Annotated in this window: 54 protein-coding genes and 3 tRNA genes (2 of these 57 cut by a window edge); 27 read left to right on the top strand and 30 right to left on the bottom strand. The window is 34.2% G+C overall.

All coding sequences use genetic code 11. The features are described from left to right. The 6 genes from GKZ88_RS07545 to nirB form a co-directional block, all read right to left on the bottom strand. A protein-coding gene (locus GKZ88_RS07545) for a hypothetical protein (RefSeq protein ID WP_155101769.1) crosses the window boundary here: on the bottom strand, window positions 1-257 show its 5' portion. Its footprint begins 181 nt before the window's first position; only the first 257 of its 438 coding nucleotides appear in the window; its start codon is at window positions 255-257; its stop codon lies beyond the left edge, outside the window. Between the two features lie 7 nt (window positions 258-264). After that, complete coding sequence (locus GKZ88_RS07540) at window positions 265-924, bottom strand: response regulator transcription factor (RefSeq protein ID WP_155101768.1); 660 nt, start codon at window positions 922-924, stop codon at window positions 265-267. 625 nt (window positions 925-1,549) lie between these two features. Beyond that, on the bottom strand, window positions 1,550-3,358 hold the full coding sequence (locus GKZ88_RS07535; RefSeq protein WP_155101767.1) for an ATP-binding protein: 1,809 nt from the start codon (window positions 3,356-3,358) through the stop codon (window positions 1,550-1,552). Window positions 3,359-3,420: 62 nt separating this feature from the next. Next, complete coding sequence (locus tag GKZ88_RS07530) at window positions 3,421-4,005, bottom strand: DUF4202 domain-containing protein (RefSeq protein WP_155101766.1); 585 nt, start codon at window positions 4,003-4,005, stop codon at window positions 3,421-3,423. A gap of 180 nt (window positions 4,006-4,185) precedes the next feature. Next, a complete protein-coding gene (gene nirD / locus GKZ88_RS07525; RefSeq protein WP_057116567.1) occupies window positions 4,186-4,563 on the bottom strand; it encodes a nitrite reductase small subunit NirD in 378 nt (125 codons plus the stop codon). 218 nt (window positions 4,564-4,781) lie between these two features. Beyond that, complete coding sequence (gene nirB / locus GKZ88_RS07520; RefSeq protein WP_155101765.1) at window positions 4,782-7,295, bottom strand: nitrite reductase large subunit NirB; 2,514 nt, start codon at window positions 7,293-7,295, stop codon at window positions 4,782-4,784. Between the two features lie 267 nt (window positions 7,296-7,562). Between nirB and GKZ88_RS07515 the strand changes: the two genes are divergently transcribed. Continuing rightward, window positions 7,563-8,342, top strand: coding sequence for an META domain-containing protein (locus GKZ88_RS07515; RefSeq protein ID WP_155101764.1), 780 nt, complete (start codon window positions 7,563-7,565; stop codon window positions 8,340-8,342). 149 nt (window positions 8,343-8,491) lie between these two features. Here GKZ88_RS07515 and GKZ88_RS07510 read toward each other — a convergent pair whose 3' ends face one another. Both GKZ88_RS07510 and GKZ88_RS07505 read right to left on the bottom strand, forming a co-directional pair. Continuing rightward, window positions 8,492-9,778 (bottom strand): DUF2130 domain-containing protein, encoded by a 1,287-nt coding sequence (locus GKZ88_RS07510; protein ID WP_155101763.1) that lies wholly within the window; start codon window positions 9,776-9,778, stop codon window positions 8,492-8,494. 170 nt (window positions 9,779-9,948) lie between these two features. Continuing rightward, complete coding sequence (locus GKZ88_RS07505) at window positions 9,949-10,827, bottom strand: LysR substrate-binding domain-containing protein (RefSeq protein ID WP_155101762.1); 879 nt, start codon at window positions 10,825-10,827, stop codon at window positions 9,949-9,951. Between the two features lie 191 nt (window positions 10,828-11,018). Between GKZ88_RS07505 and GKZ88_RS07500 the strand changes: the two genes are divergently transcribed. Continuing rightward, window positions 11,019-11,726, top strand: a complete 708-nt coding sequence (locus tag GKZ88_RS07500) for a class I SAM-dependent methyltransferase (RefSeq protein ID WP_155101761.1) — start codon at window positions 11,019-11,021, stop codon at window positions 11,724-11,726. A gap of 100 nt (window positions 11,727-11,826) precedes the next feature. Here GKZ88_RS07500 and GKZ88_RS07495 read toward each other — a convergent pair whose 3' ends face one another. From GKZ88_RS07495 to GKZ88_RS07475, 5 genes are all read right to left on the bottom strand, one after another. Next, complete coding sequence (locus GKZ88_RS07495; protein ID WP_155101760.1) at window positions 11,827-12,288, bottom strand: DUF3291 domain-containing protein; 462 nt, start codon at window positions 12,286-12,288, stop codon at window positions 11,827-11,829. 57 nt (window positions 12,289-12,345) lie between these two features. Continuing rightward, on the bottom strand, window positions 12,346-13,326 hold the full coding sequence (locus GKZ88_RS07490; protein WP_155101759.1) for a zinc-dependent alcohol dehydrogenase family protein: 981 nt from the start codon (window positions 13,324-13,326) through the stop codon (window positions 12,346-12,348). 12 nt (window positions 13,327-13,338) lie between these two features. After that, on the bottom strand, window positions 13,339-13,617 hold the full coding sequence (locus GKZ88_RS07485; RefSeq protein ID WP_155101758.1) for a putative quinol monooxygenase: 279 nt from the start codon (window positions 13,615-13,617) through the stop codon (window positions 13,339-13,341). 2 nt (window positions 13,618-13,619) lie between these two features. Next, window positions 13,620-14,222, bottom strand: coding sequence for an NAD(P)H-dependent oxidoreductase (locus GKZ88_RS07480; protein ID WP_155101757.1), 603 nt, complete (start codon window positions 14,220-14,222; stop codon window positions 13,620-13,622). Between the two features lie 340 nt (window positions 14,223-14,562). Then, window positions 14,563-15,549 (bottom strand): aldo/keto reductase, encoded by a 987-nt coding sequence (locus GKZ88_RS07475; RefSeq protein WP_155101756.1) that lies wholly within the window; start codon window positions 15,547-15,549, stop codon window positions 14,563-14,565. A gap of 119 nt (window positions 15,550-15,668) precedes the next feature. Here GKZ88_RS07475 and GKZ88_RS07470 point away from each other — a divergent pair, with 119 nt between their 5' ends. Beyond that, the gene (locus GKZ88_RS07470) at window positions 15,669-16,514 is read left to right on the top strand and encodes an AraC family transcriptional regulator (RefSeq protein ID WP_155101755.1); all 846 of its coding nucleotides are present in this window, start codon (window positions 15,669-15,671) and stop codon (window positions 16,512-16,514) included. Window positions 16,515-16,596: 82 nt separating this feature from the next. On the opposite strand, the gene GKZ88_RS07465 is transcribed toward GKZ88_RS07470, so the two are convergent. Further along, entirely contained in the window at window positions 16,597-17,358 is a 762-nt protein-coding gene (locus GKZ88_RS07465; protein ID WP_155101754.1) for a C40 family peptidase, read from the bottom strand. 71 nt (window positions 17,359-17,429) lie between these two features. Then, the gene (locus GKZ88_RS07460) at window positions 17,430-18,608 is read right to left on the bottom strand and encodes an acetyl-CoA C-acyltransferase (protein WP_155101753.1); all 1,179 of its coding nucleotides are present in this window, start codon (window positions 18,606-18,608) and stop codon (window positions 17,430-17,432) included. Window positions 18,609-18,834: 226 nt separating this feature from the next. Between GKZ88_RS07460 and GKZ88_RS07455 the strand changes: the two genes are divergently transcribed. The 3 genes from GKZ88_RS07455 to GKZ88_RS07445 all read left to right on the top strand — a co-directional run bounded on the left by GKZ88_RS07455 (window position 18,835) and on the right by GKZ88_RS07445 (window position 19,117). After that, window positions 18,835-18,918, top strand: a tRNA-Ser gene (locus GKZ88_RS07455). A 15-nt stretch (window positions 18,919-18,933) separates the two neighbouring features. Then, window positions 18,934-19,008, top strand: a tRNA-Pro gene (locus GKZ88_RS07450). A gap of 35 nt (window positions 19,009-19,043) precedes the next feature. Beyond that, a tRNA-Arg gene (locus GKZ88_RS07445) sits at window positions 19,044-19,117 on the top strand. 271 nt (window positions 19,118-19,388) lie between these two features. Here GKZ88_RS07445 and GKZ88_RS07440 read toward each other — a convergent pair. Next, window positions 19,389-19,649 (bottom strand): hypothetical protein, encoded by a 261-nt coding sequence (locus GKZ88_RS07440; RefSeq protein WP_196216455.1) that lies wholly within the window; start codon window positions 19,647-19,649, stop codon window positions 19,389-19,391. A 56-nt stretch (window positions 19,650-19,705) separates the two neighbouring features. Continuing rightward, entirely contained in the window at window positions 19,706-20,305 is a 600-nt protein-coding gene (locus GKZ88_RS07435) for a hypothetical protein (protein ID WP_155101751.1), read from the bottom strand. 274 nt (window positions 20,306-20,579) lie between these two features. Here GKZ88_RS07435 and GKZ88_RS07430 point away from each other — a divergent pair, with 274 nt between their 5' ends. The 10 genes from GKZ88_RS07430 (at window position 20,580) to GKZ88_RS07390 (ending at window position 29,616) form a co-directional block, all read left to right on the top strand. Beyond that, complete coding sequence (locus tag GKZ88_RS07430; protein WP_155101750.1) at window positions 20,580-21,377, top strand: alpha/beta hydrolase; 798 nt, start codon at window positions 20,580-20,582, stop codon at window positions 21,375-21,377. A 36-nt stretch (window positions 21,378-21,413) separates the two neighbouring features. Continuing rightward, window positions 21,414-22,229: an alpha/beta fold hydrolase gene (locus GKZ88_RS07425; RefSeq protein WP_155101749.1), complete on the top strand. Its 816-nt coding sequence runs from the start codon at window positions 21,414-21,416 to the stop codon at window positions 22,227-22,229. Between the two features lie 27 nt (window positions 22,230-22,256). After that, window positions 22,257-23,054 carry an alpha/beta fold hydrolase gene (locus tag GKZ88_RS07420; protein ID WP_155101748.1) on the top strand — a complete coding sequence of 266 codons (798 nt, stop codon included), beginning with the start codon at window positions 22,257-22,259 and terminating at the stop codon, window positions 23,052-23,054. A gap of 117 nt (window positions 23,055-23,171) precedes the next feature. Then, a complete protein-coding gene (locus GKZ88_RS07415) occupies window positions 23,172-24,038 on the top strand; it encodes an alpha/beta hydrolase (RefSeq protein WP_155101747.1) in 867 nt (288 codons plus the stop codon). A gap of 7 nt (window positions 24,039-24,045) precedes the next feature. Then, the gene (locus GKZ88_RS22580; protein ID WP_255474701.1) at window positions 24,046-24,180 is read left to right on the top strand and encodes a hypothetical protein; all 135 of its coding nucleotides are present in this window, start codon (window positions 24,046-24,048) and stop codon (window positions 24,178-24,180) included. A 100-nt stretch (window positions 24,181-24,280) separates the two neighbouring features. Continuing rightward, on the top strand, window positions 24,281-24,757 hold the full coding sequence (locus tag GKZ88_RS07410) for a hypothetical protein (protein ID WP_155101746.1): 477 nt from the start codon (window positions 24,281-24,283) through the stop codon (window positions 24,755-24,757). A gap of 150 nt (window positions 24,758-24,907) precedes the next feature. After that, window positions 24,908-25,489, top strand: a complete 582-nt coding sequence (locus GKZ88_RS07405) for a Crp/Fnr family transcriptional regulator (RefSeq protein ID WP_155101745.1) — start codon at window positions 24,908-24,910, stop codon at window positions 25,487-25,489. 34 nt (window positions 25,490-25,523) lie between these two features. Further along, window positions 25,524-27,047, top strand: coding sequence for a septum formation initiator (locus GKZ88_RS07400; RefSeq protein WP_155101744.1), 1,524 nt, complete (start codon window positions 25,524-25,526; stop codon window positions 27,045-27,047). Between the two features lie 273 nt (window positions 27,048-27,320). Continuing rightward, entirely contained in the window at window positions 27,321-28,295 is a 975-nt protein-coding gene (locus GKZ88_RS07395; protein ID WP_155101743.1) for an alpha/beta fold hydrolase, read from the top strand. A gap of 130 nt (window positions 28,296-28,425) precedes the next feature. After that, the gene (locus tag GKZ88_RS07390; protein WP_230392479.1) at window positions 28,426-29,616 is read left to right on the top strand and encodes an MFS transporter; all 1,191 of its coding nucleotides are present in this window, start codon (window positions 28,426-28,428) and stop codon (window positions 29,614-29,616) included. Window positions 29,617-29,633: 17 nt separating this feature from the next. Here the strand turns inward: GKZ88_RS07390 and GKZ88_RS07385 are convergent, their stop codons facing one another. Next, window positions 29,634-30,407 carry a ThuA domain-containing protein gene (locus GKZ88_RS07385; RefSeq protein WP_155101741.1) on the bottom strand — a complete coding sequence of 258 codons (774 nt, stop codon included), beginning with the start codon at window positions 30,405-30,407 and terminating at the stop codon, window positions 29,634-29,636. A 30-nt stretch (window positions 30,408-30,437) separates the two neighbouring features. Then, entirely contained in the window at window positions 30,438-32,207 is a 1,770-nt protein-coding gene (locus GKZ88_RS07380) for a glycoside hydrolase family 9 protein (protein ID WP_155101740.1), read from the bottom strand. A gap of 308 nt (window positions 32,208-32,515) precedes the next feature. Here GKZ88_RS07380 and GKZ88_RS07375 point away from each other — a divergent pair, with 308 nt between their 5' ends. Then, window positions 32,516-33,619 carry a fatty acid desaturase gene (locus GKZ88_RS07375; protein ID WP_155101739.1) on the top strand — a complete coding sequence of 368 codons (1,104 nt, stop codon included), beginning with the start codon at window positions 32,516-32,518 and terminating at the stop codon, window positions 33,617-33,619. A 187-nt stretch (window positions 33,620-33,806) separates the two neighbouring features. On the opposite strand, the gene GKZ88_RS07370 is transcribed toward GKZ88_RS07375, so the two are convergent. Beyond that, on the bottom strand, window positions 33,807-34,325 hold the full coding sequence (locus tag GKZ88_RS07370; RefSeq protein ID WP_155101738.1) for a hypothetical protein: 519 nt from the start codon (window positions 34,323-34,325) through the stop codon (window positions 33,807-33,809). Between the two features lie 200 nt (window positions 34,326-34,525). Between GKZ88_RS07370 and GKZ88_RS07365 the strand changes: the two genes are divergently transcribed. Continuing rightward, on the top strand, window positions 34,526-35,179 hold the full coding sequence (locus tag GKZ88_RS07365) for a M15 family metallopeptidase (RefSeq protein WP_155101737.1): 654 nt from the start codon (window positions 34,526-34,528) through the stop codon (window positions 35,177-35,179). On the opposite strand, the gene GKZ88_RS07360 is transcribed toward GKZ88_RS07365, so the two are convergent. The 8 genes from GKZ88_RS07360 to tsaD all read right to left on the bottom strand — a co-directional run bounded on the left by GKZ88_RS07360 (window position 35,180) and on the right by tsaD (window position 42,304). Further along, a complete protein-coding gene (locus GKZ88_RS07360; protein WP_155101736.1) occupies window positions 35,180-35,743 on the bottom strand; it encodes a hypothetical protein in 564 nt (187 codons plus the stop codon). It lies immediately after the preceding gene. A 2-nt stretch (window positions 35,744-35,745) separates the two neighbouring features. After that, window positions 35,746-36,927, bottom strand: coding sequence for a class I SAM-dependent methyltransferase (locus GKZ88_RS07355; protein ID WP_155101735.1), 1,182 nt, complete (start codon window positions 36,925-36,927; stop codon window positions 35,746-35,748). Window positions 36,928-36,929: 2 nt separating this feature from the next. Further along, window positions 36,930-38,021, bottom strand: a complete 1,092-nt coding sequence (locus GKZ88_RS07350) for an AI-2E family transporter (protein ID WP_155101734.1) — start codon at window positions 38,019-38,021, stop codon at window positions 36,930-36,932. 110 nt (window positions 38,022-38,131) lie between these two features. Further along, window positions 38,132-39,091 carry a zinc metalloprotease gene (locus GKZ88_RS07345; RefSeq protein WP_155101733.1) on the bottom strand — a complete coding sequence of 320 codons (960 nt, stop codon included), beginning with the start codon at window positions 39,089-39,091 and terminating at the stop codon, window positions 38,132-38,134. A 284-nt stretch (window positions 39,092-39,375) separates the two neighbouring features. Further along, window positions 39,376-39,873, bottom strand: coding sequence for a TrmH family RNA methyltransferase (locus GKZ88_RS07340; RefSeq protein WP_347343860.1), 498 nt, complete (start codon window positions 39,871-39,873; stop codon window positions 39,376-39,378). 11 nt (window positions 39,874-39,884) lie between these two features. Further along, window positions 39,885-40,523: a DUF4159 domain-containing protein gene (locus GKZ88_RS07335; RefSeq protein WP_155101732.1), complete on the bottom strand. Its 639-nt coding sequence runs from the start codon at window positions 40,521-40,523 to the stop codon at window positions 39,885-39,887. Window positions 40,524-40,571: 48 nt separating this feature from the next. Further along, window positions 40,572-41,279, bottom strand: a complete 708-nt coding sequence (locus GKZ88_RS07330) for a 16S rRNA (uracil(1498)-N(3))-methyltransferase (RefSeq protein ID WP_155101731.1) — start codon at window positions 41,277-41,279, stop codon at window positions 40,572-40,574. Between the two features lie 2 nt (window positions 41,280-41,281). Beyond that, a complete protein-coding gene (gene tsaD / locus GKZ88_RS07325; protein ID WP_155101730.1) occupies window positions 41,282-42,304 on the bottom strand; it encodes a tRNA (adenosine(37)-N6)-threonylcarbamoyltransferase complex transferase subunit TsaD in 1,023 nt (340 codons plus the stop codon). A gap of 207 nt (window positions 42,305-42,511) precedes the next feature. Here tsaD and GKZ88_RS07320 point away from each other — a divergent pair, with 207 nt between their 5' ends. From GKZ88_RS07320 to GKZ88_RS07300, 5 genes are all read left to right on the top strand, one after another. Next, window positions 42,512-46,999, top strand: coding sequence for a translocation/assembly module TamB domain-containing protein (locus GKZ88_RS07320; RefSeq protein WP_230392478.1), 4,488 nt, complete (start codon window positions 42,512-42,514; stop codon window positions 46,997-46,999). Window positions 47,000-47,308: 309 nt separating this feature from the next. After that, window positions 47,309-48,295 carry a 6-phosphofructokinase gene (gene pfkA, locus GKZ88_RS07315; RefSeq protein WP_155101729.1) on the top strand — a complete coding sequence of 329 codons (987 nt, stop codon included), beginning with the start codon at window positions 47,309-47,311 and terminating at the stop codon, window positions 48,293-48,295. Between the two features lie 92 nt (window positions 48,296-48,387). Continuing rightward, complete coding sequence (gene gap, locus GKZ88_RS07310; RefSeq protein WP_155101728.1) at window positions 48,388-49,392, top strand: type I glyceraldehyde-3-phosphate dehydrogenase; 1,005 nt, start codon at window positions 48,388-48,390, stop codon at window positions 49,390-49,392. 131 nt (window positions 49,393-49,523) lie between these two features. Beyond that, window positions 49,524-50,375, top strand: coding sequence for an N-acetylglucosamine kinase (locus GKZ88_RS07305; RefSeq protein WP_155101727.1), 852 nt, complete (start codon window positions 49,524-49,526; stop codon window positions 50,373-50,375). A 10-nt stretch (window positions 50,376-50,385) separates the two neighbouring features. Next, the gene (locus GKZ88_RS07300; protein ID WP_155102119.1) at window positions 50,386-50,760 is read left to right on the top strand and encodes a methylglyoxal synthase; all 375 of its coding nucleotides are present in this window, start codon (window positions 50,386-50,388) and stop codon (window positions 50,758-50,760) included. On the opposite strand, the gene GKZ88_RS07295 is transcribed toward GKZ88_RS07300, so the two are convergent. Next, window positions 50,741-51,121: a RidA family protein gene (locus GKZ88_RS07295; protein ID WP_133527003.1), complete on the bottom strand. Its 381-nt coding sequence runs from the start codon at window positions 51,119-51,121 to the stop codon at window positions 50,741-50,743. The two genes, GKZ88_RS07300 and GKZ88_RS07295, sit on opposite strands and share 20 nt — an antisense overlap. Before the next feature lie 28 nt (window positions 51,122-51,149). After that, complete coding sequence (locus GKZ88_RS07290; RefSeq protein WP_196216454.1) at window positions 51,150-53,894, bottom strand: putative LPS assembly protein LptD; 2,745 nt, start codon at window positions 53,892-53,894, stop codon at window positions 51,150-51,152. Window positions 53,895-53,976: 82 nt separating this feature from the next. On the opposite strand from GKZ88_RS07290, the gene GKZ88_RS07285 reads away from it, so the two are divergent. The 4 genes from GKZ88_RS07285 to GKZ88_RS07270 all read left to right on the top strand — a co-directional run. Continuing rightward, window positions 53,977-55,104, top strand: coding sequence for an N-acetylmuramoyl-L-alanine amidase (locus GKZ88_RS07285; protein WP_155101725.1), 1,128 nt, complete (start codon window positions 53,977-53,979; stop codon window positions 55,102-55,104). Between the two features lie 50 nt (window positions 55,105-55,154). Next, window positions 55,155-56,120, top strand: a complete 966-nt coding sequence (locus GKZ88_RS07280) for an MlaD family protein (RefSeq protein ID WP_155101724.1) — start codon at window positions 55,155-55,157, stop codon at window positions 56,118-56,120. Between the two features lie 6 nt (window positions 56,121-56,126). Then, window positions 56,127-57,464, top strand: a complete 1,338-nt coding sequence (locus GKZ88_RS07275; protein WP_155101723.1) for a (Fe-S)-binding protein — start codon at window positions 56,127-56,129, stop codon at window positions 57,462-57,464. Between the two features lie 103 nt (window positions 57,465-57,567). Further along, window positions 57,568-57,671, top strand: the beginning of a protein-coding gene (locus GKZ88_RS07270; RefSeq protein WP_155101722.1) for a (Fe-S)-binding protein. It continues 688 nt past the right edge of the window; 104 of the gene's 792 nt are visible here — the first part of the coding sequence; it begins with the start codon at window positions 57,568-57,570; its stop codon lies off the right edge, out of view.

The raw sequence follows: 57,671 nt of genomic DNA, 5'->3' as shown, positions 1-57,671 counted from the left end.
TTTAAACTGCATAAATTCAATACTCTAAAAATGTCTCCTTTGGTGTTTTTAACAATTGTTACAGAGGCAAAAGCTGTAATTCCGCAAAGTATTTGAATCGGAATATGATCAACTATAATAGCTTTTTGATTCTGTTTTAATTTAAAGTATTTCCAATTTTTCGGAATAGAATCTGAATATTCCTGAGTGTAATTTTGAGAGTATATTTTTAAAGTTAAAATGAAAATTACGAAGGTATATTTCAGTAGACTTCTCATTGAAATCTTAGATTAAAGAATACTCGGTGGCTTTATTAGAAAGTTCCATTAAGTTTTTTACTTTCAGCTTTTTCATCAGGTTAAAACGATGTACTTCGGCAGTTCGTTTGCTGATGTCAAGAGCTTCAGCGATTTCTTTGTTTCCTTTTCCGGATAGCAAAAGAGTCAGAATTTCCTTTTCTCTTTTGGTAATCATCATTTCGTCGCTTAAATTTTGCTTTGGTTCTAATGAATTAGAAGGGTTTGTCAATTGCCCAATTAAGATAGAAGAAATATCTCCGCTGAAATATTTTCCGCCAGCAGAAACCGTATGAAGTGCTTTTAAGAATTCTTCTTTAGAAGATCCTTTAAGCAAATAACCATCGGCACCGGCTTTTATAGATTTTAATACATATTCTTCCGATTCGTGCATCGAAAGCATGATAATTTTTATGTTGTTGTTTTCGCTTCTAAGTTTTTCTACTACCTCGATGCCTGTTAAGTTTGGCATACGAATATCTACTATAAGTAAATCGGGTTTGCTTGCGGTAACCACTTCAAGTGCATCGGCACCATCGATTGCTTCGCCCACAACCTCGATGTTTGCTTCGTTTTCAAGTAAAGATTTGATTCCGTCTCGAACAAAAACATGGTCATCTGCTAATACTACACGAATGATATTACTCATAATTTACTTAATTTTGATTGCGACTTTTTACGTATATTCATCTATAAAGAAGATGCTAATATACGTAATTTTTTTAGAAAATAAATTCCAATTTTTTAAATCCTAAATTCCAATATTAAAAAATCATTAAAAAAATAAATTCCAATATATAAGTTTCAAATTCCAATTGAGTACAGTATTGTCAGGCTGAGCGAAGTCGAAGCCCACGCAAAGAAACTCCGTAATCTAGATCGATAATCTTTGTGGAGTTACTTGTGGAGATTTCTCGTTCCTCGAAATGACAAGATTGCGTTATAACTTCAAATGTTTTTCTGAAAACGAGTGCCCGCGAGAGGGATAGGAGGAAGCTACCGAAGTAGCCCGGATAGCCCGACAGTATTAGGAAAAGTGGGCGAATGTACACAAAGTTTGTTTGCCCGCTTTTTCTAATACTGGCTCGCCCTGATTAATTAGATAATTAGATAATTTGAAAATGAGATAATGATTTACAGAATTACTTTGCGGGCTTCGACTTCGCTCAGCCTGACAAACGTTTAATTAGATAATTAGTCAATGCGGCAATTAGATAATTTTTTAAGATGCTTTAAGTAATTTTATCTAATTATCAAATTGGCACATTGCCACATTATTTAAGAATCGGGATATTGAACGTAATTCTCGTTCCTTCGCCGGGAATGGAGTTGATGAAAACGCGTCCGTTGATGTATTGAATTCGTTCTTTCATGAACAATAAGCCCATTCCGGATTCGCTGTTGCGTTTTTTGTTGACGGAATTGATATCGAAACCTTTTCCGTTATCGTCGATAATGACGCTTAAAAGTGTTTCGCTGTGCGAAAGCTGGACAATAATATGCGATGATTCGGCGTATTTTATGGCGTTGTTGATCGCTTCTTGGGTTAATCGATAAATATTGATTTCGATTAGGGAATCCAAACGCTGATCGAAATCGGTTTTGTTGTAGAAAAGGATTTCTTTTCCAGTCAGTTTTGAAAGTTCCTGGGTTAGTTTTGCCAGGGAAGAAACGATTCCGTGATCGCTTAATTCCGGTGGCATCAGGTTGAAAGTTGCTGTGCGAACACCTTTTATAATGTCCAGCGAAAGTTTCTTTAAATACTCAATTTTTTGTTCTGATTTTTCTCTGTCATCTAAATTGATGCTTTCTAAACTGAATTTTAAACCCGTAAGCATTTGGCCGATTCCGTCGTGAATTTCTTTGGCGATTCGGTTTTGTTCGTTTTCTTGATTTTCCACGATTTTGCTCGAAATAATCTTTTGTTGATTGATTTTTTCGGTTGTGTTTTCGAGGTTTAAACGTTCGACTTCGCGCTGTGCTTTTTTGCGTTCGGTGATGTTGAAACAGACAATTAAAAGTTCCAGTTCGTCTTTTTTGATCATTACCGGAACCATTGATAAATCGAGCCAAATCTCAACATCTTCTTTATTTAGAATTTTAATTTCGCCCTGCCAGCCACTTCGCTGTTTTTCGAATATTAAACGGTCAAAATTGGTTTGTTCTTTTTCGTCAACGGTTAAAACTTCAGAGAATTTTTTGTTAGATGAAAACTTGGTGTAATTGAGCAGTTTTGCAAATTTTTCGCCAATATGAATTATTGAACCGTCAGGCGCAATTCGGCAATACAATAAAGTATTTTCCATTGCATAGTTGAGCGATTTTAATTCTTTAACCGAATTTTCTTTGATTTCGCTTAGAATTTCTGTGTCGTATGCGAGCTTCAAAGCTTTCTTTTCAGAAGATAAAAGTCTTGTGATTAATCGTTCGATTTTTTTGTTTGTCGGTTTGAAAATAAAGAAGAATTCTAAAAGTAAAACCAAAAGTGTAAACCCGAAAATCCAATATTCTATTTTGCGTTGTTCGGTTACTTTTTCATGCGCTTCAAGATCGTATTGCGTTACAATCTGATTCATTTTAGAAAGGAAAATGCCTTCGTTTTCTAGAATAATCTGAACGAGTTTTTGGTTTTCGGTTGATTGTTTTTTCTGTTTTAAATTCAATAAAAAAGAATCAGTTGTTTGTGCAATTTTATTGAAAATTGGATTGATTTCTAGATAAAGTTTAGAAAGCGTTTCTGATTTTTCTTTTGGAAAAGCCAAGCTGTCACTGCCATTTTCTAATGCATTTTGGTTCTTTTTCCAAAGTGCTAAAACTTCATTTAAATGCGAAATTTGTTTTGAAGAAGCGGTATCAGAAACATAATGAAGAATCAGCACTTCTTTGACAATTTTCTGACTTAGCATTCTCTGTTTTCCAGAAAAATTAATGATTTTAGAATCGCTTAACTGCTGATTCAGATTGTATTGCACTAAAACCTGACTGATAATGATAGTTAAAGCAATAGTAAGAAGTGCAAAAAAATACAGACGGCGTAAATTTTTGAACGTGATTTTATCTTCTTCCTGATTGTTTTTTTTCATTCGGGATGATATTTGTTTTTTATAGGAAAATGGAATTCGCTTTCAGCTCATTTCATACGAATTTATAATCCTAAAGAAGCTTTTATAAGATTTAAATTTTCTTCAGAATAATTTATTTTTAAGGCTTCCTGATGCCCTTTATCCGACATTTTATCCCAAGTTTTTTTGATGATATTTTTTAGTTTTTCTTCGTCGTGTTTGTGAACGAAAGGATCTAAATAATATTCTAAAAATACCAGACAAATTACGTCTTCTAATAATTGTGTTTCGTGGTCTTTTTTAAGTAGTTTTTTTTCAATTAAAAACGAAACGCGATCGATAAAAGTCTGATCATAACCTGCTTTTTCCAGAATTTCGGCAGTCGTTTTTGCGTGGAATTTTTTTAATTCTTCTCTCCATTTCAAATAACCCACACGATCCATTGGGTATGATTCGCGTGCGACTTTCCATCGGCAAATATGTTGTGCTTTTGAGGCAATCTGAATTTCTTCTGAAGCGTTTGGTTCAAACTGCATCAGTCTTTCATACATTCGGTTTGAATATAGTAATTCCTTTGGATATTCGTTATTTTGGTCAATTTCGATATTCGGATCCTGAGCATTTTCAGCATCAATCCATTCGCTTGCTTTTTGGAAAGGTGTAGTCATTTTTTGGTTTGATAATAGAATTTCAAAGATACGGAATTAAGTAGAAAAGTCGAAAGTTGAAAGTCGAAAGTCTAAAGGGAGATGAAAGAAGCAAGAAGCAAGATTTGCAACGCTTTCTCATCTTGCTTCTTGCTTCTTGGTTCTTGCTTCTTGGTTCTTGCTTCTTGGCTCTTTAAAAGTCTAATCTACAAACCCAACAAAAACTTCATTTTCTACAACTTTAATCGGATATGTAGCAATCTTAAAATCGTCTCCGTTTAGGTTTGAACCATCAACTAAAGAGAAGGTTTTTTTATGCATTGGGCAGGCGATTTTTGGAATGTCGTCTGCTGAGCCCGTCATTCCTCTTGAAAGTACCATTTCCATTTTGTGGGGGCAGGCATTTTGGCAAGCGTACCATTCGTTGCGTCGCGTAAAATTGAAAATCGCAATTTGTTTGTTTTTGTATTTGATGCAGCCACCGCGATTGGTCGGAAAATCTTCAACTTTACCTGCTTTGAACCAAATTGTAGCATCGCTCGCATGAACTGTTTCGTATTGATTTAAGATTTCTTCCATTTTGAATGTTTTTTGTTCCTGTTTCTTATCCCTCTTTTTACAATCAAGAGAGTTTGATGGCGCAGTAAAAAAGAGGGTAAGAGGACAGCAAACGTTTGTGATTTTTTTCTTTTTTTTTTGGAGCTTATATTTTTCACGCTCCCGATAGCTATCGGGATTGCAGATTTGAGCAGATTTTATTTTTAATCTTTTTAATCCTTTTAATCTGTGGCTTTAATTTAAGACCAGGCTTTAGGCATTTTTTGATCTCTTAATGGAACAAAAACAGCATTATCGTCTTTCTCGTCAGAGTTTACAAAATGATTGAAACGTTTTAATAATCTTGGTTTTTCCAGAACTTGTTTCCATTCGCATTCGAAAGTGTTCACTAAAGTCTGCATTTCTGCTTCAAGCGTTTCGCAGATGCCTAAACTATCTTCAATGATTACTTCTTTCAAATATTCTAAACCGCCGTCTAGTTTTTCTAACCAGGTTGACGTTCTAATCAGCGGGCCGGCAGTACGGATATAATACATTAAGAATCGGTCCATATATTTGATAACGGTTTCTTTATCTATTTTTTCGGCTAATAAAACAGCGTGTTTTGGGTTGGCTCCGCCATTTCCTGCGATGTATAAATTCCATCCGCCTTCAACAGCTATTAATCCGAAATCTTTTCCTCGGGCTTCTGCGCATTCGCGAATGCAGGCCGAAACACCACCTTTTAGTTTATGAGGAGAACGGATTCCTTTATATCGGTTTTCCAATTCGATGGCAAATCCGGCGCTGTCGTCCATTCCGTAACGACACCAGGCATTTCCAACACAGCTTTTTACGGCGCGAAGTGATTTTCCGTAGGCGTGACCGCTTTCAAAACCATTATCGATTAAGATTTTCCAGATTTTCGGTAAATCACTTAAATGCGCTCCGAATAAATCCACTCTTTGCGCTCCGGTGATTTTAGTATACAAATCGAATTGCTTCGCCACTTCGCCAATTACAATTAATTTCTCGGCAGTAATTTCGCCTCCGGCTACTCTAGGAACTACAGAATACGTTCCGTTTCGCTGAATATTCGCCAAAAATCTATCATTTGTATCTTGCGTTGTAACGTGTTTGTTTGCCGTATCGTTGTAAATACTAGAGAAAATAGAAGCTACAACCGGTTTGCAAATTTCACAGCCATCGCCTTTTCCGTGATGATCAAGAATATCATAAAAATTCTCGTATTTGTTGATTTTTACCAAATCGAATAATTCCTGACGGTTATAGTTAAAATGCTCGCAGATTACTTCTTTTACTTCTTTTCCTAAAGATTTTTGAGTCGCTTTTACCAAATCTGAAACCATTGGTTTACAGCCTCCACAGCCAGAAGTTGCTTTGGTTGCTTTTACGACATCTGAAAGAGAAGCACAACTTTCGTCTAAAATTTTACAGCAGATTGCGCCTTTGGTAACATTTTCGCAAGAACAGATTACGGCCGTATCTGGCAAATCCATAACGCTTCCTAAAGAAGAACCTTCAGAACCGTCTCGAGAGCCTAAAATCAAATCTTCTGGATTTTTAGGCAATGCCATTGCGTTGCTGTAAATCTGGAAAAGTGAATTATAATCGCTGGAATCTCCAACTAAAATGCCGCCTAAAAGGGTTTTAGAATCTTTAGTAACGTTGATTCTTTTGTAAATACCGCTTAATTTATTTTCATAAACAATGGCAGTAACTTCATTATTTTCGATGAAAGGATCACCAAAACTCGCCACTTCAACACCAATTAATTTCAATTGTGTCGACATATCGATGGTTTCTCTCATGGTTTTAGTACCATCTAAGATTTGCTCAGCAGCAACATCGGCCATTTCGTAACCTGGAGCAACAAGTCCGTAAATGTTTTGGTTGTAAAGTGCCACTTCGCCAATTGCAAAAATAGAAGGATCTGATGTTTGCATTTGATTGTTTACCACAACGCCGCCTCTTAAACCGACCTCAAGTCCTGAAACTCGAGCTAATTCGTCACGAGGTTTAATTCCGGCAGATATAACCAACATGTCAACCTTTAACAACTCATCATTGGCAAACATCATTCCCGTTATGCGTTCTTTTCCGTCAATATATTGCGTTGCTTTATTAAGATGAATACCAATATTTAATTCTTCAATTTTGGCTTGCAGCATATCGCTCGCACCTTTGTCTAATTGTCTCGGCATCAAACGCGGTGCAAATTCGACAACGTGCGGATTCAATCCTAAATCTCTCACGGCTTTTGCAGCTTCAAGGCCTAATAATCCGCCACCCAAAACGGCAGCCTCTGTTGCGCCTTTAATTTTTATCTTTTTGGCGTAGGCCATAATCGCATCCAGATCTTCGATGGTTCTGTATACAAAAACACCTTCTTTTTCAACTCCGTCAATTGGAGGAACAAAAGCAGAAGAACCTGTCGCTAAAACTAAGTAATCGTACGTATGTGTTTTTTCTAAATGCGTATGTATTGTTTTTTCTTCACGATTAATATCTGTGATTAATTCAGATGTATTTAGAATAATATTGTTTTCTGCGTACCAGTCAGTTGTTGATAATGATAAATCATCTGCTGTTTTTCCTCCAAAGTATTCGCTTAAATGAACGCGATCGTAAGCGCGTCTTGGTTCTTCGCCAAATACAGTGATCTGATACTTTTCCTGTCCTGATTTTGCAATGAATTTTTCGCAAAATTTATAACCAACCATGCCGTTTCCAACTACTATTACTCTAATCATGATTTCTTTAATTAAGTATTACTACGCAAATATAAGTATTTATACTTATAAAAATGCGTATATATCTTATTTTTGAAAACGAAATCGTGATTTTTTAGTACGTATTTTATCGTAATCTTTTACGTAGTAAGGGTTTTGTGGACTTTAATCTTTTGAAATTATTTTAAATTTGAAAAGATTCTAAATAAGGATTTCAAAAAATTGTTGTAAATTCATAAGAATTTTACAGGTGTTTTGCGATAAAAATATATTCTTAATAAAAATGTTATGAAAAATTTACTTTCACTTTTACTCTTATTTATATTAATTGGCTGTAAATCTGCCGCAGGCAAAACTTCGGATACCAAACAAACTACTTCTGAATATGGAACTCAGGAAGACGAAATGAAATATTTTTTTACCGGAACTGGAAACGAACCCTTTTGGGGAATTAAGATAGGAAACGAAGAAATCGTTTTTACTTCGCTGATTCCAGGGAAAGAAAAATTGATTTTCCCGGCAGTTGAAGTCATAAAAGCGATGGATGCGAATGTAAAAATGTACAAAGTTAGCAATGAAACTTCGACAGCGACAATTACAATTCAACAGTTAGAATGTCAGAATTCAATGTCGGGCGCTATTTCGCCTTATAAAGTTTCGATTGAAATTAAAAATAACTCAGAGTTACAAGCTAAAAAAGTAGAAGGTTGCGGAAAATACAATACAGATTACCGACTTCATGATATTTGGGTTCTCGAAGAGATGAACAGCTTTAAAGTTTTTGCTACTGATTTTCAAAGAGAATTGCCAAGAATTGAAATTAATTCTTCAGAAAACAGCTTTATGGGTTATGGAGGCTGTAATTCAATCAGCGGTTCTATTTTTTACGAAAAGGATCTGCTTCGTTTTTCTAAAGTGATTTCAACTTTAATGGCTTGCGCTCCTGGAAATAAGGAAGGAGATTTTACCAAAGCGTTACAAAGCACCACAACTTATTCTATTGAAAATAATAGATTGATATTGTCGAATCCTTCAGGGAAACTTTTGGTTTTTAGGAAGGTGGATTAAGGTAAAGTTTGTCATTCCGAGGAACGAGGAATCTCCGCAAGTAATTCCGCAACAGTGCGTGCTCAGCGTACGGAGATTCCTCGTTCCTCGGAATGACAAAAATTGCGAGAATTGGTATTTGGAATTTAAATTATTGGAATTTTAAAAAGTTATTCCAACAATTCTTTAGGATCTTCATTTACTGATTCTTCTTCAATAAAATCCAATTCTAAAGCTCGTACCGTCTGTACCGCGTTTCCTGCAATGCCGCGAATCGAACCGTACATTCCTAAAGTATTATGGACTACTTTTTCGATTTGTTTTTCACGTTGCTTCCAGATTCTTTGCATCGCTCTTTTTTCAGCATCAAGATCGCCCTGCATTTGCGTGAAACCTTCCACAATGCCTTCAATTTGTAAACGGAATTCATTACTCGTTAAAAAATCATACAACATCGACATTTTGTCGCCTTTGTTTTCCTGCGCCTGAACCGCCTGACTTACCTGAATTAAGGACTGGCGCAAAACCGCACTCAAGCCTTTAAATTCTTCATACGTACAAATCCAGATTCCGTCGCGCATGCCCATGCGGTCCATTCCGGCTGGCATAACTTCTGTAACTAAAACTCCGATATTGGCTCTTTTGGTTCGAATATCGTTTTTGAACTTTTCAATCCATGACGGCTGAAAAGCTTTTGTTCTTTTGCTTTCGTAATAAATCGAACCGCAATTTTGATGTTCGCGTGTATTTACAATCTGAAGACAATCTGCACCGTTTGCACCTTTTTTGATTTCATCAATCGTGTCTAACGGAAAATTATTCGCCAGCCATTCTTCGATTGCCAATTCCATTACTTCGCCTTGCAATTGCATCGAACCTTGTTCCTGCTTGCGTTTCATTTCTTCGATCAGCTTTTTTTGATCGTCAGATTGTTTTTGGTATTCTTTGATTTTAAGTTCGTTTTTCTCTTCTTCCTGTTTGCGGATTTTATCGCGTTCTAAAACTAAAGTCGCATTCAATTGCTTTTGTGCTTCGGCTTCAATCGCATCTTTCATTTCCAGTTTTTCGCGTTGTAGTTTGGCAATTTCGCCCTCCATTTTATTTAATTCCCGAAGTTTTGCTGATTTTTCAGAAAGCTCTTTTTCCATTGCCACCAAGCGATCTTTATTTTCTTCTTCAAGTTTGGCTTTTAGTTTTTCTCCGATTTCTTTTTCGGCTGTCTTTTTCTCGCGTTCTAAACGTTCGGCAAAAAGTTCGTTTTCTTGTTTCTTTTTGGCTTCAAATTCAGTTTTGGCCTTTTCGAACTGCTCGTTTTTAAGTTCCAATTCTCTGGTCTGAATATTGGCTTTTTGCTGGAATTCTTTACGAATACTATCTTCTAACTGATGTTTCAGTATGTCATTTACATCGATATTTGTTCCGCAATTTGGACACTGAATTGAAGATTGCTCTGCCATTTTTATTGAAATTTTGTGTAGAATTATAATGTGCTAAGATATTTAAAAGTTCTCTTTTTATGAGTGGGAAAGCTGTGATAAATTGTAACGTTTTTTTATAGCCACGAATTCACGAATTTTTTCTTTTTAGTTGCGCAAAGATTTTAAAAATAAAATTCGTGAATTCGTGGCTATCTCTTCTTCAATAAAAAATCAACAGCAGATTGAGTAATTTCAGAATTATCTTCTTTAGAAGTAATAATCGAAACATCCGTACGTAAATTGACTTTTTTCAGTTCAATAAAACCAATTTCAGGATCGAGATTATTCTTTGCAATATTTGAAGGAACAATCGAAATTCCTAATCCGTTTTTGACCAATTGTACAATCGAATTGATGTTATTGGCTTCGTGGATAATCTTCGGCGTAAAGCCATAAAAAGCGCAAAGTTCTAATAAAACTTCATGGTAATGAGGTGCATAATCTTTATTGAAAAACACAAAAGTTTCATCTTTCAATTGTGAAATTTCATTTTCAGATTTTGGCTGAATCAGGCTTTTATTATAAACTAAAGAAAATCCATCCTGAAACCATAATTGTGCTTTTATTTTAGGAGATTTTACAGGCGAACGAATAATGCCCATTTCGATTTTTTCCTGCTCCAAAGCAGTAATTTGTTTGGTTGTGGAAACTTCAAAAAGTTTGAAATTGACGTACGGAAATTGTATTTTTAGATGTTTGATTAATTCTGAAATAACAGAAGAATAAATCGAACTGATGTACGCGATTCTAAATTCGCCCGAAACATTCTCGGAAATTTTTTTCGTTTTCACGGAAATACGTTCCAAATGCTGAAAAAGTTCCCGAACTTCTTTTTCGAAATATTTTCCGGCTTCGGTCAATTCAACTTTTTTGTTGTTTCTGATGAAAAGTTTTGCCTGAAGTTCTTCTTCTAATTCCATAATCTGACGGCTTAATGGTGGCTGTGAAATGAAAAGTTTCTCTGAAGCTTTAGTAAAATTCAGTTCTTCGGCTACAGCCAAAAAATATTTTAGATGACGTAATTCCATGATACTTTTAAAGTATTATTAATTGATAAAAATAGTATTTTTAAAGTATTTATGGAAATGATAGTTTTGAAAAAAATAATGTTCCCGCAGATTTTGCAGATAAAGCAGATTATCACTTTAAATAATTTAATCTGTGAAAAAAAATATCTGTTCAATCTGCAAAATCTGCGAGAGGCATAAAAAAAACAGTTATGAAAAAATCAACTATTGAAGAGATTAAAGAAAGGTTTGATAATGATGTCGAACGATTTTCAAATTTAGAAACGGGACAATTATCTACAATTGACGCCAAAATTTCCTTAGAATTAATTACGGAAGCTTCAAAACGAATTGTTCCAAATGCCACTCATGTTTTGGATATTGGCTGTGGTGCAGGAAATTATACTTTAATGATGCTTTCGAAATTGCCGAATTTGAATTGCACTTTGATCGATTTGAGTTTGCCAATGCTGGACAAAGCTTTTGAAAGAGTTTCGGTAGAAACAAAGGGAAGAGTGGAAGTGAAGCAGGGGGATATTCGTGAAGTAAACTTGCCCGAAAATCAATTTGATATTATTTTGGCTGGAGCCGTTTTGCACCATTTACGCGACGATCAGGATTGGGAAACGACTTTCACCAAAATATTCAAATTATTAAAACCGGGCGGTTGTTTTATGATTTCAGATTTGATTACACAGGATACAGAATTGTTAAACGAATATACCTGGCAACGTTACGGAGAATATTTAGAAGGAATAGGAGGGGCGGAATATCGCCAAAATGTCTTTGATTATATCGCCAAAGAAGACACTCCAAGATCGATGAATTACCAACTCGATTTGATGAAAAAAGTAGGTTTTAAAAGCGTCGAAATTTTACATAAGAATATGTGTTTCGGGGCTTTCGGCGGAATTAGATAAAAAAGGTTTGCCACGAATTACACGAATTTTCACGAATTAATTTTTTCTCTAAGAAGAGAAGAATTAGTGCCAATTCGTGTAATTCGTGGCAAACAAATAACTATGCGATTTGTTTTGGAGCAGGAAATTTGTTTCTTAAATCAAAAACAAGTTCTGATGCTCCGTTTTGTTGTAAATAATCTAGTTTTTCAACAGCTTCTTCAAGCGTTGGAATATGTCCTGCGGGAATCCACCACATGGCGGTATGTGCTTTTCCGAATTTCATGAACCATTCTTTTCTTCGTTTTAAAAACTCACTGTGAAACGTTTTGTACATATAATGCTCCAAAGTTTCAATGCTTTCCCAAACCGAAACGTTTACAATAATCTGTTCGTCATTGTACGGATTTAGATTTGTAGCGTTGTAACTATCGTCTTTAAGTCGCCAAACAAATCCTTCGCTGTTTTCGGCTAGAGTGTTTACAAGATCTAAATTGTCTACAAATTCTTTCATGATCGGGTCGTTGATGTCGACGCCTTTCATTTTTGCAATGTTGATTTCCGCAAGATGGTAATTGCTCATATTTAAATAGATAAGAAGTAGCAATTTAGTTTTTTTACAAGATATATTCCTAATAAATTAAATGATATCTACAACAATTTTTCCAATTGCAGAATTGTCACTTACTGCTTTATGCGCTTCCATAGCATTGTCTAAAGTAAATTTTCTAGGATCAATTAAAGGTTTAAGTTTTCCTTCTTCAATTAATTTCGTGGTTTCTTTTAAAATATCGCCATGATGTTTTCTTCCTTCGTTGCCAATCATAGGGCGTAAAACAAAAACACCGTGAATACTTGCATTACGAAGTGAACTTATGGCCAGAGTATGTGTTCCAAAAGCGTAACAACTGCTAATTTGACCGTAATGACGAATCGCTTTAAAGGAATCGTCAAGAGACTGACCTCCAACGGTATCGTAAATAATGTCAAAACCTTTTCCGTCCGTATATTGCGTAACGTAATCTTCTACCGTTTCTGTTTTGTAATCAATTGGAGTTGCCCCATACGATTTTACAATGTCTGCCTTTTGAGAAGAAACCGTTGCATAAACATCGGCACCAAAGATTTTAGCCAGTTGTACGACCATGTGCCCAACTCCGCCAGCGCCGGCGTGAACCAAAACTTTATCTCCTTTTTGGACTTTTGCCCGGTCAATTAGACCTTCCCAGGCCGTCAACAAAACTAACGGAATTCCCGCTGCTTCTTTCATGCTTAGATTTTTTGGTTTTAGAGCCAACAAATCAGCATCAACGGCGGTATATTCTGCGAGAGTTCCCTGAAGACCAAGAACGCCTCCGGCAAGCCCGTACACTTCATCGCCGACTTTAAAATCGGTTACGCCTTCACCAATTTCTTCAATAACTCCGGCAAGATCGGTTCCTAAAACGGCAGGTAAAACCGGAGAGGCATAAGGCGAAAGTCCAAGTCTGATTTTGTTATCAATTGGGTTTACACCGCTTGCGTGTATTTTAACTAAAACTTCTCCTTTTTTTGGAGTTGGTTTTTCAATTTCTGTGCTTACAAATTCAGATTCGTAAGTATTGGTCAAAAGTGCTTTCATAATTTTGGTAGCTTAAAGAATTTGAACTGTTTTGTAGACCTGAATTGGCCCGGCAACAAGCGCTTCGCTTCGTTTAATAAAATCTTGCAAATACGGCTGATTATTATGAATTTCAAGACCAGCCTGATCTTTCCATTCTTCCCAAATGATGAAAACATTTTCAGTGTTATGAAGATCGTAACGAATACAAGCTTCTTCTTTTCTGGTTTCATTTACCAGAAAATGAACCATATTTTTAACGTCTTCAATGTTTTCCTTTTTGCTTTTGATGATAGCGGTGATAGAGATCATGATTATAAGGTTTTAAAAAGTTGTTCTAAATGATTTTTGTAATTTTTCTCAAAGATGACAATGTTTTCAGCAGTTGCCCCTTTTTCAACGTCGTGGAAATGAAAACTGTCCAGTTTTTTCATACCTACAAATTTATTCATTTTATGGAAACCAAACATAGCTCCCTCATCTACAGATGTTTCTTCGAAAAATTCACCCGGAAGTGTAAAAGCAGTTGCTGGTGCATTCCAGCTTGTGGTCAGCATATATTTACGCCCATGTAATTGTCCGCCTGTTCCGTAATTGATGTCAGGATTTACCCGGCTTCTTCCGTCGCTTTTGTAGATTCCTTTGTTGTGGCCGGCTGTGAAAACGTCGTCGATGTATTTTTTGAAAAGATTCGGCAATTGAAACCACCAAACGGGTGTGTGATAAATGATGGTATCGGCCCAGGCGAATTTTTCTACTTCTTCTTCCAGGTTGAAGTCTTGTTTGATATCGGTTGTTTTGATTTCGTAATTTTTACTTTTTAAGTATTCGATTGTCCAGTCGGTAACGGTTTCGTTGAATTTTCCGCCTGAATGTGCGAAATTTTGACTTCCATTGATGATAAATATTTTTTTCATTTTTATGGGATTGTTTCTTATGAAAATGGATGCGTGAGGGATAGGAGTGGAAATCCTTTTATGCCGGGGTTCGGCATAAAAGATTGCAACGGATAGCCCGGTTCGCCACGGCGAACACGCCCAAATTCTAATTATTTAAATTTTTGAGATTGTTTTTAAACACATAGAGACATAGTTTTTTGAACCTAAAAAAGAGTTTTAAAGAGAAACTAGTTTCTCAACACATAGCCCTCAAAGTTTGTCATTTCGAGGAATGACAAGATTGTGCAGACTATGTTTGTTAATGCAAGTGAAACGTCTTTATAGACAAAGAAATCTATGTTTCTATGTGTTTAAAATATTATTGTAATTTCGAAATTGCCTGATTAATGAAATCAAGCTCTGAAGTTGATAAATCGAAATCCATTGTTTTGGCATTTGAGATTGCCTGTTCTGCATTTCTGGCTCCTGCCAAAACGATTGCAATTCCTTTTTGTAATGATGTCCAGCGTAAAACCAACTGCGAAATTGAAATGTGTTTTGCGTTTGCTAATGAACTCAATTCTTCGACCAAAGTTTTTACTTTTTGAAGATCAAACTGTCCGAAATAACCATTTCTGTGATCGTTTTCTTTTAGTTTGCTGTCGGTGAAATATTTTCCGGTTAATAAACCTCTTTCCATGGGGCTGTAAGCAATAATTCCGATGTTTTCTGCCACTGTAAACGGAATTAAATCGGTTTCGATTTTGCGGTTCAGCATACTGTACGCCACCTGATTGGATGCAATCTGAACTGTTTTTTGAGCTTCCTGAATTTGCGGAATACTATAATTACTTACGCCAAACGCTCTGATTTTTCCTTGTTGGATTAAAGTTTCAACGGCTTCCATTGTTTCAGAAATTGGAGTAGTGGAATCTGGCCAGTGAATTTGCAATAAATCAATATAATCAGTTTGAAGACGTTTTAAACTTTCTTCAATTTCTTTGATTACGTTTTCTTTGGATGAATATTTATAAACTGGAATTTTTTTGCCATTATCATCGGCGTCGAAAAAGAAATCGCCTTTTTCGTTATTGCTTCCGTCCCAAACCAAACCAAATTTGGTTAACAATTGCACTTTAGAACGATCCTGGCTTTTAATTGCTTCGCCAATCATTTCTTCGCTTAAACCGAATCCGTAAAAAGGAGCAGTGTCAATTGTAGTTACGCCATGATCAATTGAAGCGTGGATAGAATCGATTGAATCTTTCTTTTCGTTTCCGCCCCACATATTTCCGCCAATGGCAAATGCACCGTAAGTTATTGCTGATAATTCAAGTTCGGTGTTGCCTAATTTTCTATATTCCATAATGTTGTATTTTTAAATCTTAAATTTCACTTGGCAAAATTATACCATTTTTAAGAGTGTAAACTTGTATATATTTGTCTTTTTTATGTAAATTTGCAACTTCAAATTATTTACAAGTCATGAGAAAAGAAAATCTATACGAGCCGTTTACCGTTTCTTTTGAAACTTTGGATGAATATCCGGATGTTGGCGATCGCCATAATTTCTTTGAATTGGTTTATATTTTAGGAGGAACCGGAACACAATGCATCAACAAAAATATTTTTGAATATGATGCCGGACATATGTTTTTACTGACGCCGGAAGATTGCCATAATTTTACTATTGAAACCGAAACGAAGTTTTTCTTTTTGAGGTTTAATGATATTTATTTGAAGAATTCTAGTCTGCAAAATGAAAATATTCAGCGTTTAGAATATATTTTGCAGAATGCCAATCACCAGCCGGGCTGTATTTTGAAAAATCAAGCTGATAAATGTCTGGTAAAAGTGATGATTGAAGCGATTATGCGAGAGCATCAGGATAAGGATGTGTACAATCAGGAATTGATTCAGCAATTGGTGAATACTTTGATTATTATCGTTGCCAGAAATATTGCGAAGTATTTACCAGAACAAGTAAATGTGGGAACGGAAGCAAAAGCAATGGATATTTTGCAATACATTCAGACGAATATTTATTATCCGGAGAAGATTAAAGCAGAGTCAATAAGTGATTATTTCGGAATTTCGAACACCTATTTAGGGCGTTATTTTAAAAAACATGCTGATGAAACGATGCAACAATATATCAGCAATTATAAAACAAAACTGATTGAACACCGTTTGCAATTCAGTGATAAGCGAATTAACGAAATTGCGTATGAATTTGGTTTTACGGATGAAAGTCACTTTAATAAATTCTTCAAAAAGCAAAGAGGGAATAGTCCTTCGGAGTTTAGAAAGACGATTCGTATTAGTGCTTAAACACGGATTTTACGAATTTTTTAGCCACAGATTACACGGATTTAAAAGATTTTTAATTGGTGTTAATTTGTGCAATTCGTGTTTAAATAATCTTTTTAATCACTCTTAGTTTATGCGTGTGTTTGTTGATTTCCGGATTGTAAATGCCGGTGTGGTCTAAACGGTCAATACGTACTTTTCCACTGGCGTGAATGATGTAATTGTTTTCCATAATGATGCCGACGTGAATGATATTTCCTTCGTCGTTATCAAAAAAGGCTAAATCTCCTGGTTCGCTTTCTTCAATAAAACTTAAAGGTTCGCCATCAAGCGCCTGCTGAGAAGCATCGCGGTGAATTTTGTAGCCGTTTAATTTGTAAACCATCTGAGTAAAACCGGAACAGTCGATTCCGAAAGGAGTTTTTCCTCCCCAAAGATATGGCGCGTTCAAGTACATAAATGCAGTATTTATTAAAGCGCTTTTTGGTTTTATACCACTGGTTTTGGTTCCTTCAAAATCAAAATTAGAAGTATTGATTTCGCTGTTATTCAAAAAAGTCAAGGAAGCACCAAGCGGAATTGGAAGCAATAAATTATCCGGTGCGGTGATATAATCAATTAAATCAGCATTTAGAATAATGGCTTCTTTGCTTAATTGATTGTATTGTTCCTCAGAAATTACCTGATATTGTTTTGAATCGACCCAGCCTTCGTAATCATCAAACTGAATTTTTATTCGTGCCCATTGATTATGGCGTTCTAAGATTTCGATGTGTTCGCCAAACAAAAGTTGTGTAACGATTTCACTTCTGTCACTAGCTTCGGCTCGAACGGGTACTATGGCTAAATTGCAAATTCCGAACATTTAGGGTCATTTATAAGTTGAAAATTAGGAGTTACTAATTTCTAATAACTCCTAATTTATTGTAATAGTATTTAAGCTCTTTCGATAACAATTGCTGATGCACCGCCACCGCCATTGCAAATTGCGGCAGCTCCGGTTTTTGCATTGTTTTGTTCTAAAACATTCAGCAAAGTTACGATGATTCTTGCTCCTGAACAACCAAGAGGATGTCCTAAAGAAACAGCACCACCGTTTACGTTTACTTTATCATTATCAAGTCCAAGAATTTTTGAATTGGCTAAGCCAACAACAGAAAATGCTTCGTTGAATTCGAAATAATCAACATCGCCAATAGTAATTCCTGCTTTATTTAAAGCTTTAGGCAATGCTTTTGCCGGACTTGTAGTAAACCATTTTGGTTCCTGTGCAGCATCAGCATATCCTTTGATGAAAGCCAAAGGTTTTAGGCCTAATGCAATTGCTTTTTCTTCAGACATTAAAACTAAAGCGGCAGCTCCGTCGTTTATTGTTGAAGCATTTGCAGCAGTAACCGTTCCGTCTTTTGTGAAAACAGCACTTAACGAAGGAATTTTATCCAATTTTACATTAGTATATTCTTCGTCTTTTGAAAATATAATTGGTTCGCCACGTCTTTGCGGCACTTCAACAGGAACAACTTCATTGTCGAATTTTCCGGCATCCCACGCTTTTGCGCTTCTTTCGTAAGATTGAATTGCGAAATTATCTTGTTCTTCACGGCTGATGTTGTATTCAGTTGCACATAAATCAGCGCAAACTCCCATTGCGTTGTTATCGTAAGCATCTGTCAAACCATCTTTTTGCATTCCGTCCAGCATTGTTGCAGGGCCAAATTTGTTTCCAGCACGCATTTGCACGTAGTGTGGAATCAAGCTCATGCTTTCCATTCCGCCTGCCACTACGATTTCAGCATCTCCGCAGGCAATGGCCTGAGCAGCGAACATTACGGCTTTCATTCCAGAGGCACAAACTTTGTTTACAGTTGTAGCGGCAACTTCAACAGGTAATCCTGCAAAAAGCGCAGCCTGACGAGCTGGAGCTTGTCCAACGCCTGCCTGAATTACGTTCCCCATGAAAACTTCATCAACTAATTTTGGGTCAAGGTTAATTTTTGAAAGCGCTCCTTTTATAGCGGCAGCGCCTAATTTTGGTGCGGGTACGGTAGATAACCCTCCCATGAAACTTCCGATAGGTGTTCTAACGGCAGAAACAATCACAACTCTTTTGTTCATTTTCTGTTAATATTAGTTATCTAGCAAATTTACTCTTTATTTGAATAAATTCAAATTTTGTATCAAATAGGGTGATTTTAAATTTAAGATGAAATTTTTGTTAATTCTATTCGTTTGATTGTGAAGTGTTTTAGAAAAAAGATTAAAAAAAGTGCAAAAATAGTTGTGAGATATGGAATGTTGTCTTACATTTGCAACCGCAAAACAGAACACGTTTCTTGAGCTTGGAGAGGTGCCAGAGCGGTAATGGAGCAGATTGCTAATCTGTCGACGGGTAACCGTCGCCAGGGTTCGAGTCCCTGTCTCTCCGCTTAAATTTTGCCTTCGGGGTGTAGCGTAGCCCGGTTATCGCGCCTGCTTTGGGAGCAGGAGGCCGCAGGTTCGAATCCTGCCACCCCGACTTTTTTTAAGAGTTTTTTGTAAAAACCTTATTTTGGTTCCATAGCTCAGCTGGATAGAGCAACGCACTTCTAATGCGTAGGTCGAAGGTTCGAATCCTTCTGGGATCACAACAAAAGCCACTCAATCGAGTGGCTTTTTTGTTTTGTATTAGATTTGATTTCCTGGTTTTCAATCGTGAGGTCAAGGGTTCGAACCCATCCGGGGGCATTAAAAAAGCCTATTTCGTTTTGAAATAGGCTTTTTTATGTTTTTTTGATTTTTACGTAAGTTTTATTTTGTGAATTAGGAATTGTACATCTTATTAAGTTGACTTATTGGAGTTAGAACAATTTTTTAATAAAGAGAACTAAATAAAGTTATCTTATTTTTTTATTAGACTTAATACAACTGTTTTATTTTTTCATCTTTTACAATATACAACCCATCTTCACACATGATATATACATTAAATTTGGTTTTTTTAATATTTGTAAACCAACCTGGGAGTTTATATTGTTTTAATGTTTTATCATGGATTAATTGCCCGTAATATCCATATTGTTTACTAGTTTTTTTATCTATTCCTGTTCCTGAAATATGTACCACTTTATCTTTTTGAACTATTTCTCTAGCTTCACTGCATAAATCTAAGTAAACCAACGTGTCCGTTTTATTCTTGCTTTTTTTATAAAGCTTCACGTTATCACTTTCATCATTTATTCCGTATGATAATCAACTATATCTCTTGTATATTCCGTTTCTGGTATCGTTTTTACATATATCCAATCTTTCTTATAATTTGTACCTTGAAATTTATAGACCTTGTTTTCAACTGTACGCACACAAAGTTGCTCTTTTGGATTTGAAATTATTTCCATTGGGAAAAATTTTCTAGTATCAAAGGTTACTGTTTCCCAAGAATTTCCAAAATCTTTTGAAATATGTATTCGAGAATAATCCGATTCGTGAATTCCTACCCAACTATCAATTCCAATAAGAACCTTTTTATCAGTAAAAGTTATATCTTTAAACATCAACGATGTCTTGATATTTTTCCAAGTTTTTGCGCCATTTGTCGAATACATTAATTCAAAATACCTACAGGCAATAACTGTATCTTTTGAAATATCATTAATATTATTAACATATCTATTTTCCTTTTTTGAAAGTTTAGCAGTTGTATCACCTATAGTTTTTACTATATCAGTTGTACTTTTTAAATTTTCTTTTTTAACTTCCAGTTTTTCGATTGCGTTCTTTTTACAACCAATTGCAAGAAACAAAATAACTAAATATACTCCGTATTGTCTTTTCATAAAAAGCAGTTAACTTATTCGTATAGCTAATATATCATTATTTTTAAAAGATAAAACTAGTAAACATCATTCAAAAGCTTTAAATCTTCTAACAGATGGTTCGAATTCTGTACCATCAAGGTCACAATAAATATAAAAAAGTCGGTAAAGCTATATTTTATAAGCTTTTGTTGCTCAGAATTCTAGCGCCCTCTTATATAAAAAATAAAAAAAAACAGATCTAATTTCATTACTTGTCACAAGACAAGTGCCACAGGTTTTATTCGCTCTTTCTTTGCATAGTATTAAACAAACAAATATTATGGAAATCGAAAAAACAAACACACAGAACGAATTAAATTCATCATCAAACAGTAAAAATACAATTGTAATTGTTCATGGAGCATGGTCATCTGCTAACGACTGGCATCACGTTGCGGGTTATCTTAACTCTCCAGAAAACAATCTAATTATTGTAAATCTTCCTGGTCATGGTACTGATCAAACACCCGTATCAAATATTAGTTTACAACTTTATGTCTATGAAGTTTTAAAAGCTATTGGCAGCGAAACTAATGTTACTCTTGTAGGTCACAGTTTTGGGGGAATAGTAGTAAGCGAAGTGGCTGAATTGATTGCTCCACAAATCAAAAAGCTAATTTACATTGCTGCTTTTGTTCCTCAAAATGGAGAAAGTTTATTATCACTTGCACAAATGGATTCAGAGAGTCATGTAGGTAAAAATCTTGTTGTAGATGAGCAATCGGGAGTTGCTACAATAACTAAAGAAGCAATTACAGATGTCTTTTTAGCCGATGCTCCAAAACCAGTAGCAGAATATGTAACTAATAATCTGCGACCAGAACCTTTGGCTCCATTATCCACGCCAGTTACATTGAGTGAGACTAATTTCGGGAAAGTTGCCAAGGTATATGTTCACAGTCAAAATGACCATACTATTGGTTATTCACTTCAGCAAAAAATGGTAGAAGATGCGGGAATCTTAAGAACTTACTCACTTCCTTCAAGCCACACTCCATTTATAGTATTTCCTCAAATACTATCTTCAATCATAGCTTTAGAAGCTAAATAAAACACATTTCACAAATAACATTTAAAAATTACAATCATGAAAAAATTCAAATTGATTCAATTTGTCATAGCAGCTTGCGCCCTTATTTTATCCTCTTGTTCAAATGATGATGCACAACCTGAACCTAAAAATTATGTACTCGTTCATGGCGCATGGCAAGCTCCGTATGTATGGCAGGCCGTTAAAACTAATCTGGAAAAACAGGGTAATAAAGTAATTGTGGTCGAGTTACCGGGCCATGGCGGTGATCAGACTTCTCCAGAAAAAATAACATTGGATGTTTATAAACAAAAGGTAATAGATGCACTTTCAACAATAGACGGGAAGGTTATTTTAGTAGGCCATAGTCTGGGCGGTATGATAATTTCTTCGGTTGCAGAAGAGGTACCTTCAAAAATCGAAAAACTGGTTTATGTTGCCGCTTATTTACCGGTTACTGGTCAAACATTAGATAACTTGGCACATATGGATCCAGATTCTCAGCTTGGAATTACGGGTAATCTGATTTTTAATTACGACAAAGGTATTGTCGATGTAAAACAGGACCAAATCGTGAATCTATTTATTCAGGACGGTACTCCAGAAATTCAAAATCTTGTATTGAAAAACTATCGAACAGAGCCTTTAATCCCATTTATTAATCCTGTAGTGCTTACTGATAAAAATTTTGGATCAGTTAAAAAAGTATACATCAAAACTTTACAGGATCACGTAGTGTCGCCTTATTTGCAAAACAAAATGATTTCAGCTAGCAAAGTAGAATCTGTTTACGAGATTAATACAGGACATAGTCCATTCCTTTCAAAAACCGACGACTTATCATCAATCTTAACAAAAATTGCAGCAAACTAATTATCAACACATAACAAAATATATATCATGAAAAATTCAATTTTATTAATAGCAATGCTATTACTTACAACTATTACAGCTTCATCACAAACCAACAAAGCTAAAAACGAAAACACAATTGTAATAATCCACGGTGCATGGTCATCTTCAAATGATTGGCAGCACGTTTCAGAAGATTTAATTGCTGGCGGAAATTCAGTTATTTCTTTTAACCTTCCGGGACATGGAAATGATAATACTGCAATTTCAGCGATAAGCTTAAAGCTGTATGTTGAAGAAGTTAAAAAAGCCATTGGAAACAAACAAAATGTAGTGCTTGTGGCACATAGTTTTGGCGGCATTGTGGCAAGTCAGGTTGCAGAAGACATTGCGCCTCAGATAAAAAAGGTAGTTTATATTGCGGCTTATGTACCAAAAAATGGAGAAAGCTTATTGTCTCTTGCAAAAACTGATGGAGAGAGCCATGTTGGTAAAAATCTTATTATAGATGAAAAAGCAGGAATTGCAAGCATCAAAAAAGAAGGTATTGCTGATGTTTTCCTTGCTGATGCTCCTAAACAAGTAGCAGATTATGTAAGCAATAATTTAAAACCAGAACCTTTAGCACCTTTAGCAACTCCGGTAACACTGACCGAAGGTAAATTTGGAAAAATCAATAAAGTATTTGTTTACACTTTAAATGACCATACAATAGGTTATTCATTGCAGCAAAAAATGACAAAAGATGCGGGTATCGAAAGATTATATGCTCTTCCGTCAAGCCATACGCCTTTTATCATGTTCCCGCATGTTTTGGCTCAAATCATTACTGTAGAAACAAAATAAATATCGCTTAAACAATATCACAGGTAAGAATCATTCTTAGCCAGTAAAAACCTTTAATAAAGCATTCAGCGGCAAATAGTGGTTCTTATCTCAATTATAAATAATATCTAAAAACAAATGGAAACAAAAGAAAATATTTTAGCATTGGGCGAATTCACCCATAAAACAGCCCCAACAAAATCGATCAACGTAAATGGAGCCGATTTTACTTACCGCTCTTTTGGAAAGAAAGAAGGCATACCCGTTATCTTTTTACAACACTTCACCGGAAACATGGATAATTGGGATCCCGAAGTTACAAATGCAGTTGCCAGTAATTATCCGGTAATATTATTTAACAACAGAGGTGTTGGCAGTTCAAACGGGACTACTCCTGAGAATGTAAAAGAGATGGCACAGGATGCTGTAGATTTTATTCATGCCTTGGGTTACAATAAAGTTAATATTTTGGGTTTTTCTCTTGGCGGTTTTATAGGACAGGAGATAGCGGCAAATTATCCAGAATTGGTGAATAAACTTATATTGGCAGGCACAGGATCGATAGGTGGAAAAGCAATTGCACAACTAGAGTCACATTTAGAAAAAGCTTTTGTTGATGGACCAGACAGAGTATTGATAAATCTTTTTTTCAGCAAAACGCCAAGCAGTATTAAAGCGGGCGAAGCTTTCTTAGAAAGATTATCTGAAAGAAAAATAGACAGAGATTCTCCAACGAGTCAGGATACAATTGCAAGTCAGGCTAAAGCAATTATAAACTACGGTTTAGCGACAGATGAAGGCAATACACAGCTTAAAGCGATTAAACAGCCTGTACTTATTGTGAATGGAAGTGAGGATAGTATGGTCGATTCGATCAATTCTTATGTGATGCTTCAGAATATTCCGAATGCGAAACTAGTACTTTGGAGTGATTCAGGTCATGGCGGCATTTTTCAGTATTCCAAAGATTTTTCTCAGGAAGTAAATTCATTCTTATTGAATTAAGATCAAATTGAAGTATATAATTTATAAAAGAAAGCCGGTTGCTGGGCTATTGTTTGAGATGATGAAAGAAGAAATGGCAACAGTAACCGGTTTAAAAAAAAACAATAAACGATTGGTTTATGCAATTGCAAAAAGAACATAAATTTTGTTATTCAATAAATATAATATCCTTGCTCATTTTTACGCTTCTGATCTTGATACAAAGGCAAAAAAAGCTAATAGCCCAAAGGAGAAATCTGGAAATGGAAAAGCAAATTCATGAAATGAACAGGGAACAGGAACTACTGAAAAAAGAAATTGAATTAAGAAACAGGAAGCTTTCTGCGAGAGCATTATATCTTTCGGGCAGAAATCAGCTTATTAATAATTTGATTATGTCTATAGAAAATATACCAAAACTTTCGAAAATCTCTACTTTGGATATACATATTAAACATTTAAAAGATTATTTAAGAAATGATAATGAATGGGAAACATTTGTTTTTCATTTTGAAGAAGTAAATCCCGGTTTTCTGGCAAGACTCCGAAAACTACACCCATCATTAACGTCTAATGATATGCGTTATATTGCTTATATCTATATGAATTTAACGACTAAAGAGATTTCAAATCTGTTGAGTATAACAATATATGCAAGTAAAAAAAGAAAAGAGAGAATTATTTCGAAGATAAAACTTCCTGATAATATAACTTTATACTCCTATCTCTCAAGTATTTAGAAAAAGTGTCTCTCATTTGTCTCTCAATAGTGTCTTTTTTTTTCAGGTGATTTGAGATTGTGTTTTATCTAATTATTAGGTAATTGATTATTTTTGACCTGCAACGGTCTTGTAAAGAAGCTGTTGCGTATAATATTAACAAAGAAACCAATGGACAAACAAGGATTAAAAAATTACATCATAAAAAATTTACCATTTCCAGACCGCACGTTAGATGAGGTGGTAGAGTTCTTTGAAGAGATTACTATTGAAAAAAATGAATTTTTTCTTAGAGAAGGAAAAATAAATGAACATTATTTCTTTTTGCAGAGCGGTTTTATGAGAGCATTTACACATGATATTGATGGAAATGAAATCACTACAAATTTCTATCAAAAAGATAGCGTGGTATTTGAAGTGTCATCGTTTTACTTAAAAACCAAATCATCTGAGAATATACAAGCGGTTACAGATTGCAGAGGTTTTGCCATCAGTTATGATCAATTGAACGCATTACTGCATACTGTTCCGGAGTTTAGGGCTTATGGGGTAAAAATGTTGGCTAAAGAATACATGATGTATAAAAAACGTGCGTTGGAATTAATTAATCTTAGCGGTGAAGCCCGATATGAGAATCTTATTACAACCAATAAAGAAATTTTTCAATTTGCACAACTCAAACAAATAGCTTCTTATCTCAATGTTACCGATACATCATTAAGCAGAATTAGACGGGAATTTTCAAAAAAATAAATCAAATTTTGTTACGCACTTAATAAATTATTAAATGGTAAATGCTGCCCGATTTTTTTTAATCACTTTTCTTTCTTTAGTGTCATTCTCCCTTTTTAGTCAGGAAAATGCAAGGGAAGAAATCATGATTAAAAAACCGCTTTTCTTCAGTACAAAACATACTATTGATATTAATGGAAAGCCTTTACATTTCAATGCAATAGCAGATGAAATATTGCTTAAAAATGATGATAATAAAGTTATCGCCAGTGTATTTAGTTTTTCCTATATAAAACAAAATAAAAATAAAGAAGTCAGGCCCGTGATTTTTGTATTCAACGGAGGACCTGGATCTTCTTCTATTTGGCTGCATCTGAGCAGTATTGCACCGTGGAAAGTAAAATTGACTCCTGAAATTAATTCCTCTAACTTGCCTCCATTTGGATTGGAACAGAATACAGATTGTTTGCTGGATGTAGCAGATTTAGTTTTTGTTGATCCTGTGGGAACTGGCTTCAGCCATATTATTTCGCCTGGCACTCCGCAAGATTTTTATGGAGTAGATCAGGATGCTGAATCAATGGCGCAATTTATAGAAAAGTGGCTGATAAAAAATAATAGATGGAATTCACCAAAGTTTCTTATTGGAGAAAGTTATGGAAGCCAGCGAGTTTCAGTTCTTCCCAGAGCACTTATGGGTGGCGTAACGTATTCTGGTGTAATGAGAGGCATAACAGTAAACGGCATTATTATGCTGGGAACTACTTTGGAATCGCCTTTAAAAAAGTTAACATCGGAAGCAAAATCAGAAAGAGCAGCATCATTACTTCCTACTTTAGCAAACACAGCCTGGTATTATAATAAAATAAACAAAACGTTATTTTCTTACGAACAATTTCAAGAAGAAGTTTTAGCATTTGCAGAAAAAGACTATTTGAATGCACTTTTATTAGACAACCAACAAAAACTTTCGGTAACAGAAAGGAGTGTAATAATTGATAGACTTTGCAAATACACAGGATTATCAAGAGATTTTTTTTCGTCAACGCTTGAAATAGCTCCAAAATTTTTTGCAGACAGTCTTTTGTCGAAAGAAAATCTACAGATTGGATTATATGATACAAGATACAATCTTCCCCTTGAACATTCTGGTAATGATCCGGTTGCAGATGATCCGGCGATGGGAAGATACGTTCCCGGATTTACTACTGCGTTTAGAGAATTGCTGGTTTCAAAATTAAAGATTGATATTCAAGACACGTATAAAACTATTGATTGGAAAAATATTTCGTTTCAATGGCAATGGTCACGAAAAGAGACTAAAGAAGGTCCAGATTTTACAGATGATTTAAATGTTGTTTTACGCAGAACTCCAAATTTAAAAGTATTTATAGCGGGAGGAAGTTATGATTTATCAACTCCGGTGGGCTATGCTAAAAAAACTGTAGAAAAAGCAAATTTTTCTGCAGACAGAGTCATTTTTAGAGAATACCAATCGGGGCATATGCTATATTTAGGAAATACTGGAAAATTATTTAGTAATGATGTAAGACTTTTTATTTTAAGCTCTTTAAAATGATATAATTGAAAGATAAATCAAATTTTGTTTTTCAAGATTCACATCAAAAGCCACTCAACTCGAGTGTTTTTTTTTGTTTTATAACTCTTTGTAAACATGAAATATCTTGATTACTTCATTTGATGTGAGTGCATCTTCTTTACATAAGTCTGTTTTCGGATGAATCATCTTTTCAATAAAAATTCATAAAAATAAAATAAAAAAAGACAGTTTTAAATTACATATTGATTCATTTAGTAGATTTGTATAACGCACCCAAAACACTTTTTAGTCATGCCAGTAATTGAACAATCAGAATATGATTTCCCTAGTATTATGTATCGGAACAGGCATGTTTCTACCATTTATGCTGCTTTGTTTAAAAAGTTTGAAGTTCCGGGCTATACAAGAGAAAAATTGGAGTTGACGGATGGTGATTTTATCAACATCGATTTTATTATAAATGACCCTAAAAAAGCCGTGATTTTATGCCATGGTTTAGAAGGTGATTCCCGAAGAACCTATAATAATAGCTGTTCGGCTTATTTTCAGAAGAAAGGATTTTCAGTTTTTGCTTGGAATAATCGTACCTGTGGAGGAGAAATGAACCGCCTGCCAAGACTTTATCATCATGGTGCAGTTGATGATCTTGATGCAGCTGTTCAGTTTGTTTTGAAAAAAGGATTTGAAGAGGTTTATATGATCGGATATTCAATGGGTGGTGTGCAGCTTTTGAATTATTTTGGATGGACAAAAATTGATGAGCGAATAAAAGGCGGTGTTTCTATTTCAGTGCCTACCCATATTGCAACAAGTGCAGAGGTACTCAAACAAGGCTTTAATAGAGTTTATCTAAAGAATTTTACAATTGATATCAAAAGAAAACTGAAATATAAAGCGATACAGTTTCCGGATTTTATAAACCGTGATCAAATTGACAATATTTCATCTTTTGATGAAGTTGATCATTATTTTACGGCACCTTTGCATGGTTTTGCTAGCCGAGATGATTACTACCAACAAGTTTCTCCTGAATTCTCTCTTAAAAATATTACTACTCCAGTATTAATTATTAATTCACTGGATGATCCTTTTTTAGGAGAAAGATGTTACCCAAGAGCAATCGCTAAAGAAAGCCAATACGTTTATCTGGAAACTCCAAAATATGGAGGACACTGTGCTTTTCCGTTACGAAATTCAACCTACTCTTATGCAGAGAAAAGAGCTTATACGTTTTTTAAATCTTGTCAAAATTCTTCGTTGGAATAACTCTGATTTAGTTGTTTTTTAGTTCATTATTTTCAACAGATTTCCCTGAGTTTATTAGAAGAGAAAAGTATATTTGCATTTCGAAATATTCCTTTTTTTTCCTTGCGGAAAATATTCTAATAACCTGATAATGGTCCAAAATAAAAAATCTATTTATACCCTTCAATTTATTTTACTTTGTATGAGTTCACTTTTGTTCTCGTCAAGTTTTAATATGATTATACCAGAACTTCCTAGTTATTTAAGTAGTTTAGGAGGAGCAGAGTACAAAGGTTTTATCATTTCATTATTTACGCTTACGGCGGGAATATCGCGTCCTTTTAGCGGGAAACTTACTGATAAATGGGGGCGAGTTCCAGTAATGGCAATTGGATCCACTGTCTGTGTCATTTGCGGATTTTTATATCCAATTTTGAGTTCGGTTTCAGGATTCCTATTTTTACGATTAGTGCACGGTTTCTCGACAGGATTTAAACCTACAGCAACTTCTGCTTATGTTGCCGATATTATTCCGAGGGAACGTTGGGGCGAAGCATTAGGTTTACATGGTTTATGTTTTAGTATTGGCGGCGCTTTAGGCCCTGCAATTGGCGGATGGGTTGTAAACGCTTTCGGCATTGAAGTTATGTTTTACAGTTCTTCTTTTCTTGCTTTTTTATCTATTGTAATTGTAATGAATATGAAAGAAACTTTGGCAACAAAGGAAAAGCTTCATAAATCTATGTTTTTGATTAGCCGAAAGGATATTATTGACATTGGCGCACTTCCTGCAGGAGTCATTACGTTTTTCTCTTATACCGCTTATGGTTTAATTTTGACCTTGATTCCAGATTGGAGCCAGCATCTTGGAGCGCAAAACAAGGGAGTCTTTTTTACTGCTTTTACTATTGCTTCTGTAATGGTACGATTTGGAGCCGGAAAAGTTTCTGATAGATACGGACGCACAAATGTTATTCTGATCGGATTAATTATAACTTCAACTGCATTATTTGTAATCAGTGAAGGAAAGGAATTAAATATTATGCTTGCTGGTGCTGCTCTTTACGGAATGGGCACTGGTATTTTATCTCCGGCAATAAATGCGTGGACTATCGATTTAAGTCAGCCGGAACATCGCGGCAAAGCAATTGCAACGATGTATATTTCTATGGAAATTGGAATAGGCTGTGGGGCTCTGTTAGGCGGAAGTTATTATAATGATCATATAATGCGAATACCATTTATAATGAAAATAGATATTTTAGTACTATTTATGGGGATTCTGTTTCTTCTATTTTGGAAAAGAAATTATAGTAAAAAAAGCAAAAGACAAAACGTATAGTTCTAAAATTAAATTTCTCAGTTTTTGCCAGCGGCCCAAAATATTGCATTTTTCAACAGCGTTGTGTAAGCTTCATTGTTGAATAATTCAGGAGAATGTCCCATAAATATATAAACATTTCGTGAAGCAAAATGATCATTTATCCAAATTACGGGATGATCGCCCATTTTGATTTTTGAATCGGGCACATAAGTAGATTCATCTACAGAAGCTAAAACATGAACATTCGCACGCGGACTTTTATCATAAATGTACCATTCTTCTTTTTGTATTAAAAAGTCAGAAGGAATTCCTTTTAGAACGGGATGTGATTTGTCTTCAATTTTCACTTTGGCGTCTGCAAAATCTGGAATATAATTTACAAACTTTATTCCTCCCATAAAATCAGAAAACCATTGCCACATTGGGTATCCATCAAATTCACCTAACAAAGTGGCATGATGCAAACCTATCCAGCCACCTTTTCCATCATTCATGTATTTTTGAAATGCTTTCATCGATTCTTCGCTCCAAGTGTAAGGAGGATAATCAAGCTGAATAAAAACCTTATATTGTTTTAAAAGAGCCTCGTTAATTGTCTGGGTATTTTCAATGTAGTCAATTGTAAAACTGCTGTCGATTGCCAGTTTGTTCAGCCAAGGTTTCGCAGCTAAAGTAAAAGGCAAATGATGTCCACCGTTTTCATACAAAACTAAAACCTTGAATTTTGATTTTTTTGCCTGTCCGACACAATTTTCATGAAGAAAAAAACTCATGATTAGTAAGACAATTGCTGCTATTGAATTTTTCATTTGATAGTAAATACAGTTTTTAATTGAATCCTAATTTTTATTTTCGACCAAAGCTGTAATAGCCTGTAAAAACCATGCTGAGTGTGGAATCCATTGTTCCGTCCAGCGCCATTCATCATTTCCGTCAACATCCATTTTAAAATCTATTCCAGATCCATCAGGATTTCCATCTTTGCCAGTAATACCATTTGAAATGCCGCCTTTCTCCGAACCATGTCCGTAATTGGAATGCATATACGGAACATTAGTTTCTCCAAACTGGTATAAAAAACATACCGAATAAGGATTACAGCCTAAAATCCAAGATAATTGCTGTGAAGCGTATAAATCAAGTGATTTTTTTTCAGAAGCATTTTTTTGAAAAGAAATAATTTTCCCGCCTTCAATTGCTGCAGTAGCGAGTGATGCTAATCGAGCATTTTCTCCTTGCCACCACCAGCCAGTTTCATTTTCATGCGGAATAAAAAAGCCGTCTTTTAATTTATTTTCAAACAAAAACGTTTGTCTTGCATAACCAAACGGATTTTCTACATTATTAGTAACAGCCACATTATATTCTAACGCTTTTTTTATAACGTTTTTCGCTGTTTTAATCTCATTATTGTCGTTTTCTTTTTTCAAATATCTTGTCAGTGCAACAATTGGTAAACCTGCATCTGCCGCATGCCAAAACGGACGATCACTTTCGTTCGTTCGAAACCAGCCTTTATCGGTCATTTTGCTTTCAAGATTATGCGCCCATTTTCTAGCTTCTTCTTTATAGAAATTATCATTTGTTGCTATCCATAATTCGGTTGCAGCCATTAAAGCACAGTAATTGTCAATAATGTTTTCTTTTCCGTCATCATCATATTTGGTATTGTTTACTAATAAATGTGCGTAAGCTCGTTTGGCTCCGTCTAAATATTGTTTAGAGGTAAAATCGCCATATTTTTTCCATTGCGAAATTCGGGCCAGTGCTGCAATTGCCATTCCCCCACCTTCGCGAAAGGCACTTTGATATTCATGTGTAGTTACGCTATTGGCTTTAAGCCCTACAATTCTTCTGGCAGATGGATTTTTGTCAAAATAGCTGAAAACAATCATATAAAAATAATTTTCATCAGACAGACAGCGCATTAAATAATCGGCACCCCAAATGGCTTCATTATCTAGTGAATCTTTTATTTTCCATTGCGTAAGTTTTTCAGGAATTGCTTCAGATGTGTTAATGAGCGACCAAGTCACTAATGGCGTTTGCTGCGGTGATACAAAATTGGCGTAAGCCAAATGTGACATATATTTACTAACGTCGCCAGATGCGTCGCACCAGCCGCCATGAACATCGACTCTTTTTGTACTGCCAAATAATAGCATGTTTTTATCGGCTTCAAGTTCTTCAGGAGTATTTGCTCTTTGTTTATTATAGTAGTGTACAATTGACGAAATGGTACGTTTTGCCAATATATCTTCTTCAATTGAAAAACGGGCGGATTCGTAGATCTGATCTGCGATTTTGAAAGTGATTTTATAATTTCCTGTTTTCTCAAAAGATGAAAAATCGGCTTTATAATATATTTCTCCAAGCTTCCAGTCATCCACTTTTTGCGCTTTTCCAATCAATCCGGTAAATACTGTTTTATTTGTTTTGCTATCAATAATATCAAAGCTTGAATTCTCGCTCAGATTATCTTTAGCTCCTATGATGGCTATTTTTTGACTTTTTGGATTATAACCAACTTGATTTACATAGATATTAGTTTTGCTGTAAGTCATTACAGAAAAGAGCAAAGTGATTACGATGTATTTAAATTTCAGCATAATAAAAAGTTTCTAAAAATGTATTTAATAGGCAAAATACGAAAAAGTGAAGTTGTATCACATCTTTATAAAATCATTATTTAAGAGAGGAATAACAATGTGACAATAAGTATTTGCTGTATTTACAGAGAAATGGTGATGAAAAATGATGTGTTTTTGTTGTGCTTTTTAGGAGTACTTCTGTATTTTTCTGCACTTTTTAAATAATAAGCTTTTCTTACTTTTTAAATCTGTAAAGCTTTGTTTTAGCGTGGTTTAACTTTTTTTTATTAAATTTGGTATGACAATTTCTAGCAAAACCAAATAACATGGAAAAATTAAAACGCCCAGTTTATGTCAAAGCGGGTCATGATGATTTTTTTAAAAAGTTGCGCACAGAAGTGAACGAAACTGTTTTACAAAATTCATCATTGTATCTGTTAAACATTATTAAGTCTGTCGGACTAGTAATTCTTTTCTTTTTGTTTTACACCTGTATTTTACTGTTTGGTAGCAGTACTCCGTTATTATTTCTTTTTTACATTTTGTGTGGTTTTACGATGATCGTCCTTTTTATAAATGCCTTTCATGACGCTGCGCACGGAGCACTTTTTAAAAAAGTAAAACACAATGAACGATTTATGTATATTTTAGAGCTTTTTGGAAGCAATCATTGGCTCTGGACTCGTCGGCACATTAATCTTCATCATGCTTATCCAAATGTTCCAGATTGGGATATTGATATTAAGCAGAGCGATATCATCAGGATTTTTCCAAACAGTCCATTGTTTAATTATCACAAATATCAGCATATTTATATGTGGTTTATTTATCCGTTTTACAGCTTGAATTGGATTTATATTCGTGATTTTAAGGACTTTTTCGGCACAAAAAACAATTATGTAAAAAAAGTAGTTGAAAAGATTCCGAGAAAGGAAATCTATAGATTATTCGCAGCAAAAATTATAAATCTGGTTTATCTGCTTTTTATTCCAATGTTCTTGCTGAGTCAGCCTTGGTATGTCGTTTTAGGAGGCTGGTTTGCCATGCATTTGTGCGGAAGCGCGCTGGGAGTTGTTGCGCTTGTTTCGACACATGTTGACGAAGACGCACATTTTCCAGGAACAGATGAAGAGGGAAATCTCTCAGCTACATGGGCAATGCATCAAATGATTGTAACAAAGGATTTTAGCACAAACAGCAAACTGGCGAATTTTTTATATGGAGGTTTTACGCATCACGTGGCGCACCATCTTTTTCCGGGCGTCGCTCACACGTATTATCCTTACATCACGCCAATTATAATGCGTTATGCCGAAGAATATGATCTTCCGTACACTTCATATCCATTTTATCACGCCGTGCGTTCGCATTTCAGAATGCTCAGAGATAAAGGAATTCAGGAAAATATTTTGATGACGGGGGAGATTTAGTGTTCAGTGGTCAGTTTTTTAGTGTTCAGTAGTAGTTCAAAGTGTCACCCTGAGCGAAGTCGAAGGGCTTTTGCGTTGCGTGGGCTTCGACTTCGCTCAGCCTGACAAAATCTTAGTTTTCAGTCGAAGTTTGTTAAAGAAGACTGAACACTAAAAAACTGACCACTGACCCCTAAAAAAAAACTGATTACTCAATTTTAGCATCATCTTTCTTAATATTCAAATCTCTTAGTAAAGAATCTTTCAGTACTATTCTAAAATTACCTTCGGCGAAAATATTCAGTTTTGACTCGCTGAATTTATATACATTGATTTTGTTGTTTTTTAGGTCAATAAACAAATCATACGAATATGTATTGCAGTCATGCTGTTTGCATCCGCTGGCGTGCAAAATATCGCCTTCTTTTTCAAACGGAGTTTCAGTATTCCAATATTTAACCATTTGATCGTAATCGGTGCCTAAAAGTGTTTTTAATCTTGGAGCTAATTTGCTCTGTGATAATAAATGAGTTCCAATAACACTTTTGCCAACGAGATTTATTAAGGTGTCGGTCGGATTAATTATTGCAGAATCTGCTTTCAGGGCTTCGGTTCTTATTGAAGTGGAGTCGGTTGTAGGAACACTTTTGATGCTTTCTTTTTTACATGCTATTATAGAGAAACAGCTCAGTGCAGTTATAAGCAAATGTTTTGTTCTTTTGTCCATAATATTTTCTTTTTTGAATTAACTAATTGACTTATAAAGTGATGTTTAGCTAATTTAATGAAAAAATATTGAAATATCCAGTTCGTTATTATTCGAAAAAAAATACCAAAAACTTAAAAAATTAGATTTTTGAAAATTGTATGAATTAAATCTCAGATTCCGTTTTTTTGTTTAATTTCAATTTTTAAATCATAAACGTCATGTCACAATCTTTTAAATTCTTGTTTTTTGCTGGTTTTCTTCTTTGGAATATTTCTTCAAAAGCGCAAAATGAAACTTACGCAAGCCCGGTAAAACCAGTAATTCCAGATACTTCTTTCGTTAATTTAAAAGATTTCAGTACAGATTTTGTCTATGATATGAAGTATGCAACCGAAGATAATTTTTTAAAAGCAAAAGTGTATGATTGTGCCGAATGTGTCTTGAGAATGAAAACCGTTAAAGCATTAATTGCGGCTAATAATGATTTCAAGAAAAAAGGTTTCAGAATAAAACTTTACGACTGTTACAGACCGCTATCCATTCAAAAAAGAATGTGGGAAATTGTATCGAATCCTAAATATGTGGCAGATCCAAAAAAAGGCTCCATCCATAATAGAGGAGGAGCCGTTGATATTTCAATAGTTGATACTAATGGAAAAGAAGTTGATATGGGAACTCCTTTTGATTTTTTCGGAATCGAAGCCAGCCATGATTATGCAAATCTTTCAAAAGAAGTAAAATCAAACCGAAAGTTTCTGAAAAAAATAATGATCAGAAATGGTTTTAATTCTTTTGATTCAGAATGGTGGCATTATAATTTAAAAACAGGTTTGAATGAAAAGGTTTCGAATCAAAACTGGAAATGCGAATAATTATTCAACGCATCGAATGTTCTGAATAAAATAAGTATCTGGATTATATACTTTGCTGTTCATTTCAGAGGTTATTTCGCTTTTTACAATATAATCTTCTGTATCAGTCAAATATTTAATTCGCATCATTGTTACAGGCGATTTTTTAAGTTCCTCATAATTATCTTTCATGAACATAAAAATTCCTGTATTTACTCTATTATCCATGCCGCTGTCATGAATTAATGTCCCGCAGTTTTCTTGATTAATGTGCATTAATGTTACCACTTTTCCGTTCTGAAGCTGTAAAAAAACACGTGAGTTTTTATCAAAACAGTTTGCTTTTATAAAATCTTTGCTCTTTTGAATAAGCTGTAAATTAAGCGTTGGCAGTCCGTCAGTTTGTGCCAGCGAGAAAAAAACATAGCTCGAGTTTCCTCCAAAGTTTTTTTCACTGATAAGATATTCGTTTGTTACTTTGTAAGACCCAATCGAGTCGTTTACATTGACACTGTATTCACATGGTTTTTGTGCAAATGCAGTAAAGGTTAATAGAAAAAAGGTTAGCGTAATTAGTTGTTTCATTTTTAAGTTATTTTTCTGCAAATTAAAACTATTTTGCTATCATTTTTATCTGTTGTAAAAAAACAATATAAATTTCCTCCGTTTTTTATTTTCCACTTTTTTCGGATGTTTTCTACCGTTTCAGGAAAATTGCGTGTTGTTAGGTTTGCCTGCTGATTTGCGAGTTCCGATTTTATCTCATTTTTACTGTACGGAATCACTTTTTCGATCTCAAAAGTGCGGCCCGGAAAATCAATTAATTCTTCCGAAGTATATAAATGAGAATGTTTGTGAAGCTTGTTTATTTTGAAAGAAGTGCTTACTTCGTCAAATCCGCCTGATTTCATAATAGCCGAATTGGGTTCGTAAACATATTTTTGCGGCAAATGATAAGATGGAAATTCAGTATCATTGCCTAAAATGAATTCAAATGTTTCTATTTTATCTTTTAGAATATTGGCTGTTTTAATTGTGATATTACCCAGATATTTGTTGTGAATTTCAAAAAGCAGTTCTTTTACTTCATTTTCAAGCGCGATAATATGGATGTTTTTAACAAATTTCAATTCAGATAAACCTGCAGAAATATCCAGCAAAGGCGCTGTTTTAATTAAAATAGAATCACTTTTTTCGAAGTAAAAATCTAATGAGTCTGGAACATTTGGCAAACAGTCTTTTAGCATAAAAACCTTGCCTTTTGCATCATTTCTTCGGGAAGGATCAATATAAATCCAATCCCATTTTTGATTGGATTCTTTTAAAACTTCAGCTGAATCACCTGCATAACAGGTCAGGTTTTTGACTTCTAACTGTTCTAGATTGTGTTTTACTATTTCGGATAAATCTTCATTGATTTCACAATGTGTTACAAATTTAAATTTTTGTGAAAAATAATAATCATCAACGCCAAAACCTCCAGTAAGATCAATTAAAGTTTCTCCCGAAATTAAAGAAGCTTTATAAGCAGCTGTTTTTTCAGAAGAAGTCTGTTCAACCGAAATTTTGCTTGGATAAATGATATTTTCGGTTTTAAACCAAGTTGGCAATTTATCTTTAGCTTTTGTTTTGGCTTCAATCTGATTTAAAATCAAAATCCATTCTGCTTCAGGAAAAGGATTTTTTTGAAGTGCCAGTTTTGCAATCGAAACACCAATATTTTTAGATATAAAATCTTGAATGTCTTGGTGCAAAATAATAGTATTCAAAGCTAAATTCTTTCGGTTAATACGGAGACGATTTTATTGTCAGGGAAAAACTCTTTTAAAATCACTTTAAGCATTGTGTAAACAGGAATTGCAATAATCATCCCGACGATTCCAAACGTAATACCGCTGATTAAAGTAATCAAAAAGATTTCTAATGGGTGCGAATTTACACTTTTTGATGAAATTATAGGCTGACTGATATTATTATCGATAGCTTGAACCAATAAAAATCCAATTACTACATAAATGGTTGTTGGCAGAATTTCGGACTGAAAATCTTTTCCAATTAGACTGATCATCGTTAATAATGCAGCCAAAATAGTTCCAATGATTGGGCCTATGTACGGAATAACATTTAAAATCGCACATAAAAAAGCAATGACGAACGCATTTTTGTTTCCAAAAATAACCAAGACGATGATATACAAAATAAAAACTACCGTAAGCTGTAATAACAAGCCAATAAAATAGCGGGTAAGCAAATGATTTATTTTAGTTATTGAATTTAAAATCTTGTCTTCATTTGTGTCTGGAAGAATTTTTCGGGCTTGGCTTTTAAAAGTTTCCTGATCTTTAATGAAGAAAAAAGTTATAAAAAACACCGAAACTAATCCCATTCCCATATCGGCCATAAAGCTCATAATAGAGTTTATAAAGCTTGTAAAATAGTTAAAATCTAAAGCTGATGTTATTTTTGAATCATTCAGCATTTTACTCAAATCAACATGCTGAATATTAAAATAAGTCTCTAAACTTTTTTCTGTTTGTAAAAATTGTGCCTGTAAATGATTTGTGTCTAAAAGTGCTAAATTATTGGCCTGCGAAATAATTAACGGAACAAATAAAAGAATAAAGCCAACCATCATTAGAATAAAAAGAATAATGGTGATGGTCGCCGCCAATGAATTGCCGAACTTTAATTTGTTTTTTAAAAACTGGACTAACGGATTTGCTATAAGGCAGAGAATTAATGAAATACAGAGATACACAATTACAGTTTGTATTTCATATAAAAAGTATAAAACAGCACAAATAACAAGTATAGTTGCTAATGCTCTTAAAATTCCGTTAGAAATGATTTTTGATGTTATCATATTGAGGTTTTAGACCATAAATATAGGAAAAAGCTTTTAAAACTTTAGGGCAAAAAAAAGCGAGATCGTTAAATCTCGCTTTTAAACCTCTATTTGGTTTTTATAATGTTTTATTGAGCAAATGCAGCTCTTGGTCCGCCAGTCGCGAATATAGCAGTCATTCTGCTTTTTTGACCTGTAGAGAACATATACATGGCGTTGTCATCAACGTAATCCATATAATTCATTGTCATTTCAACCGGAGTTCCAGAACAAGTGCTGTAATGAGGATAAGCTGGTACGCCATAATTTGCAGTGTTGTGCGTTGGAGTATCAGATACTAAGTCGCTTCCGCAAGTTGCATCTCCCCAAATGTGGCGTAAATTCATCCAGTGACCTACTTCATGAGTAGCAGTTCTTCCTAAATTAAAAGGAGCATTTGCAGCACCTGATAAACCGAAATAACGAGAATCAATTACAACTCCGTCTGTTGCTGATGCTCCTCCAGGAAATTGCGCATACCCTAAAATTCCTCCACCAATAGCACAAGACCAAAGGTTAAGTTTTGTTGTAGGAGATGTTGGAGCAATCCCGCCTTGAGCAGTTTTTTTCATCGCATCATTGGTACCCCAAGATGTCTTGGTGGTCGATTTACGGATAACCTGATCCAGTACAAAGGTAATTCCGATGTTTGCTTTTACTCCTGCAAACAAAGCTGGAACGCTGTTGTAATCTGAGTTTAAAGCATTGAAATCTTTGTTTAGCACATCAATTTGTGTTTGAATCTGTGCATTTGAAATGTTTTGTGCAGTTGTTTTGTACAACACGTTCACGACAACCGGAATTTCGATTTTGCCATTTACCAAACGGCCAGAAAATCCTTTAAGCAATTGTTCATTTGTAAATGCTTCAATTTCGTTCATTCTGATGGCCTGCATCGGATCTGCTTTCAATTGTGCTTCTAATACATCTTGCGAAGCGCAAGAACGCAGCGTCGCGGCACTAGCTTCTGAATTAGCGGCTTCATTTTGGTCGTTTTGACAAGAAAACAGCATTAACGCTGCAACTGCGGTAATAAAAATCTTTTTCATAATAATTTGGATTTTTGTTATAAAAAATTAAATTTGGTTAACTATAACGCAATTTTATAACAAAAAAATATTGTAGAAAAATATTACAAAGATTATTTTGTGAGAAATTTTGCAAAGCCTTACAAATGTTGATTCCTACAAAAATTAAGTAAAAAATATTAATAATCTTTTTCTTTCTTTTGTATTCTTAAAGTGTATTTTGTCTTGATTATCTGTTGTTTATCGAAAAAATTAAACAAATCAAATCGGCAAATAAACGATAGGATGCTTCAAAAAAGAATTTTTTATAAAGAAGTAATCTCATAAAGTGCAATACTTGCAGCTTGTACAACATTCATGCTTGAGTTTTTTCCAAACATATTTATGTGCACAATTTGATGTGAAATTTGCAGCAGTTCATCTGAAATTCCGTTAATTTCATTTCCAATAATAAGTGCAATTTTTTGATTATCAAGAATAATGACTTCTTTAAGAGATTTGCTGTTATTTGTAATTTCAAGGGAAATAATTTCGAAATTGTTTTCAAGAAGATGTGTTATCAAATCTGAAGTTTCTTGAATAACAGTATGCGGAACATGTAAATGTGTACTTCGGGAAGTTTTGTTTATTTTTCTTGGCGTCAGCGGAATATCTTTCCCTAAAAAAAGGATATTTTCAACTCCAAAAGCTTCACTGATTCTAAAAAGCGAACCAATATTCTGCTGAAAATAAATATGATCACAGACTAAAGTTATTGGAAACGTTTTTCTTTCAAATTGATTTTCTTCGTGAGTGAGCTGCACTTTAGCTGTATTTAATTGGTAAAAATATAATTGATGATGTTTGCACCCATTTTTAAGGCTTTATCTCGAACATTTGCCGGATCATTATGAACTTCAGGATCTTCCCAGCCATCGCCAAGATCACATTCGTAAGTATATAATAAAACTAATTTGCTTTCAACAAAAATCCCAAAAGCCTGTGCGCGCGTGCCGTCATGTTCATGGATTTTTGGCAGTCCGTTTGGAAAAGGAAAAGGTTTTTGAAAAATAGGATGATTTGCGGGAATTTCAATTAAATCATTATTTGGGAATATTTTTTTAATTTCTTTTCGAATATATTGATCCATTCCGTAATTGTCGTCAATATGCAGAAAACCGCCAGAATTCAAATAGTTCCTAAGATTAGTCACATCAGAATCACTAAAAACTACATTTCCGTGACCGGTCATATGAACAAAAGGGTAAGAAAGCAAATCAGGATTGCTTGGCTCAACTGTTGATGGTTTTGCTTTTATTCTGGTATTAATATTTGAATTGCAAAAACGAATAAGATTTGGCAAAGAAGTTGGATTTGCATACCAATCGCCTCCGCCGCTGTATTTAAGCAATGCGATTTCTTGTGAAAAGGAAGAGATTGAAATCAATAAAAATAACAAGAATATTTTTTTCATAATTACATGTTTTGTCATTTCGACGAAAGAAAAATGACAATATAATGATTAAACTTCATTAAAAAATACAACACTATGACACGCTACAACCGCAGCAGTTTCTGTACGTAAACGTGTATTTCCTAAAGCAACCGGCTGAAAATTATTTTCAATGGCCAATGCAATTTCTTTTTCAGAAAAATCACCCTCCGGACCAATTAATAAAGTTACATTTTCATTTGGTTTCAAAGCATCTTTAAGTGATTTTTTGTTCGTTTCTTCACAATGCGCAATGAATTGCAAACCTGTATTTTTTTGTTTAATGAATTCTTTAAATGAAACAGCTGGATTTAATTTTGGAAGAAACGTTTCATTTGACTGTTTCATTGCTGCCAGAATGATTTTTTCAAATCGGTCTGCGTTTACCGCTTTTCTTTCAGATCGATCACAAAATATTGGTGTGATTTCCTGAATTCCAATTTCTGTAGCTTTTTCTAAAAACCATTCAAAACGATCGTTCATTTTGGTTGGCGCAACCGCTAAATGAAGACGAAATTTTGGTTCCTCAGTTTTTTTGATTGACAAAACATCCACAATACATTTGTTGTCAGAAGCCAACGTAATTTCGGTTTCAAACAATAATCCCTGACCATTTGTAACATGCAGGATATCTGCATCTTTCTTGCGTAAAACCTTTATTATATGACGGCTTTCTTCTTTGTCAAAATTAAAAGTTTGAGTAGTTTCGTCAATATCAGGATTGTAAAATAATTGCATAATTAAAATTGAATTCTCGCTTTCGAAACTACAGATGCATCTTCAAAACGCTTTGATAAATATTTTTGATAACCTACAATTCCAATCATTGCAGCATTGTCTGTGGTATATTCGAATTTCGGAATAAAAGTTTTCCAGCCATATTTGCCTTCTGCTTCTTTTAATGTAGTTCTGATTCCTGAATTTGCCGAAACACCGCCGCCAATAGCAATTTGCTTGATTCCGGTTTCTTTTACAGCTAATTTCAGCTTATCCATCAAAATTTCGATAATCGTATGTTGAATAGAAGCACAAATGTCATTTAGATTTTCTTCGATGAAATTTGGGTTTTCTAATTTATTTTTTTGGATAAAATATAGAATCGCAGTTTTTAATCCGGAGAAACTAAAATCCAATCCGGGAACTTTTGGTTTCGTAAATTGAAATGCTTTTGGATTTCCTTCTTTCGCATATTTATCAATCAAAGGTCCGCCTGGATAAGGAAGTCCAAGAATTTTGGCACTTTTATCAAAAGCTTCTCCTACAGCATCATCAGTAGTCTCGCCAATGATTTCCATATCAAAAAAGCTGTTCACTTTTACAATCTGGGTATGTCCGCCGCTGATGGTTAAAGCTAAAAAAGGAAACTCGGGTTTGTCAAATCCTTCTTCATCTATAAAATGCGCTAAAATATGAGCATGCATGTGATTTACAGCAATAAGCGGCACTTTTAACGCCAGCGATAATGATTTGCTGAAAGAACCTCCAACAAGCAAAGAACCCATTAAGCCAGGTCCTTGCGTAAAAGCAATGGCGCTTAGCTGTTCTTTTCGTATATTTGCTTTACGAAGCGCGGCATCAATTACCGGAACGATATTTTGCTGATGCGCTCTTGAGGCCAGTTCAGGAACGACACCGCCATATTGGTTGTGAATTAACTGGTTGGCAACAACATTTGACAGTACTTTGTCGTTATGTAAAACTGCAGCCGCAGTATCATCGCAGGAACTTTCAATGGCAAGTATAAAAACCTCTGAATTTTGCATATAAAGGCACAAATTTTGAATTATATTTGACGAATCAAATTTTTAATTTTCTTCGATTATAAGAAGAAGCCAAAATTAAAGAATTTTTATCAATAACAGCCGTTCTTTGTCTGTGCAAAATAAATTAAAAAGAAAACTAAAATTAAAGCAGCTATCAAAAAAGTAAAGAAAATAGTATCGAGAACCCTAATTGGGTTAATCTTACTTTTGTTGGCTGTTGCTATCATACTGTCTTTGCCTGTCGTACAGACAAAAATTGCAACTTACGCTACAGACTCGCTACGAGAAGATTTTAATGCAAATATTACGGTTGGAAAAGTGGCAATCAATATTTTTGGTGGCGTAAAACTAAAGGATGTATTGATTTTAGACCATCACAAAAAGCTAATGATCTCTTCTGAAATCATTACTACCGATATTTTGAGTTTTAAAAGATTGATGGATGGCGATTTGATTTTTGGCGATCTTCGTTTGACGGGTTTGATTTTTAATTTGAAAACGTACAAAAACGAAGACGAGAACAATATCAATAAGTTTGTGAAATTGTTTGAAACTGGAAAACCTTCAAAATCCAAAAAACATTTTTTGCTGACAGCCCGAAATGCATACATTTCTAAAGGATTCTTTTCGGTTATAGATGAAAATAAAAAGACGCCTAAATTTCTTGAATTTACAAAATTAAACGCCTACATAAGCGAGTTTAAATTGTATGGACCTGATGTAAATACAAATATTCACAGATTTTCATTTCAGGATCATCGTGGTTTGTATGTTTCCAATTTTGCTGGAAAATTCAGTTATACCAAAAAGCAGATTAAAGTGGAGAATTTGGCAATAAAAACCAAAAGATCTTCAATTTACGGTTATGCTATCTTGAATTATAAAGTAGAAGATTTTCTTCATTTTACGGATAAAGTTAAGTTTGATGTTGCCATTGATTCAGCTTCAATTGCTTCAAATGATATTCGCTATTTTTATGATGGATTAGGAAGAAATCAGCATTTTAGAATTAAAACCAAATTAAAAGGGCCGTTAAATAATTTGAATCTCCACAGATTGAGATTAACGGACACAAATGGTTCAAGAATTGTTGGAAATATCAATTTTAAAAATCTTCTTGGAGATAAAATGCAGAAATTTTCAATGGATGGAAAGTTCGATAAACTGATTTCCAGCTATGATAATCTTGTGGTTTTACTGCCAAATGTATTAGGTAAAAAACTTCCGAAAGAACTTCAAAAAATCGGGAAATTCAATATTGTAGGAAAAACAAAAGTCTCGACAACTGATCTGGAAGCTAAGTTTAAAATGACTACAGATTTAGGAAACGGTGAAGCCGATATACATATGAATAATATGGATTTCATAGATAAAGCTTCTTATTCGGGTAATATTATTTTGGATAATTTCAATATCGGCGCTTTGTTAGGGCGAAAAGATATTGGTTTTACAACGTTAAATTTAGATGTTGACGGTGTTGGTTTTACTGAGAAATATTTGAATACTATTATAAAAGGTGATATTATAAAATTAGATTATAATAAATACACTTATAACAATATCACGGTAAATGGTAATTTTAAATTGCCTTATTATAAAGGAGAAGTTTCTGTAAACGACCCAAATTTAAGCTTGACTTTTGATGGTTTAGTTGATTTAAGCAAACGCGAAAACAAATATGATTTTCATATTAATGTTGAAAATGCTGATTTGCGAAAATTGAAATTTGTGTCGGATTCCATTTCTCATTTTAAAGGAGATGCTGTTGTTGAAGTTTCTGGAAATTCAATTGAAAATCTTCAAGGAAATATTTTTATTAAAGATGCAGTTTATCAAAATCCAAAAAATACTTACGCTTTTGATGATGTAACGATCAATTCCAGTTTTGATGCTGATAGACTTCGTACGATAACGGTCAATTCGACCGATGTTGTCAACGGAAAGATTGTTGGTAAATTTCGTTTTGACCAGCTGGATAAATTGGTTATGAATTCGGTTGGAAGTTTGTATACCAATTATAAGCCATATAAAGTTAAAAAAGGACAGTTTTTACGTTTCAATTTTCATGTTTATGATAAAGTTGTCGAAATGCTTTATCCTGAAGTTAATGTTGATTCATCGACGGTTGTACGTGGTAAAATTGATGCTGATTTACAGGAATTTAAGTTTAAATTTAATTCGAAGAAAATAACAGCAGATAAAAATACTTTTGATAATATCCGAATCAATATTGATAATAAAAACACGCTTTATAATGCATATGTTGAGCTTGACAGTATAAAAACACCTTATTACAAAATTCGAGATTTTAACTTAATTAATGTAACATCAAAAGATACATTGTTTGTTCGTTCAGAGTTTAAAGGCGGTGATAAAGGGCAAGATTATTTTAACCTTGATTTATTTCATACCATTGATAAAAATAAAAATAATATCGTTGGAATTAAGAAATCTGAAATGAAGTTTAAAGACTATTTATGGTATTTAAATGAAGACTCAGACAAGGATAATCAGATTGTTTTTGATCAGTTTTTTAAAAATTTCACGATCAATAATATTGAATTATCACATGAAGATCAAAAAATTGACCTTAATGGAGTTATAAAAGGGAAAGATTATAAAGATATCGTGCTGAATTTTGAAGATGTTGATATCAATAAAATTACGCCTTTTAATTCCAAATTTGTTTTTAACGGAAATTTGAACGGAAACGTAAATTATAAGCAGAATAAGGATGTTTATCAGCCCACGGCTTCGATTAAAATTGATCATCTTAATTTAAACAAAACCGAATTAGGAACACTGAATTTTGATATTGCAGGAGATGAGAATTTTAGAAAATTCACGATAAATTCGAATATTCAAAATGGTTTTGCGGAATCGTTTAAAGCAAGCGGAACTTTTGCTATTGAAAATAAAGAGACAATTTTAGATTTAAACTTGAAGCTTGAAGGGTTTAATCTGGCAACTTTAGGTCCAGTCGGGGGCGATGTCATATCAAATGTAAGAGGCTCGGTTTCTGGAAATGCATCTGTTGTTGGGAATTTGAAAAAACCTGAAATCAATGGCCGATTATATGTTGAAAAGGCGGGAATGACAATTCCGTACTTAAATACGGATTATGAATTAAGCGACCGAACTGTAATTGATTTGTCAGATGAAAAGTTTTTGTTTAGAAACAATCAGTTGACCGATACAAAGTATAAAACAAAAGGGCTTTTAAACGGAGTAATTGAACATCATAATTTTGGTGACTGGAAACTTGATTTAACAGTTACGTCAAAAAGATTATTGGCACTTGATACCAAAGACAGTGAAGATGCTGCATATTTTGGAACAGCATTTATAAACGGAACAGCAAGCATTAAAGGTCCAACTGATGGTTTGTTTATTAAAGTTGATGCAAAATCGGAGAAAGGAACTGAGGTCAAGATTCCTATAAACAATGCACAGAGTGTCGCAGAAAGCAGTTGGATACATTTTGTAACGCCAAAGGAGAAGTATAATCTGGCTAATGGAATTGTAGAAAAAACTAAAAATTATAACGGACTTGAATTAGAATTTGATTTTGATATTACGCCAGATGCTGAAGTCGAAGTAATCTTAGACAGGAATTCTGGGCATGGTATGAAAGGAAAAGGTTACGGATCGTTATTATTTAAAATTAATACACTAGGCAAGTTTAATATGTGGGGAGATTTCCAGGCATATGAAGGAACTTATAATTTTAAATATGGCGGTTTGATCGACAAAAAGTTTGCTGTAAAAAAAGGTGGATCGATTATTTGGGAAGGAAACCCTATGAAAGCGCAGCTGAATCTAGAAGCAGTTTATAGAACGTCAGCAAATCCAGCCGTATTGTTAGAGAATTCTTCTTTCAATAAAAAGGTGCCAGTTGAAGTTGTTATTGGTTTAAGAGGAGATTTAACAAGCCCGGATCCTAATTTTGATATTCAGTTTCCTTCTGTGAGCAGTGTTTTAAAGTCGGAGATACAATATAAATTGGATGATAAAGACGTTCGCCAAACGCAGGCTTTATATTTGCTTTCCACAGGTTCCTTTATGAGTCCTGACGGATTTAATCAAAGTGATTTGTCTGGAACATTTGCAGAAACCGCAGCAAGTTTATTGGGCGGAATTATCAAGTCAGACAATGACAAAGTAAATATTGATTTGAATTTTATTTCTGCTGACAAGCGAATCGGGCAAGAAGCAGATGGTCAGTTTGTGGCAAATATTTCATCGCAGATTAATGAAAAGATTTCTATTAATGGAAAAGTTGGGGTTCCGGTAGGAGGAGTAAATGAATCTGCTATTGTGGGAGATATTGAAATTCTGTACCGAGTTAACGAAGACGGTTCAATGAATCTTCGACTTTTCAATAAAGAAAATGACATTAATTATATAGGACAGGGAATTGGTTATACACAAGGGGTTGGTATTTCATATGAAGTAGATTTTGATACTTTCAGTGAATTGGTAAACAAACTCTTTAAAAGCCATAAATTAGAACGCACGATAAAAGGTTCTACAGATGATGTACAGGATTCTTATTTAAATCCAGATTACATCAATTTTACCAGCAAGAAAGATGCAGATAAGAATAAAAAGAAATCAGATAAAAAAGAAGAGGAGAAAAAACCACAGCCTCAAAACAACAATCAGGGCTTAATTCCTGATAATGATGATTTTTAAGATATTGTTAAAAAAAATCCAATTATAAACCATTATTCTTATAATGGTTTTTTTTTGTGCTAAATTTAGAGGTTTAAACACTTTTTTCAAAATGAAGTGTACTTCGCAATTTTGTAACACTTCATTTATGTATTGTTAATTTTAAGGATTTAATTAAAATATGTACCTTTTATTATTTTAAATGAATTTTTTGGTATCAAAAAACTTATTAACGAAAACGTTTGAATTTAACATATTTTATTAAATTATGATAAACATAGCCGGAAAAGTGGTGAATGTTTGCTAATTTTACAACTTAATACTTAAATAATGCCAAAAACAATAAAAAAAGTTGGTGTTCTGACCTCAGGAGGAGACTCGCCAGGAATGAATGCTGCAATACGATCAGTTGTTCGAACATGCGCTTTTCATAATATAGAATGCATAGGAATTTATAGAGGGTATCAAGGAATGATCGAAGGAGATTTTAAAGAAATGGGCCCTCGAAGCGTTAATAATATTGTAAACAAAGGAGGAACGATCTTAAAATCGGCTCGTTCAGTTGAGTTTAGAACCCCAGAAGGAAGAAAAAAAGCTCACGATAATCTGTTGAAAGCCGGAGTTGATGCTCTAGTCGTTATCGGCGGAGACGGAAGTTTTACCGGAGGATTAATATTTAATTCAGAATATGATTTTCCAGTAATGGGAATTCCTGGTACAATTGATAATGATATTTATGGTACAAGTCATACTTTAGGATATGATACAGCTTTGAATACAGTAGTAGATTGTATTGATAAAATTAGAGATACAGCAAGTTCACATAACCGTCTGTTTTTTGTAGAGGTTATGGGTAGAGATGCTGGTCATATTGCTCTTAATGCCGGAATTGGGGCAGGAGCAGAAGAAATCCTTATTCCTGAAGAAGATTTAGGTTTAGATCGTCTATTAGATTCACTTCAAAAAAGTAAAGCTTCAGGAAAATCATCAAGTATAGTAGTTATTGCCGAAGGTGATAAAATTGGTAAAAACGTATTCGAATTAAAAGATTACGTTGAAGCTAATTTGCCAGAGTATGACGTAAGAGTTTCTGTTTTAGGACACATGCAGCGTGGTGGTTCTCCATCTTGTTTTGACCGTGTATTGGCAAGCCGCTTAGGAGTAAAAGCTGTAGAATCTTTAATTGAAGGAAAATCAAATTATATGGTTGGACTGAAAGAAGATAAAGTTGTTTTAACACCGCTTGAACAGGCTATTAAAGGGAAATCAGAAATTGATAGAGAATTATTAAGAGTGTCAGACATTATGTCGACCTAATAAATAAAAGTTTAAAAAAGGAAAGAAGTTTATTGTGAGGAAATTAGACTTTAAAATTAGTGTAATAAAAACAAAAGCAAAAAATTAGTAAAATGTCAAAAGTAAAATTAGGAATAAACGGATTTGGACGTATTGGAAGAATCGTTTTTAGAGAGTCTTTCAATAGAGATAATGTAGAGGTTGTAGCAATCAATGATTTATTAGATGTAGATCACTTAGCTTACTTATTAAAATATGATTCAGTTCACGGTCGTTTCAACGGAACTGTAGAAGTTAAAGAAGGAAAACTTTACGTGAACGGAAGAAATATCCGTATCACTGCTGAAAGAAATCCAGCTGACTTAAAATGGAACGAAGTTGATGTTGATGTAGTTGCTGAATGTACTGGTATCTTCACAACTATCGAAACTGCAAATGAGCACATTAAAGGTGGTGCTAAAAAAGTAATTATTTCTGCTCCTTCTGCTGATGCTCCAATGTTTGTAATGGGAGTAAACCATGAAACTGCAAAAGCTTCTGATGTAGTTGTTTCTAACGCTTCTTGTACAACAAACTGTTTAGCTCCTTTAGCTAAAGTTATCAATGATAATTTCGGAATCGTTGAGGCTTTAATGACAACTGTTCACGCGACAACTTCAACTCAAATGACTGCTGACGGACCTTCTAGAAAAGACTGGAGAGGTGGACGTGCTGCTGCAATCAATATCATTCCTTCTTCAACAGGAGCTGCAAAAGCGGTTGGAAAAGTTATTCCTGAATTAAATGGAAAATTAACTGGTATGGCTTTCCGTGTTCCTACAGCTGACGTTTCTACAGTAGATTTAACTGTAAAAGTGGCTAAGGAAACTTCATACGAAGAAATTATGGCAGTTTTGAAAAAAGCTTCTGAAAACGAATTAAAAGGTATTTTAGGATATACTGAAGATGCTGTTGTTTCTCAAGATTTTATTTCTGATAAAAGAACTTCAATCATTGATGCTACTGCAGGAATTGGTTTGAATTCAACTTTCTTCAAATTAGTATCTTGGTATGATAATGAGTACGGATACTCAAGTAAATTAATTGATTTATCAGTTCACATTGCTGGTTTAAAATAATAATATATAATTTTGCAAAATCCCGTTATTTCAAAGTAACGGGATTTTCTTATTTTGTTACGTCTTTAATTAATGTAAAAAATACACTTTTTATTTAAATGAAGAAAAACTAACCAAAAACAAAAAATAAAATGAAATTAATAGTTGATAGTGGATCTACTAAGGCAGATTGGATTGCAATTGATGATAATGGAAAAGTATTATTCACAACACAAACTTTAGGGTTAAACCCTGAAATTCTTGACGGTCCTGAAATTATAGAAAGATTAAATGATCGTTTTGATATTTTACAAAACAAAAAAAATGCTTCTCACTTGTTTTTTTACGGAGCAGGATGTGGGACAGACAGAATGAAACAATGGTTAAAACAAATCTTTCAAGAGTATTTCTCTAACGCTATTGTTGACGTTCAGGAAGATACTTATGCTGCTGTTTATGCAACAACTCCAAAAGGAGAAGAGGCTATTGTTTCAATTTTAGGGACAGGTTCAAACTGCAGTTATTTTGATGGAAAAGTATTGCATCAAAAAGTACAGTCACTAGGATATATCGTAATGGATGACTGCAGCGGAAATGTTTTTGGTAAAGAATTAATCAGAAAGTACTATTTTAATAAAATGCCTAAAGAATTAGCTGTTGAACTTGAAAAAGAGTACGACGTTGATCCTGATTTTATTAAAAATAAATTATACAAAGAGCCAAATCCAAATGCTTATTTGGCAACTTACGCAAAGTTTTTAATTAAACATAAAGACACTGAATTCTGCAGAAAAATTATTTTCAAAGGAATGAAATCGTTCGTTAAAAACTATATTAAGCAGTTTGACAACTGTAAAGAAGTTCCTGTGCATTTCGTTGGTTCTATTGCATTTTATTTAAAAGACGAATTGCAAGAGACTTTCGATAAATATGAGCTTAAATTAGGAAATGTTTTAAGAAGACCTATCGATGGTCTAATAGCTTATCATGTTGCTAATCAATAGTTCTGGTTTTATGGAAATTGCAATTATTGCACATGATGGAAAAAAGGCAGATTTAATTGATTTTTTGATCAAAAATGAAGCTGTTCTTCATAATGAGAAAATCAAACTGATTGGTACCGGTACAACAGGAGGAAAAGCCGAAGCAGCTGGGTTTAAGACACAGAAAATGCTTTCTGGACCTTTGGGCGGTGACGCACAAATTGCTGGAAGAGTTGCGGAGGGAATTACTAAAATGGTTTTCTTTTTTAAAGATCCTTTATCTAGTCATCCGCATGAAGCTGATATTAATATGCTGATTCGTGTCTGTGATGTGCATAATGTGCCGCTGGCAACCAATGAAGCAACGGCACAATTATTATTAGATGCTATTGCACTGCGATTATAGAAATCTCAACATTTACATTTTTTGGCAGACATGCCACTTGAACCGTTTCACGAGCTGGAGCGGTTTTTTCGTTAAAATAAGATCCGTAAACGGTGTTTATGGCTGCAAAATTATTCATGTCCATAATGAAGATTGTTGCTTTAACAACGTTTTCAAAAGTCATATCGGCAGCTTCTAAAATAGCAGCGATATTTTCCATTACTTGTTTTGTTTCGTCATTAATGTTGTCAGTAACAAGTTCTCCTGATGCTGGATTGATCGCAATTTGCCCTGAAGCATAAAGAGTGTTCCCTGATAAAACGGCTTGATTATACGGACCGATAGGAGCCGGAGCTTTTTCGGTAAAAATGATTTTTTTCATAATGAAAGTATTTTGATTCTAAAATTGTTTAGCGGTTTGAAACGCTTCGTTTGTTCCATTTAATGTCACTCAAGACACCAGATTTAATTCCGATGAAGAAATTCCAGTTAGAATTTGTTCCTAGCGGCTGCCAGTTAAAGGCCATTCTCCAGCTTAATAAATCTCTTTCAAAACGGAATTGTGTAAAAGTAACTCCTTTTTGTACAAAATCGTAACCGGTAGAAACGCCGCCTTTCCATTTTGGTGTAATATCGGTATTGATGGAAACCATAATGGAGTTACCGCTTATTTTGTTTTCTCTATTAACGTTAGAATAAGTCAATGAATAGGCAAGTGTCATATCCCACGGAATTTTCGAATTAAAAAACTCTGTTATAACATCTTTGTCGTCATCTTTTTCATTGGCAAATTGACTGTTTCTGCTGTCTGTTAAGTCGGTGTTGGTTCCAAATAAATCATCATTTCGTCCTCCGTTTCGCTGGCTCTGCGAATTGGTCTTTTCTTTGTCTCCGCCTTTGTTAGAGAATGAATAATTTAAGGTAACATTGGCGCTTGTCATTCTAAACAAACTTCCTCCGTTATCAATATTGTATTTGCTTATTCTTGCTCCAGAATTGTCAATGGCATAAGGGTCTAAAGTAGCGCCAAAATTCATATTCATTTTATTGTCAAAAAACTGCGTTCCTCCAGATAAAAGTACAGGCTGCCAAGCTAAAATTTGTTTGCCGTCTGCGTTGAAATTATAACTTGTGCTAAAGTTTAAGTTGTTTAAAAGCATGATTTTTTTAGGTTCAGTCTTTGTACTGTCACTATCTCTAACTTTTGCTTCAAATGTGTTGCTTAAAGAGAAACCTACTATGTTTGAATTTTCTTTTCCTGGAGCACCATAAACACCGTTTTCAAAACGAGTGTATTGTGTTGTAATTCGGCCAGAAGCATCTACGGCATAGGTGTCGTAGTATTTTTCAAAACTTGGCGTGTATGCGTATGTAATCGACGGACGCATGACGTGACGAATCGATTGAATCTTTTTATCAGAACCAAAATTGAAAGTTCCATAAATTGTTGTTCCTAAATTAGAGCTGAAATTATAAGTTCTAAAAGCATCAAAACCATTTACGGTTTGGTCTACAACTTTACTTTGATCTTCACTGTAGCTTCTGTTGATTGTTTTAGTTACCCAGGTTTCTTGGTAATTAGTTGCCATTCCGGCACTGAAATATTTGAAGAGCTTAAAGTTAGTGCTTAACGGAATTGTATGCTGCATTCCAATTTGTGCATCCTTGAACATTTGAGGTTTAAAGAATAAAGAATCGGTTGTTACAAAGCTGTTTTTTCCGCTTAAGTTGTATTGCAGGTTGATGTTTTTTATGAAACCTTTTTTTACTCCATCTTTTCCAACAAAAGGATAAACACGGTCTATACTTGCCTGAAGCGAAGGTAAAGTCATGTTAATGACTTCTGTTTGTGTATTTTGTGAATGTGTTGCTGTTAAAGCTATTCGGGCTTGCGGAATCGTATTAAAAGTTTTATTCCAAGAAATAGAAGAGCTTAAAGTATTATTCAAGGTCGAACCAATATTAGCCTGATTGATCGATTGCTTGAAATATTTACTGCTACCCATATTTACAGATGCAGAAAATGTTGAATTTGGATTTGATTTTGTGTCTTTTGAGTGTGACCACTGAATATTATAAATGTTTTGTTTAGAGTAATCAGGATAACCTCTTTCACTGCTGATTAAATTCTCAAAACGTACATTAATATTTCCTCTGTATTTATATCTCGTGGCATATGCCGATTCAAATCGCATGGCGTAACTTCCATTGGTATAATAATCTGCTAAAACGGTAAGATCGTAATTATCGCTTAGAGCAAAATAATATCCTCCATTTTGTAAAGAGAAACCTCTTGTATTTGAATCGTTATAACTTGGTATAATAATTCCCGAAACACTTTTTTCCTCACTCATTGGAAAAAAAGCAAACGGCAAGGCAAGCGGAGTAGGAACATCGGCAATAACCATGTTTGTTAAACCGGTTACAACTTTTTTTCCCGGAACAAATTTTACTTTGTTTGTCTGGAAATAATATTCTGGATTGTCAACATCTGTAGATGTTGTAAAACGTGCGCCTCTTAAAAAGTAAACAGAATCATTCTCTTTTTTTGTAACGGCAGCTTTTATTTTAAATTCGCCTTGTTCTGTTCTCGAATTGAAGATTAAAGCTTTTTTTGTTTTAAAATTAAATCGGATAGAATCTGGCTGTACTTCATTTGATCCTTGTTTGAAATTTGGATATTGAGTCAAAACCCCGGCTGAATCTTTTATTCTTCCGGCATAAACTTCATCTTTATCGTAATCTAAAACAATGATTCCAGATTTTAATTCTACATCTTTATAATATAGTTCTGCTTCATTATATAGTGTAAGTGTTTTTTTCTTTTTGTCAAAAGTGGCGTAATCTTTTGATTTGTATCTAACTTTTCCATCAAGAAAAGTCTTCATTGGTTTAATACTGTCTGTTTTTACTGTGTCAACTTTAGTGGTAACAGATTTGTCTTTTTGTTTTGCAGTGTCAGATTTAGCAGTCGAAGCTTTATCTGTTTGTTTTACAGCAGGTAAGGGCTTTTTTGGGTTTTTTATATCTTGTGAATATACTTTACCACATCCTAGTGTTAGGAAAAATGATATTAAAACGATATTAAATAAGTTTGTATGCAAAGGTTTAAATGCTATTTTTGTAAAAGTATGGCTTGTTTTTTGACATGTCAAACTTACATATAATTTTTTGGCAAAAATAATCAATTGCAAAAATTATAACAGTTGCATTTTATTAAAATTAACTTTTAGATTTATGAATATATTTAACAAAACTAGGCTATTATTTAGTTTTTTTCTAACTATAATTTCGTTTTGTGCTTACAGTCAGGCAAATGTTTTTAAGGTAACACTTGATGCCGGACATGGCGATCATGACTTTGGTGCTGTTTACAGTGGCCGAATTGAAAAAAATATTGCGTTGGCGATAGTGCTTAAAGTTGGAAAAATTTTAGAATCAAGCCCAAATGTTGATGTCATATATACTCGTAAAACTGACGTTTTTATTGATTTGGTCGAAAGAGCCAATATTGCAAACAGAGCAAATTCTAATATTTTTGTTTCAATCCACTGTAATGCAAACAAAAATACTGCGGCAGACGGTACTGAAACTTATGTAATGGGTTTGAGCAAAGTAGCGTCGAATCTTGAAGCAGCGAAAAAAGAGAACTCGGTAATTACATTAGAAAAAGATTATAAACGTAAATATGAAGGTTACGATCCCAACTCGCCAGAATCAATGATCGGAATGCAATTGATGCAGGAAGAATATCTGGATAACAGTATTGCGTTAGCGAGTAAAATTGAAGATAATTTTGACCGTCTTGGAAAAAAAATAAGACAAGGCGGAGTGAAACAAGCACCTTTTATGGTACTTCATAAAGCATATATGCCTAGAGTTTTGGTTGAAACAGGTTTTGTTTCGAATCCAACAGAAGGAAATATTCTGAATTCTGAAGAAGGACAAAATGATATCGCTAAAGCAATTGCCGATGCGATTTTAAGCTACAAAAGCGAATATTTTGGTTCAGGGATCCCGGAACTTTCAGATGTTAGACCTGCAAAAGATACTTCAACACCTAAAAAGCCAAAACCAGCTGAGCCATCTGCTGCAGTGAAAAATGCAGTAAAGGGAACTTTTTATAAAGTACAGCTTATTGCAAGTATCAAAAAGACGGCATTAGAGCCTAAAAACTTTAAAGGCTTAAAAAATGTAACAATGGTTTACGAAAATAATGTTTATAAATATTTCTACGAAGAAACTTCAGATTATGAAGTAGCGAAGAAATATCTGCAAGAAGCTAAGGGTAAAGGATATGGCGCTGCATTTTTAACTGCAACTAAAGATGGAGAAAAAATCAATATTCAGGACGCAATTAAATAATAGTCACTAGTTCGAATATTTATATTAATTTTGTACAAACACTAAGAATTTTGAAACTAACAAGAGAAATTAAAACGGCTATTTTAGTCATCGCGTCAATATTATTATTTATTTGGGGCTACAGTTTTTTAAAAGGCAGAGATCTTTTTACAAATTACAAAACATTATTTGTTGAATATGATAATGTAGAGGATTTAGCACCGTCAGCACCAGTTACCATAAACGGACTAGCAATTGGTAAAGTAAATAAGATTACACTTAATGAAACAACAGGTAAATTATTAGTAGAACTTCAGCTTAAAACTGATTTTCCTATTTCTAAAACAAGTACAGCAGCGCTGTATTCTCCAAGTTTAATTGGAGGGAAACAAATTAAAATTATTCCTAATCTTCAAGATAAAAATCCTGCTGATGAAGGCCAGACTCTTTCAGGAACTGTTGAGCTTGGTTTGACTGAATCTTTAGGAGGAAAACTTGAACCAATTCAGGCGAAATTAGATAAAATGCTTGTGAATATTGATAATCTGGTTACAGGATTAAACAATACTTTGGATAAAAATACACAAGAAAATGTAAAGAAAGCAATTGCTGAGTTAAGTCAGACAATGGAACAGTTTCATAAAGCTTCAGGAAGCCTGAATTCTATTTTAGATACTAATAAAGGTCAAATTAATGGTGTTGTGACAAATTTAAATAAGATGTCAGGCAACTTTAGTAAAATATCTGATTCTTTAAACAAGGCCGATTTAGGAAAAACAGTACGAAACTTAAATCAGACTTTAGCTAAAGTTGATGGCTTAATGACTAATTTGAATTCAGGAAAAGGTACAGCTGGGAAATTGTTAAACGACGATGCTTTGTATAATAATTTAGCGAAAACTTCAAAAGAGCTTGAATTATTGCTTCAAGACGTTCGTCTTTACCCAACTCGTTACGTAAACGTTTCTCTTTTTGGAAAGAAAAACAAACCATATGTAGCACCAACACAAGAAACAAACTCAACTGATAAAAAATAATTATAAATGAGTTATTTAGATAATATTTTATTTGCCATACTTCTTATAGTTGGTTTCGGTTTTTTTGCAGCGAGCGTAAAAAAAATCATGCGAAACATTAATTTAGGAGTTGATGTAGATCGAAAAGATAATCCAAAAGCTCGCTGGAAAAACATGGCTTTGATTGCTCTTGGACAGTCAAAAATGGTGAGACGCCCTGTTGCCGGAATACTTCATATTTTTGTATATGTTGGTTTCGTAATTATTAATATCGAGTTGCTCGAGATTATTATTGATGGACTTTTTGGAACACATAGAATTTTTGCGCCTTATTTAGGTGTTGTCTATGATGTTTTAATCGCTTCATTTGAAATATTGGCAATACTTGTAATTGTTGCTGTAGTTACTTTTTGGATCAGACGAAATGTAATTCGTTTAAAGCGTTTTGTTAATTCTGATTTGAATGGATTCCCTAAAAGCGATGCAAATTATATTTTGTATTTCGAAACTGTTTTAATGATTTTGTTCTTATTAATGAATGCCTCTGATTTGCATTTGCAAAATGTTCCAGGCGGTTATTCTCATTTTCATAAAGCGGGAAGCTATCCAATAAGTCAGTTTATTGCACCTATTTTTAATGGTACGTCTAATGAATTAGTTGGGCTTTTATTTGAAGTATTTTGGTGGCTGCATATTGTAGGTATTTTAGTTTTTATGAACTATTTATATTTTTCAAAGCATTTGCATATTCTATTGGCTTTCCCAAATACCTATTTTGCAAACTTGAAACCAGAAGGACAGTTTGATAATTTAGCTTCGGTGACAAAAGAAGTTAAGTTGATGATGGATCCAAATGCTGATCCGTTTGCGGCAGCTCCAGTTGACGAAAATGCAGCTCCGGCTAAATTTGGAGCAAGTGATGTGCAGGACTTAAACTGGGTACAGCTTTTAAATGCATACACATGTACAGAATGTGGACGCTGTACGTCATCATGTCCGGCAAATCAAACAGGAAAAAAATTATCTCCTCGTAAAATTATGATGGATACGAGAGATCGTTTAACTGAAGTTGGAAAAAATATTGATGCCAATAAAGGTGTTTTTGTTCCCGATAATAAAACATTATTAAACGATTATATTACACCAGAAGAATTATGGGCATGTACATCATGCAACGCCTGCGTTGAAGAATGTCCAGTTAATATTAGTCCGCTTTCTATTATCATGGATATGCGTCGCTATTTGGTGATGGAGCAAAGTGCGGCTCCAATGTCATTAAATGCTATGATGACCAATATTGAAAACAACGGTGCGCCTTGGCAATACAGCCAGCAAGACCGATTGAATTGGAAAAACGAAAATTAAAATATAGTTTAATCGGTTAATCGTCAATTCGTTTAATCGTTCTTAGGATTCGATCAACTTGCCGATTAAACAATTAAACAAATCAACGATTAAACAAAAAGAGATGTCAGAAAGTTTAGTAGTGCCAACAATGGCTGAAATGCTAGCCCAAGGAACACAGCCAGAAGTTTTATTTTGGGTAGGTTGCGCAGGAAGTTTTGATGATAG

This window comes from Flavobacterium sp. LC2016-01, assembly GCF_009711135.1.
Lineage (GTDB): Bacteria > Bacteroidota > Bacteroidia > Flavobacteriales > Flavobacteriaceae > Flavobacterium.
The sequence above is the reverse complement of the archived record's forward strand: the minus strand, read 5'-3'. Positions and strand labels throughout refer to the sequence as shown.

Excerpts from the sequence above, each read along its gene's own strand:
- GKZ88_RS07540 (WP_155101768.1), bottom strand. The coding sequence starts at position 924 with ATGAGTAATATCATTCGTGTAGTATTAGCAGATGACCATGTTTTTGTT.
- GKZ88_RS07535 (WP_155101767.1), bottom strand. The coding sequence starts at position 3,358 with ATGAAAAAAAACAATCAGGAAGAAGATAAAATCACGTTCAAAAATTTA.
- GKZ88_RS07530 (WP_155101766.1), bottom strand. The coding sequence starts at position 4,005 with ATGACTACACCTTTCCAAAAAGCAAGCGAATGGATTGATGCTGAAAAT.
- nirD (WP_057116567.1), bottom strand. The coding sequence starts at position 4,563 with ATGGAAGAAATCTTAAATCAATACGAAACAGTTCATGCGAGCGATGCT.
- nirB (WP_155101765.1), bottom strand. The coding sequence starts at position 7,295 with ATGATTAGAGTAATAGTAGTTGGAAACGGCATGGTTGGTTATAAATTT.
- GKZ88_RS07515 (WP_155101764.1), top strand. The coding sequence starts at position 7,563 with ATGAAAAATTTACTTTCACTTTTACTCTTATTTATATTAATTGGCTGT.
- GKZ88_RS07510 (WP_155101763.1), bottom strand. The coding sequence starts at position 9,778 with ATGGCAGAGCAATCTTCAATTCAGTGTCCAAATTGCGGAACAAATATC.
- GKZ88_RS07505 (WP_155101762.1), bottom strand. The coding sequence starts at position 10,827 with ATGGAATTACGTCATCTAAAATATTTTTTGGCTGTAGCCGAAGAACTG.
- GKZ88_RS07500 (WP_155101761.1), top strand. The coding sequence starts at position 11,019 with ATGAAAAAATCAACTATTGAAGAGATTAAAGAAAGGTTTGATAATGAT.
- GKZ88_RS07495 (WP_155101760.1), bottom strand. The coding sequence starts at position 12,288 with ATGAGCAATTACCATCTTGCGGAAATCAACATTGCAAAAATGAAAGGC.
- GKZ88_RS07490 (WP_155101759.1), bottom strand. The coding sequence starts at position 13,326 with ATGAAAGCACTTTTGACCAATACTTACGAATCTGAATTTGTAAGCACA.
- GKZ88_RS07485 (WP_155101758.1), bottom strand. The coding sequence starts at position 13,617 with ATGATCTCTATCACCGCTATCATCAAAAGCAAAAAGGAAAACATTGAA.
- GKZ88_RS07480 (WP_155101757.1), bottom strand. The coding sequence starts at position 14,222 with ATGAAAAAAATATTTATCATCAATGGAAGTCAAAATTTCGCACATTCA.
- GKZ88_RS07475 (WP_155101756.1), bottom strand. The coding sequence starts at position 15,549 with ATGGAATATAGAAAATTAGGCAACACCGAACTTGAATTATCAGCAATA.
- GKZ88_RS07470 (WP_155101755.1), top strand. The coding sequence starts at position 15,669 with ATGAGAAAAGAAAATCTATACGAGCCGTTTACCGTTTCTTTTGAAACT.
- GKZ88_RS07465 (WP_155101754.1), bottom strand. The coding sequence starts at position 17,358 with ATGTTCGGAATTTGCAATTTAGCCATAGTACCCGTTCGAGCCGAAGCT.
- GKZ88_RS07460 (WP_155101753.1), bottom strand. The coding sequence starts at position 18,608 with ATGAACAAAAGAGTTGTGATTGTTTCTGCCGTTAGAACACCTATCGGA.
- GKZ88_RS07435 (WP_155101751.1), bottom strand. The coding sequence starts at position 20,305 with ATGAAAAGACAATACGGAGTATATTTAGTTATTTTGTTTCTTGCAATT.
- GKZ88_RS07425 (WP_155101749.1), top strand. The coding sequence starts at position 21,414 with ATGAAAAAATTCAAATTGATTCAATTTGTCATAGCAGCTTGCGCCCTT.
- GKZ88_RS07420 (WP_155101748.1), top strand. The coding sequence starts at position 22,257 with ATGAAAAATTCAATTTTATTAATAGCAATGCTATTACTTACAACTATT.
- GKZ88_RS07415 (WP_155101747.1), top strand. The coding sequence starts at position 23,172 with ATGGAAACAAAAGAAAATATTTTAGCATTGGGCGAATTCACCCATAAA.
- GKZ88_RS07410 (WP_155101746.1), top strand. The coding sequence starts at position 24,281 with ATGGAAAAGCAAATTCATGAAATGAACAGGGAACAGGAACTACTGAAA.
- GKZ88_RS07405 (WP_155101745.1), top strand. The coding sequence starts at position 24,908 with ATGGACAAACAAGGATTAAAAAATTACATCATAAAAAATTTACCATTT.
- GKZ88_RS07400 (WP_155101744.1), top strand. The coding sequence starts at position 25,524 with ATGGTAAATGCTGCCCGATTTTTTTTAATCACTTTTCTTTCTTTAGTG.
- GKZ88_RS07395 (WP_155101743.1), top strand. The coding sequence starts at position 27,321 with ATGCCAGTAATTGAACAATCAGAATATGATTTCCCTAGTATTATGTAT.
- GKZ88_RS07390 (WP_230392479.1), top strand. The coding sequence starts at position 28,426 with ATGGTCCAAAATAAAAAATCTATTTATACCCTTCAATTTATTTTACTT.
- GKZ88_RS07385 (WP_155101741.1), bottom strand. The coding sequence starts at position 30,407 with ATGAAAAATTCAATAGCAGCAATTGTCTTACTAATCATGAGTTTTTTT.
- GKZ88_RS07380 (WP_155101740.1), bottom strand. The coding sequence starts at position 32,207 with ATGCTGAAATTTAAATACATCGTAATCACTTTGCTCTTTTCTGTAATG.
- GKZ88_RS07375 (WP_155101739.1), top strand. The coding sequence starts at position 32,516 with ATGGAAAAATTAAAACGCCCAGTTTATGTCAAAGCGGGTCATGATGAT.
- GKZ88_RS07370 (WP_155101738.1), bottom strand. The coding sequence starts at position 34,325 with ATGGACAAAAGAACAAAACATTTGCTTATAACTGCACTGAGCTGTTTC.
- GKZ88_RS07365 (WP_155101737.1), top strand. The coding sequence starts at position 34,526 with ATGTCACAATCTTTTAAATTCTTGTTTTTTGCTGGTTTTCTTCTTTGG.
- GKZ88_RS07360 (WP_155101736.1), bottom strand. The coding sequence starts at position 35,743 with ATGAAACAACTAATTACGCTAACCTTTTTTCTATTAACCTTTACTGCA.
- GKZ88_RS07350 (WP_155101734.1), bottom strand. The coding sequence starts at position 38,021 with ATGATAACATCAAAAATCATTTCTAACGGAATTTTAAGAGCATTAGCA.
- GKZ88_RS07345 (WP_155101733.1), bottom strand. The coding sequence starts at position 39,091 with ATGAAAAAGATTTTTATTACCGCAGTTGCAGCGTTAATGCTGTTTTCT.
- GKZ88_RS07335 (WP_155101732.1), bottom strand. The coding sequence starts at position 40,523 with ATGAAAAAAATATTCTTGTTATTTTTATTGATTTCAATCTCTTCCTTT.
- GKZ88_RS07330 (WP_155101731.1), bottom strand. The coding sequence starts at position 41,279 with ATGCAATTATTTTACAATCCTGATATTGACGAAACTACTCAAACTTTT.
- tsaD (WP_155101730.1), bottom strand. The coding sequence starts at position 42,304 with ATGCAAAATTCAGAGGTTTTTATACTTGCCATTGAAAGTTCCTGCGAT.
- pfkA (WP_155101729.1), top strand. The coding sequence starts at position 47,309 with ATGCCAAAAACAATAAAAAAAGTTGGTGTTCTGACCTCAGGAGGAGAC.
- gap (WP_155101728.1), top strand. The coding sequence starts at position 48,388 with ATGTCAAAAGTAAAATTAGGAATAAACGGATTTGGACGTATTGGAAGA.
- GKZ88_RS07305 (WP_155101727.1), top strand. The coding sequence starts at position 49,524 with ATGAAATTAATAGTTGATAGTGGATCTACTAAGGCAGATTGGATTGCA.
- GKZ88_RS07300 (WP_155102119.1), top strand. The coding sequence starts at position 50,386 with ATGGAAATTGCAATTATTGCACATGATGGAAAAAAGGCAGATTTAATT.
- GKZ88_RS07295 (WP_133527003.1), bottom strand. The coding sequence starts at position 51,121 with ATGAAAAAAATCATTTTTACCGAAAAAGCTCCGGCTCCTATCGGTCCG.
- GKZ88_RS07285 (WP_155101725.1), top strand. The coding sequence starts at position 53,977 with ATGAATATATTTAACAAAACTAGGCTATTATTTAGTTTTTTTCTAACT.
- GKZ88_RS07275 (WP_155101723.1), top strand. The coding sequence starts at position 56,127 with ATGAGTTATTTAGATAATATTTTATTTGCCATACTTCTTATAGTTGGT.